The following is a 57,671-nucleotide window of genomic DNA, read 5'->3' as shown; positions in this document are numbered from 1 at the left end:
AGGTGCTTATTACCATGCATACAACCCAAGTAGTGTCACTCAAGGACAAGTCTCAAGTACTGCAACCGTGGTGATGTCATACAATTAGAAAGGAAAATATTATGGACGGAATAATTAAAATCACAGGGTTTGCTACGTTACTATTTTTTAGCGTCCAAGCATGTGCGAGCCTTGTTTTACAAGGAACACGAATTATTTTTCCTAGCGATAAAAAGGCCGTCGGGATTCAACTGACTAATTACAGTGAACAAGCCACATTGACTCAAAGTTGGGTGGATGAAGGTAACCTCGATTCAACACCAGAAACGACGAACGCGCCATTTATTGTGACCCCCCCCGTTACTAAAATCGCGGCAAATGACGGAGCTCAATTACAAATACGCTTTATTGGCGACAAACTCCCTACGAATAAAGAGTCTGTATTTTATTTAAATGTATTAGACATTGCGCCAAAGCCAAAACAAATAAATAGTGCAAATATGCTGCAGTTCGCCATTCAAACACGGATTAAAGTTTTTTATCGACCAATTGCGCTTATAAATAAACCAGATGATTTAATCAATAACATTAAATTCCATTTAGCTAAAGATGGCATTATCGTCAACAACCCAACCCCTTATTTTTTAAGTATTGCCAATATCTATCTAGCTAATAATGAAAGCCGTTCTATTACAAAAAGCTCGATGATTGCGCCATTTTCATCACAAATCTTCCCTTCAACCGCCGTCATTAATCACGGAGAAAATATAACAATGATTTATATTGACGATACAGGGAAACAAATTCAGTACCAAACCAAGCTATAAAAATAGGTTTAGCCCCTTTTATAGCTTGGTTGATAAATACTAGGATTGAGCTACAACTTTAGGGCGGATAAACACGGCAGGAATAGCAAGAAGCGCCATTAAATAGAAAACTACACCATGATGAGCAGGCACTCGCTCATAAATATACCCCACAATAATAGTCAGGACGGCTAACCCACCACCGGTTGCGAGGGCAGAGTAAACACCTTGTAATGGGATAATTTCATTTTCTTTTCTTGCGCTGATAAAGCGCATTGCCGCTAGATGACAAATCGTAAAAGTCCCACTGTGAAGAATTTGCACTACAATTAACACAGGTAATGCAGTAAACGCCCCCATCAGCCCCCAGCGGATAATTCCACAAAATGCGGATAACAGCAGTAAATTACGCGCACTCCAACGCCGGAACAAACGGTGACTTAACATAAATACAATGACTTCAGCAACCACCCCCAGCGACCATAAATTACCGATCACTAAATCTGAATAACCCGCCTCTTTCCAAAATAGGGAAGCAAAACCATAATAAGCTGCATGGGCCCCTTGTAATAAGGTCACACAAATTAAAAACCTAACGACGTTTTTATCAGCAATCAACTGTTTAAAAGTGACTTTATTGCCACCTTCAATTTTCGCCGCTCCCATTGGCATAATTGCCGGTTTCATCATTGCGCCTAGTAATAATGCTAAACAGCTTACTATCAACGCTACCATGATGGCTTTATTACCCCAAACACCTGCTAAATACCCCATCAATGAGGAGCCAATAATAAAAGCTATCGACCCCCAGACGCGAATTTTGCCATAGTCAAAGGTAAATTGTTTTTGCCATGTTCCTGCCAGTGAATCTCCTAACGGAACCATTGGCGCAAAAAATAAGTTAAAGCCTATCATTACAAATAGCAGCCATGCCCAATGAGAACCCAAAGCAAAACCAACAGAGAAAATGAGTGAAAGCCCTGCAAGTAAACGTAGTGCCGTAATCAGTTTCGAGGGCTCTTTAACTAAAGGAGTAATGAACATCGCGCCAAGGAAACGGGCTGCTAACCCTACCCCTAACAAAACACCAATCATTTCTGCATCAATTCCCTCACCTTGTAGCCAAACTGACCAAAATGGTAAGAAAATACTGTAGGCAAAAAAGTAGGTAAAATAATCAATGGCTAGCCAACGCGTTGATGGAATGACCATCATCCCTCCGTTTTTTCAATGCAAAAAACCCGCTCATACATACATGTAGAAGCGGGTTTTAATCACGAATTGTCGTTTAAATTATGCGTAAACTGGGTATTTCTTGCAAATTGCTAATACTTTTTGTTTTACGCTCTCAATGGTCGCTTCGTCATTGAGGTTGTCTAGGATATCACACATCCAGCCCGCTAGCTCACTCGCTTCTGCTTCTTTAAAGCCGCGGCGTGTAATTGCAGGAGAACCGATACGTACACCAGACGTTACGAATGGGCTCTTAGGATCGTTAGGTACACTGTTTTTGTTAACTGTGATATTCGCACGGCCCAGTGCAGCATCTGCATCTTTACCTGTGATATCTTTGTCTACTAAATCCACTAAGAACAAATGGTTTTCCGTTCCACCAGATACGACTTTATAGCCACGTTTTTGGAAAACGTCGACCATTGCTTTGGCATTTTTAGCCACTTGTTGTTGGTAAACTTTGAATTCTGGTTCCATCGCTTCTTTCAATGCAACCGCTTTACCTGCAATCACATGCATTAAAGGGCCACCTTGAGAACCTGGGAATACGGCTGAGTTGATTTTTTTGTATAACTCTTCGTCACCACCTTTAGCTAAAATTAATCCACCACGTGGACCTGCTAAAGTTTTATGTGTTGTTGTCGTCACAACATGTGCGTGAGGCACTGGGTTTGGATAAACACCAGCAGCAATCAAACCTGCTACGTGAGCCATATCCACAAACAGATAAGCACCAATGCCATCTGCGATTTCACGCATTTTTGCCCAATCAACCACACCTGAATACGCAGAAAAACCACCGATAATCATTTTTGGTTTATGTTTTTCAGCTTGCGCTTTGATATCATCGTAGTCAATTTTACCGCTTTCATCGATGCCATAAGGCACGATGTTGTACAGTTTACCTGAGAAGTTAACTGGTGAACCGTGAGTTAAGTGACCACCATGTGCCAGATTCATCCCCAGAACAGTATCACCTGGCTGTAATAACGCCATGTAAACAGCAGCGTTAGCTTGTGAACCTGAGTGCGGTTGCACGTTCGCATAGTCAGCACCAAATAGTTCTTTCGCACGGTCAATCGCTAATTGTTCTACCACATCAACATACTCACAACCGCCATAGTAGCGTTTGCCTGGGTAGCCTTCTGCATATTTATTGGTTAGCTGAGAACCTTGAGCCTGCATGACTCGTGGACTGGTATAGTTTTCAGAAGCAATTAATTCAATGTGTTCTTCTTGACGTTGTACTTCTTGCTCCATTGCTTCCCATAATTTTGGATCGTAGTCAGCAATATTCATTTCACGCTTTAACATTCGCTTCTCCTGCCTCAGCAATTCAATAGGTTGAAAATCGATTCATCGCAATGACACACAGTGTAAACTCTTTTTCTCTCTTGAGATAGCCCTAAAGAAAAAATATACGCAAACGATTGCATTAATTTTTTTCACTTCATTTGCTTCTGAAGGCTCCACTATAAAATAGCTTAAATTTTAATTTTTAACGTAGAAACATCCAGATTTGCTAGCCCCTTCTCATTGTGTGCTTAATTCCGACATATTTTCCCAGTTTGAGTCTTTACATAAAACCTTAAATATTATAAGTTGTATTTAAAATACATGTTTATAAATAAACTTTATGTCTCTCAAAAAAGAGTGATTTATTGGGATGAAATATACTTATCCCAATGATGTAAAAGGATATGTTTGTACAAAACTAAAAACTGACGCCTTACGATCACTACGATGAGAACATGAAAATAATTCAGGAGCACCTGTATGCTAGATAGCCAAACCATCGCCATTGTTAAATCCACCATTCCTGCCATTGCTGAAACAGGGCCAAAACTAACCGCACATTTTTATGATCGGATGTTTAAACAACACCCTGAACTAAAAGATATTTTTAACATGACTCACCAAATGAATGGCGACCAACGTGAAGCTCTATTCAACGCTATTTGTGCTTATGCGGTAAATATTGAAACCCCTGAAGCACTGATTTCAGCGGTTGAAAAAATTGCCCAAAAACACGTTAGTTTAAATATCAAACCTGAGCATTACCCTATTGTTGGGGAAAATTTACTGGCGGCTATCGATGAACTACTTAGCCCAGGCCAAGAAGTACTTGATGCTTGGGGAAGAGCTTACGGGGTCTTAGCTGATATCTTTATTGGTCGTGAAGCAGTAATTTACCAAGAGAATGCAGATAAAATTGGGGGCTGGGAAGGTTTACGTGAATTTAAATTGAAACAAAAACAGCCCCAAAGTGATGTGATCACCAGTTTTGAATTCGTACCTGTCGATGGGAAACCTGTCGCGGATTACCGCCCAGGCCAATATATCACTATTTATGTCAACAACCAGGGATTTGAAAACCAAGAAATCCGCCAATACTCACTGACGACTGCGCCTAATGGCCGTAGCTACCGTATTGCAGTAAAACGTGAAGAACAAGGCTCAGTTTCTAATTTCTTACATCAACAATTAAATGAAGGTGACCATGTACTACTCGCCCCACCCTGTGGTGATTTCTTCATTGATGTTGATGGCCAGACACCTGTTACCTTGATCTCTGCAGGCGTTGGTTTAACCCCAATGCTGAGTATGTTAAATCATCTAACAGAACAAGGTCACAATGCTCAAGTTAATTGGTTCCATGCCGCTGAAAATGGTGCTGTTCATGCCTTTAGGCACGAAATTCAACAACTATTAGCAAAACAACAAACCAGCCAATCTGCGATTTGGTTTAATCAACCAAGAGAGGAAGATCGTCTCGGGTTTGATTACCAATATGAAGGTTTAATGAATTTAGAATTGGTACGTGAATGGATTGAGCAACCGAACATGCAATTCTATTTCTGTGGCCCTGTTGGTTTTATGCAGCACGTAGGCAAACAGCTAATTGCAATGGGTGTCGATGCCGATGCTATTCACTATGAATGTTTTGGACCACATAAAGTATTACCCCTCAATTAATGGATAAAAAAATGCTCTTCTGTTTAGAAGAGCATTCTCTGAAACATATTAACTGAAGAAAATGGTTTAAATGGTTAAGTGTTTGCCATTTTTCTAAATTTAGCGGTAACGGACTCGCATAATAAATACGCAATTCTAATCCCATTCCTGTGTATTTTCCGTTACCGCTTTTTCACATAACGTAATTTATTAAATCGCTTCTTCATCTTGCTCACCAGTCCGAATACGGATCACTCGAGCTACATCATAAACAAAGATCTTCCCATCGCCAATTTTGCCCGTTTGGGCCGTTTGCATAATGGTTTCGACACAGTTTTCAACAATGTCATCAGGGACAACAATTTCAATTTTAACCTTAGGTAAAAAATCAACCATATACTCTGCACCACGGTAAAGCTCAGTATGCCCTTTTTGACGTCCAAAGCCTTTCACTTCAGTTACCGTCATTCCGGTAATACCCACTTCAGCCAATGCTTCACGAACATCATCAAGTTTGAATGGCTTTATAATTGCATCAATTTTTTTCATAAATAATTCCTGTTATGACCAGTTTTTACGGCCAAAACCTGAGGTGATCGGATAGCGGCGATCTTTACCGAAATTACGCATCGTAATACGTGGCCCAACAGGAGCCTGACGGCGTTTATATTCATTAATATCAACAAGACGTACAACTTTTCGTACCACGTCTTTATCAAAACCAAGTTTGATTAAATCATTAACTGACAAGTCTTTTTCCACGTAGCCTTCCAATAATGCATCTAACACATCATAAGGCGGCAAGCTGTCTTGATCTAATTGCCCTGGAGCAAGTTCTGCTGACGGTGGCCTATCAATCACACGTTGAGGAATTGCTGGAGATAATGTATTACGATATTTAGCTAACTCAAAAACAAGGGTTTTAGGCACATCTTTTAACACATCAAAACCACCTGCCATATCGCCATATAATGTTGAATAACCAACAGCAGATTCACTTTTATTACTGGTAGTCAACACTAAGCGACGACGTTTATTTGACATTGCCATTAAAATAACCGCTCGGCAACGTGCTTGTAAGTTTTCCTCAGTGGTATCAACCGCGGTTCCTTCAAACATCGGCGTTAACTGAGCCATAAAGGCATCAAACATCGGTTCGATGGATACGATATCGAATTCAACCCCAAGCAAATCAGCTTGCTCTTTAGCGTCGTGAATACTCATTTCAGAAGTATAGCGGAATGGCATCATGACAGCTTGCACATGCTCTTTCCCTATAGCATCAACCGCAATAGCCACCGTTAGCCCTGAGTCAATACCGCCTGATAGCCCTAAAATTGCACCATTAAAACCATTTTTATTTATGTAGTCACGAGTTGACATAACTAAAGCTTGGTATACCTGAGCAACTGGGTCATTCTCAATAAATACGCTACCTTCGCTCACCAATGCAAGTTCATCAAATTGAACTGTGATAACTTGCTCTTTAAATTCTGCCAATTTAAAGATTTGTTTACCTTTATTTGCAATGACTTTTGAGCCACCATCAAACACCAATTCATCTTGCCCACCCACTTGGTTGAGATACACAATTGGCATATGAGTGCGTTTGCAATGTTCGACTAATAAGTCGGTTCGAATATGTTCTTTATGAATATCATAAGGAGATGCATTGATGGTTAATAATATTTCAGCACCCGCCCCTTTGACTGCATCTACTGGCTCGTCATACCAAATATCTTCACAAATTAATAAACCGAGCTGATAACCTTTAAATTCAACAACACAGGATTTTTCATCTGCAGTGAAATAACGGGGTTCATCAAACACACCATAATTTGGCAACTCTTGTTTAAAATAGCGAGCGTGCAATTTGCCTTGATAGAAAAAGGACAGCGCATTATAGATATCATCCCCTTCATACCATGGGTGACCAACAATAATCGCCGTTTCTTGGCTGGCTTTTTGCAAACGGTCGAGTTGTACTAAACAGCGGTCCTCGAAATCAGCTCGGAAAATTAAATCTTCTGGTGGATACCCTGTCAAAGACAGCTCTGAAAACATGACAATATCTGTGTTTGGTGCTTGTTCACTCACAACTTGCAGCATGCGATCGCAGTTGCCTTCGATGTCACCGACTAACCAATTAAGTTGTGCTAGTGAAATATTAAGCTTACGGCTCATAAGGTATTTTTTCTCCCGGAGCGTGAATATGAATTGCCTTATTCCACATAATGTAATCGATAACAACCATGTGGTAAATAATACTTATTTATTCTTTAAAATCATTAGCTTCTAAATCATGACGGCCAAGTAATTTATAAAATTCTGTACGGTTTCGTCCTGCCATTCGGGCAGCTTGGGTAACATTTCCTTTCGTCATTTGTAATAACTTACGTAGATAATTCAATTCGAACTGATTGCGAGCTTCAACAAATGTTGGTAGCGCCGTATTTTCACCTTGAAGTGCTTGGCTAACCAGTGCTTCGCTTATAACAGGAGACGTCGTTAATGCAACACACTGTTCAATCACATTCACTAATTGACGGACATTGCCCGGCCAGCTCGCTGTTATTAAGCATTTCATTGCATCACTGGAAAAACTACGTACGAAAGGTTTATGACGTGATGCAGCTTCACGCAATAGATGATTAGCTAATAATGGAATATCTTCTGAACGTTCATTTAACGCAGGAATACGTAAGTTGACCACATTTAAACGATAGTAAAGATCCTCACGAAACTCATTTTTTTCCATTGCTTTTGGTAGGTTACGGTGAGTTGCAGACAGAATACGTACATCAATATCTAAATCACGGTTGCTACCTAAAGGACGAACTTTGCGCTCTTGCAATACCCGCAGTAATTTAACCTGCAATGGCATTGGCATATCACCAATTTCATCTAAAAATAACGTCCCACCACTGGCTGCAAAGAATAACCCTTCGCGATTACTAACTGCGCCAGTAAAGGCGCCTTTTGCATGCCCAAATAGTTCAGACTCTAATAATTGTTCAGGTAGTGCACCACAGTTAATGGCAATAAACGGCTTACGCGCCCTAGGGCTAGCTTTATGAATCGCCTGCGCTAAAACCTCTTTACCTGTACCACTTTGCCCGTTAATCAATACGCTAACATCAGATTGTGCCACCATATGCGCTTGTTCTAACAGGCGTATCATTAAGGGGCTACGTGTGACAATACCAGAGCTCCACTCTTCATCACTTATGGGTGTTGAAGAGAGCGCGAGTGCTTCATCAATCGCTTTATATAATGCGTCTTTGTCGACTGGCTTAGTTAAAAAACTAAATACGCCTCGTTGTGTTGCCGCGACGGCATCAGGAATCGAGCCATGAGCTGTTAATATAATGACCGGCATGTTTGGATGGGCTTTTTGTATCTCATCGAAAAGCGCCATGCCATCCATTTCATCCATACGTAAATCACTGATCACTAAATCTAATTTTTCTTTTTGTAAGATTTTTAGCGCTTCAGGGCCGCTCTCTGCGGTAGTGACTTTAAAGCCTTCACTACTCAAACGCATACCTAACAGTTTCAGAAGACTTGGGTCATCGTCAACTAGTAACAAATTTGCTGACTTACGATTCGTCATTTTTGTTCATTCTCCGATGAATTTTGCTCTACTGGAGAAGATGCGCTGCTATCAGGCTTTGGCTCTTCAGAGGAAATAGGTTTATCTCCTTCAACCCCATTTTCTACCTCTTTTTCGGTTTCGTTCGTGCTTTTCTTACGAGAAGAAAGCTGACGTTCAATATCCGTTAAGTTTTCAAGCTTACGGGAGGTCGTATTCAGTTCGAAAGCCAATTTAGCATTATCTTCTTTCAAGCGGTCGAGCTTTGTATCCATTTCTTGTTGTAGGCGCTTATAACGAGCCCCCGCATCTGACAAGTTGATAATTTGCACCTGTTGCTCACGCCATAATTGCAATAATGGCCGTACTGCTGTTGGAAAATTCAAACTATACGTATTAATGCTATCCAGCATTTTGCGACGTTCAGCAATAGACGGATCTGCAGAATTCAACAAAATGTTCTGTTGAAATGCACTCGACCAGTTTGTTACCTCGATTTTACCTGCTTCCTCACGTGCTTGACTGGTTTCAGTACGATCGGCACAATCCATCATTCGCAACCAAAATAGCGCGTTTTCCCGTGCAGTAGGTTGGTCATTGTTCCAGATCGTTTCACATGATGTATACCGATAGTCCGTAACTTTTACCTCAGGCACAACGACTTGCGCTAGAGTTTCGAGCGGTGACTGGCCATTTTTAGCGACACATCCACTTAAGATTAGGGAAAATAAGACCGCCCCAAAATTGAGCCCTGTACGTCTCATCACATAAGGTACTCTTCGATTATTTTTACTTAACGATGCGTTACGGTAAAGTACCGCCCAAACACCTGTAGACCGATTTACCATTATTCATTCTCTGCGGTTAGAGGCAGTTCAATTCTAAAACAGACATCTGCTGATTTAGTGGGAACAAGAGAAAGCTCGCCCCCCATTTGTTTAATACAATCTTGCGCAATACTTAGCCCTAGCCCACTTCCTTTAACAGCACCTTTTCTTTGTAATGAGCCTTGATAAAAAGGTTCAAAAATCATGCTTTGCTCAGATTCAGGAATTGGCGTACCCGTATTCGCAACTTCAATTAGCAATTTATTGCCTGTTTGGCGACTAGAGATCCAAATATTACCTGATTCGCCGCCATAGTGCACCGCATTGGAATAGATATTATCAATAACTCGCCCAAGAAGTGAGGGTTCAGCTAAACAGCTATCCACTTTTAAACGCACTTCTGTTTTGATGTTTTTAGCCCGTGCGGGTAAGTTATGTGCTTTGACGATATCTTCAATGAGCTTTTGTAAATCAACAATCTGTGCTTCTGGTGGGTCATCTACAAGCTTACGATTATAGTCAAGTAATTGCTCAATAAGTTGCTGAAGATGCTTACTACTGTGATCCAAAATTTCTACAACTTCTTTTTGAGACACCGTTAATGGTCCAGCTACCTCATCAGCAAGTAACTCCGTTCCTTCACGCATACTTGCAAGAGGTGTTTTTAATTCATGTGAAATATGGCGAAGAAATTCATGACGCTGTGATTCAAGCCATGCTAATCGCTCACTTAACCAAATAATACGCTGCGCAATTGTCCGTAATTCCCTAGGGCCTTTAAAGCGCTCAATATTATTGGCTATCGTGCGTCCAGTTCCAAGACGGTTAATCATTCGTTCGATAGCTTTAACTGGGCCAATAATCATCCTTGTGAATAATGCAACTAGTAAAGCGCTTAATAAGAATAAAATTAAGCTCTGCCAGCCAAATAATTGACCTTTATTCGCAATTGCTTTTTGTAACTGTTCTCCACGGCTAAAAATCACATCACGAGTTTCTTGCACTAATGAGGCATTTTCGGCAGAAAACTGTTCTAAAGCTCGTGTAATTTTTTCTGTCGGCTCATTGTTTTCACAAGCGACCGTTTTAAGTGCATCCAAAGTGTTAGTCAATGCGGAGGTGTCTGACGAAGTGGGTAAGATTGTTTTCTGACGCTCGAACATTTGCTGATAATCTGCAAACTGTTTCTGATATTGCGTTTGCAAGGTGGGATCTTGTAACACACAATATTGACGATAGCTCCGTTCCATTTCTAAGGCGAGACTACTCATCACTTCACTACGCCGTGCGTCAAGCAACGTGGTTTTATTGATATTGGCAGCTTGGTTACTAAGTTGCTCCAGACTTTGATATGCCTGGTAAGCGAGTACTAATAAAGGAAGTAGTACAAGCCAAAATGCCATCACAACGAGTTGGCGCAAGGAGCGCGGGAAAAAACGCCATTTACTCAATACATTCATCTCATACCCATTCAACGTATTGCAATGGTAGCAGAACTCGTTGTCATGCGAAAAGCACAATCCAAATTATGTGTCCCATAGCGTTAAAATCAGACTAAGTGTAACAACTAAAAGCAATGAACGTGCCAATTTAATTGGTAAAAAATGATAATTTTCAGATAGGTATGTTCATCGCTCCGGATGTTCCTTTTTCGCATAAACGAAAGCATAAAAGAATCGATAGGTCTTATTAAATGAATTCTTTCGTCTTTTCTTTAGTTTTTGCTTTAAAAATAAAACACTCAGCTATGCCCTAAATAATTCGGATTGCAGCTAGGCGCCAAGTGAAGATATCTCTATAAGTATGTGATTCGGGTAGACGAGAGCAGCCAACAACGCTGTGGTACAAAGTATGACGGGCATTATGGTGGGCATAAAATAGGAAGGCGGGATAAAGGACTTACCTTTACCCCGCCAGCGATAACAACTACTCTGATTCTGATGGTTACTGCTTTTATATAATTATGCCTTTACATTAAAGATAATTATATAGGTGGTGCCTCACTCCACGTGTCGCCCTGTGTTTGATAAGGCCCGAAGGCGAATATCTGTGCTGTTGGACGGTAGGCACCTTACTTTGGCGTCATTCTTGGTTTATGTGGTATGTACCCAACTAATTTTGGACCTACATAAGAAGTTGAATGAGCAACTGAATATTATTATGCACATGCCGTGCCAACTTTTCAATTTATTTTTTAACACATTAAAAAATAAGACAATTTATTTTTTACCGTCTATTCAGTGATTCTGGATACACTGAAACGGTTTATCTCTTTCTCAATATTGTCGCTAATTTAAGACACCCTAAACATCAAATTTATAAATCTATATTTATCAATAAGATAAATGTCTCCTTTTGGCGACACCCCAAAGTGGCGTCTGTCGCTATTTTTATACACCTTGTTTTTTGGTCATTTATTATTCAATATGAATAAGTTTGCGTGAAAATTTTACCCCAATAAAAAAATTGCTCGTCATTATGGATGAACAGCAGAATTTTACATTCTGCTGGTAGCTAATCTTTCTCGATATTGATATAAGATTTCCCAATATCCTACTCATCAAATTGATAAAAAATATGATAAAAATCGCTTTAGTTGATGACCACGTGGTTGTGCGTTCTGGTTTCGCTCAACTTTTAACACTGGAACCCGATATTTCTGTTGTTGGGCAATATGCGAATGCCCAAGAAGCTTGGCCTAATTTGCTTAATTTGGATATCGATGTCGCCATCATGGATATATCGATGCCAGATGAAAACGGTTTACAGCTTTTATCACGTTTACGTCAAAAAAAGCCTGATTTTCGCACCATTATATTGAGCATTTATGATACCCCAGCCTTTGTGCAAAGTGCTTTAGATGCGGGAGCCAGCGCGTATTTAACTAAACGTTGTGGCCCTGAAGAGTTAGTGCAAGCTGTTCGCTCTGTCCACCAAGGCGGCTGCTACTTATGTTCCGATGCTATGCGAGCACTACGCCACTCACCTCAACAACAGCAAAGCCTACATGAATTGACACCTCGGGAACGGGAAGTATTTGATTTATTAGTTGCTGGCTTGAGTGTAAAAGTGATCGCAGAGCAACTTGAATTAAGCCATAAAACCGTGCACGTTCACCGCGCAAATATATTAGGCAAATTGCAATGCGAAAATACCATCGACCTTGTTCACTACGCGCTAGAACATAATCTAATTTCACGGTAATTTAGGCATGAATAAAAGCTTACGGTTAACGCTGCAATCCATCTTCTTATTTTTTACTTATTCGCTGTTATGGATTGGGTTGTGGATCATCGGCTTTTATTTAAGTCAAAACAGTTTTCAGGCAACTTTATTTCTGCCGCAAGGCTTACGCCTAGCATTGATGATTATCCTTTGGCGACGCTACTGGCCAACACTGCTACTTAGCGAAGGGATATTAAATTTTTGGTTATCATCAGAGCAACTTCTCTTCCAACCTATTTTACTGTTATCACCGTTATTAAGTCTCGGTGTTGCTTTTGTTATTCAAAATATCTGGTGGCGTTATACGTTATATTGGCAGCGGTTATTATTATTACTCGCAGGCGTTGCGGCAAATAGTGTATTACATGCTTTATTATTCAGTGGGTTATCATCTTATTCCATTAGCCAATTATTCCTAACAACATTCACCGGAGGGATACTGCTTTCTCCTTTTGTTTACCTTATTTATGAATATCTACACGAACAGCACTACCAAATGCTCCTTGATTATGGGACGCCAGATAAGCAATTACGAACCTCTTTAATTGTTTGGTGTTTTCTATTTTGTGTCGTTGGGCTCAGCGCCCAAGTATTTTTTGCTCCCGAAATTGAACGGTTAATTGTCTTACTGGTGTTTATTCCTAACGTTTTTATGGCTTATCGTTATGGCTGGCAAGGTGGCGTACTTTCTGCATTATTAGGTAGTTTAATCATTACTTTTGCCCGGCAATTTCACGGTGCATTTGCTGATTTAGAAGAATTAGAAATGTTTCTCAGCACTCAAGCCTTAATTGGTATTGGCCTTGGGATAGCAATTAGCCGACAAAAACAGCTGGCGAGTAACCTACAACGTTATCGCCAACGCTTAGAAGAAGAACTAAAAACACGGCGCGACTTAATGTTGCAGCTCGTGCATACCGAAGAAGATATCAAAAAAGCGATTGCCCGTGAGCTGCATGATGAAATTGGGCAAAATATCACCGCGATTCAAATTCAGTCGATGTTAGTGAAAAAAACAGCAACAGATGACATCAGCCACCAAGCAGCAAGTCAAATAAATGAATTAGCGCAACAAATTCATCAATCTACGCGGCAATTATTGCGCCAGTTGCGCCCTCCTGTGTTAGATGAAATGTCGCTTGAAAATGCACTAACACACTTAATTGCTGAATTTTCTTTTCCACAGAATAATATTCAATGCCACTTTCATTATGGCTTACAAACAACACCGATCAATGAAACAGTGTTGTTTACGCTTTATCGCCTCGTCCAAGAGTTACTTAACAATATCAGTAAACATGCAAAAGCCACACAAATCCACATATCTCTTAAGCAAATAGGTGACTCGATCCAGCTTGTTGTTAATGATAATGGCGTCGGCATTCCATTTAGCAAACGCACTAGTGGCTTTGGGTTGCGCGGTATTGAGGAGCGAGTTCGAGCCTTAGGTGGTGATTGGACATTAACAACCCAAAACGGAACACAAATAAGTGTTAACTTGCCCACATTTTAAGATAAAACATCGCAAAACTAGGAATAATTCCTAGCCCTCTAATACCTTCTCTCATCCTTTTTGTTAAAAACTTGATTACATTTTCCTTAACAAGAGAAACCGCCCTATGACAGGTAAAGACACGTTGAGTCTGGATAACACGTATCGTTTTTGGCGTCGCCGCTTAATGCTATCAATGATTATTGGTTATGCCACTTTTTACCTCACACGAAAGAGTTTTAACTTCGTGATGCCTGTTATGCAAAACGAACTGTTTCTCGATAAAAGTGACATAGGTTGGATAGCGACGTCGTTTTATTTGACTTACGGAATCTCCAAGTTTCTTTCAGGGATTTTCCACGATATTACAGGATACCGTTGGTTTATGGGGGTTGGCTTAGTGATGACGGGGTTACTCAACATCATTTTTGCCTATTGCTTATCGTTTCCAGCGTTATTAATTGTTTGGACATTAAATGGCTTTTTCCAAGGTTGGGGTTGGCCGCCTTGTGCACGCATTCTAACGCACTGGTATTCACGTAATGAACGTGGCTTTTGGTGGGGATTATGGAATATCTCCATCAACCTTGGGGGAATGTTACTACCCTTGCTTACCGCATTATTGGCGACCCAATACAGTTGGCAAATGGCCTTAATTGTCCCTGGTGTTATTGGTGTCATTATTGGGCTGTGGTTATGTCGTCAATTACGTGGCACACCGCAAGAAGAGCAGCTTCCAAGCGTTGGGCAGTGGCGACACGATGTTTTGGAGTTGCGCCAAGAGCGCTTATCGCCGCCAATGCCAATGCTAGTGATATTAAAAGATGCCATCATTTTTAACCGTATGATTTGGTTACTGGGCTTCTCCTATATTTTGGTTTATCTCATTCGCATGGCGATAAATGATTGGGGAAATCTATGGTTAACAGAGAAACATGGCACCAATTTACTCAGTGCGAATGCAACATTATCGTTATTTGAGCTGGGCGGATTATTAGGGGCACTCTGCTCTGGTTGGGGCTCTGATATTCTGTTTCGTGGCCAACGAGCGCCTATGATCCTGCTGTTTTCATTGGGTCTTTGTGTCTCAGTAAGTGCCTTATGGTTAACGCCAATTCATCACTATGCTTTATTGGCTGCATGCTTCTTTGCGATTGGATTTTTTGTTTTTGGACCACAAATGTTAATCGGTCTAGCTGCAACAGAATATTGTCATAAAAAAGCAGCTGGAGCGGTAACAGGTTATCTCGGTTTGTACGCCTATTTAGGGGCGGCGATTGCCGGGTGGCCACTCTCTCAAGTCATTGCACATTATGGTTGGTCAGGCATGTTTTCCTTACTTGCCAGTGCCGCGGCTTTGATGGGATTACTGCTAATGCCTCTATTGATTGCCAATGTCAGCAAACGAGAGCATTTGGCGGGCACTGTTTCACCCTCTGATAATAAAACCTGAATAAAGGACTGACAATGAAACTGAAAACTCTCTCTACGCTTGTTGCTGCAGGCTTATCCCTTGCAGCTATTACTACCACTGCAAATGCTGCGGGCCGTTTAGTTGTTTACTGTAGCGCCACTAACGCCATGTGTGAAACTGAAACACAAGCTTTTGCTAAGAAATATGATGTCAAAACCACCTTTGTACGTAATGGTTCTGGCAGTACGTTAGCCAAAATCGAAGCTGAAAAACGAAACCCACAAGCTGACGTGTGGTACGGCGGTACATTAGACCCACATTCACAAGCAGGGGAAATGGATTTACTTGAACCATACAAATCGCCAAATCTGGCTGAAATCATGCCACAATTCCAAGACCCTGCAAAACGTAAAGGTAATTACTCTTCCGCAGTTTACATCGGTATTTTAGGGTTTGGCGTTAACAAAGACCGCCTAAAAGAGAAAGGGTTACCTATCCCAACTTGCTGGAAAGATTTAACCAAACCTGAATATAAAGGCGAAATTCAAATTGCAGACCCACAAAGTTCAGGAACCGCTTATACCGCATTAGCCACTTTCGACCAATTATGGGGTAATGAGCAAGCCTTTGATTACCTTAAAAAATTAAACTCAAATATCTCTCAATATACTAAGTCAGGTATTGCCCCAGCACGTAACGCCGCTCGCGGTGAGTCGGCCATTGGTATTGGCTTTTTACATGATTATTCATTAGAAGTGGAAAATGGCGCGCCATTAGAGCTTATCGCACCATGCGAAGGTACTGGCTATGAAATTGGCGGGATCAGTATCCTGAAAAATGCACGCAATATGGATAACGCGAAACTGTTTGTTGATTTCGTCTTATCGAAAGAAGCCCAAGAGTTAAGTTGGAAAGAAGGAAAATCTTACCAAATCTTAACCAATACGACAGCTGAGTCATCTCCTATTTCTTTAAAACTCAATGAGTTAAACCTAATTAATTACGATATGGACAAATACGGTGATGCTGATGTCCGTAAGAACCTTATCAATAAATGGGTAACAGAAGTCAAAATGAGCAAATAGCTATCTCGTGCGGTGGCCATCCACCGCACTGAGCTCTTACTAAACTAAAATAAAAATTAAATTTAATTAAGCTCTGAATAATTTGAGTTGTCGCCAGCGCCGCATGACGTTATCCCTAAACGCATACAAAAGTATGTGACTGGGGTAATGGAGTGAAGCCAACACTGTGACAGCGCAATATATGACGAGCTTAGGGGGAACTATGTCTCAAACCCTAACCTTATCGACCTCAACCAAAAAAGATAGCATATTTTTTTGGCTGCTGATTGCTTGGCTAGGTTTCGCGTTGCTGCCTTCTTGGAGCTTAGACTATGGCGTACTTGACTCAACACAAGACGAAATCATAGCGGCTTACGGTTGGAGCAACCTAAACATTAGCTGGCTCTGGTATTTATTGCCTTCTATTTTATTTATTCGCCCGTTAACACCAGCGGATCGTTACCATAAAACCCGCCATTATTTCGATATTGGCGTGGCGGTTGTCACCGCAGCCGTGGTGATCTTAACCTCCTATTTTGAAGGAAAAGGGTTAGGTTACTCAACTATTGTACTATTTATCGCCTTGGGTATGGTGATGACACTGGCGTTAACTCGACTTGAGTGGCTCGGTGGAGACCAATTCGTTATTGGCTCGCTGATCACCGTTGTTGCTTTGATAACCCTGTTTATTGTGTTCCCGAGTGTCGCTATTTTCATTCCGATGTTTACTGATGGAAATGGGGACTTTGCACCATTCGCCTTTGTGGCAATTTTGACGCAATCTCATATTGTCCAAGTTATTATTAACTCAGTATTTTTATCGTTAGCGGTAGGGGCTGGCTGTACTTTCTTTGGCTTAATTTTAGCCATTTATACGACGCGTATTGCTAAACGCTCTGCCATCATTGGCCGTGTTTTTTCTATTTTGCCTATCGTCACTCCGCCATTTGTGGTTGGCTTAGGGGTCACCTTGATGATGGGGCGTTCGGGCTATATTACTGAATTCCTTGCGACCTATATGGGTCTGGAAAATACCAACTGGTTATATGGCTTCACCGGTATTTGGTTGGCTCAAGTCCTCGCATTTACCCCTATGTCATTTATGATTTTAGATGGGGCAATTAAAACCATTCATCCATCATTAGAAGAAGCGTCGTACACACTGCGGGCAAACCGCTACCAAACGTTCTTTAATGTGTTTATGCCATTACTGAAACCTGCTTTGGCGAACGCATTTTTAATCGTCATTGTGCAATCGCTTGCTGACTTTAGTAACCCATTGGTTTTAGGCGGTAACTTCGACGTACTCGCAACGCAAATTTACTTTTATATCACCGGTTCACAGCTGGATTATCAAGCCGCCAGTACCTTGGGTGCATCACTATTAGTGTTCTCACTATTAGTCTTCTGCGTGCAGTATATGTGGATAGGTAAACGCTCCTATGTCACCGTATCAGGAAAATCTTACCGTGGTGATGTTCAGCCTTTACCAACGTCATTAATTGCCACTGTGACCACTTTCTTAGCGATTTGGGTTGCATTTAACGTATTGTTATACGGCAGTATTTTCTACGGTAGCTTTACAGTTAACTGGGGTGTTGATTACACCTTAACCTTCGATAACTTTATTAAATTATTCGGTCAAGGAATGAGCGATGGTGCGTGGCCATCATTGTTAGATACCCTTCTGTACGCCGGTATTGCCGCCCCCATCACCGCGATCCTCGGTTTATTAATTGCCTATATCGTAGTTCGCCAAGAGTTCCGCGGTAAAAAGACTATCGAATTTACCACGATGCTGTGCTTTGCCGTACCAGGAACAGTTGCGGGCGTGTCATACATCTTAGCCTTTAACGATTCCCCGTTTTATTTAACGGGAACTGCCGCTATCGTTATTATATCAATGACCATGCGTAACGTTCCTGTCGGGATCCGTGCAGGTATTGCAGGCTTAGGGCAAATTGATAAATCGTTGGATGAAGCCTCTCTCAGCTTACGGGCGGGTTCAATGCGTACCATCTTCTTTATCTTACTGCCATTGTTGCGCCCAGCCATTTTATCAGCGCTGATCTATAGCTTTGTCCGTGCGATCACCACGGTCAGTGCGATTGTATTCTTGGTTACTCCTGATACTCGCGTCGCTACAGCCTATATTTTGAACCGTGTAGAAGACGGTGAATATGGCGTTGCTATTGCCTATGGCTCAATCCTGATTGTCGTAATGTTGGCAATTATTTTCTTATTTGACTATTTGATTGGCGAAGCCCGTGTTTCACGTTCCAAAGCCAAAAATGCAGAGTAATCACGGAGTAACTGACATGACACAACATAATTTTGTTGAACTAAAAAATGTGACTAAACGCTTTGGCAACAATACCGTCATCGATGATTTAAGTCTTTCTATTCCGCAAGGTAGCATGGTGACCCTACTCGGCCCATCCGGTTGCGGTAAAACTACCGTATTACGCCTAGTGGCGGGGTTAGAAAAACCCACTGAAGGCCGCATGTTTATTGATGGCGAAGATGTGACAGACCGTTCAATTCAACAGCGTGATATTTGTATGGTTTTCCAATCCTACGCCCTATTCCCACATATGTCGTTAGGGGATAATGTCGGTTATGGCTTAAAAATGTTAGGATTACCCAAAGCGGAAATTAAAAAACGAGTTGAAGAAGCATTAGAGTTAGTGGATTTGGCCGGTTTTTCTGACCGTTTTGTTGACCAAATTTCTGGAGGTCAGCAGCAGCGTGTAGCCTTAGCTCGTGCATTGATACTCAAGCCTAAAGTGCTATTATTTGATGAGCCATTAAGTAACTTGGATGCAAATTTGCGTCGTAGCATGCGTGAAAAAATTCGTGAGTTACAGCAACAGTTCAATATCACCTCTTTATATGTCACCCATGACCAAAGCGAGGCTTTTGCGGTTTCGGATATGGTTCTAGTGATGAATAAAGGGAAAATCATGCAGTTAGGTTCACCGCAAGAGCTATACCGCCAGCCAGCGTCAAAATTTATGGCGAGCTTTATGGGGGATGCAAATATTTTCCCTGCAACTCTTAGCGCTGACTCGGTGGATATTTTCAATTATCGTTTACCGCGTCCAGAGCAGTTTGTTACAGATAAAACTGCGGTGACTGTGGGGGTTCGTCCTGAAGCCATCACACTGAGTTTGCAAGGCGAAGATAGCCAATGCTGCACAGTTACTCACGTTGCTTATATGGGACCTCAATACGAGGTCACTGTTGATTGGCACGGTCAATCTATGTTACTGCAAATTAATGCGACGCAGTTGCAACCCACTATTGGGGAAAAACTTTATTTGCAGATCCACCCATACGGCATGTTTATCTTAACCGAAAAAGAATAATTTCTAATTCAATCACTTAAACCGTCACTTCATGGTGACGGTTTTTTTCGTTATTAAGTCCAAATAAAAAAGCAGAAAAGTTTCCCCTTCTGCTTTTCTTAACAAGCCAATTATTTATAAAAATGCTTTATATGGTAATTCAGGTTCATTTTTGAAAATATCACTAAAGCCACGGAAATGTTGATAATGCATGCGGTCTTTATCTGTTGGATAAGTATATCTCCCACCCACTTGCCAGAAGAACGGGGCAAATTTATATTGCAAACGCTCTTTTTTCATATTCCACAACACTTCTATTTCACGCGGGTCATTTTGGAAGTTTGCCCAAATATCATGGTGGAATGGAATAACCCGCTCACAATCTAATGATTCTGCTGCACGTAAAATATCCGATGACGTCATTTTATCCGTCACACCACGTGGGTTTTCGCCAAAAGAAAGCAGTGCGACATCAATATTGTAACGGTTACCATGCGCCGCATAATAGTTTGAATAATGTGAATCGCCGGAATGATAAATAGAGCCGCCAGTTGTTTCTATCAAGTAGTTCACCGCACGAGAATCCATGCCATCTAAAATTTGCTTATCAGTGGAAGAAACACCCTGTGGCAATGTCACCAATGCTGTGCGGTCAAATGAATCTAACACACGGATTTTCATATCCCCTACTTCCAGTACATCGCCAACTTTGGCGACTACACAACGCTCTACTGGTACGCCCCACTTAATCCATAAATCCACACAGGCTTGAGGACCAATAAATTTAACGTGGTCGCCGCAATTTTGCATTACCGCCGCCGCCACATTCACATCAATATGGTCAGCATGGTCATGAGAGGCTAGAATCGCATCAACTTCTTTAATGGCAAACGGGTCTAAAGGGAAAATTGCGGTTCGTAAGTTTGGTTGTAGCGCTTCAACTCCCCCCATGCGCATCATTTGGTGTTGCTTATTCATCAATGGATTTTTTTGTGTTTTTTTCCCTGTTCCACACCAAAAATCGATACAAACATTGGTATTTCCCTCACTTTTTAACCAAATCCCTGTGCATCCTAGCCACCACATTGAAAAGGTATTAGGTTCAACAACCGTTTTTTCAATTTCTTCATTTAGCCACGTTCCCCACTCAGGAAATGTACTTAAAATCCAAGATTCACGTGTGATTTCATTAACTTTGCTCATAGTCATAATACCTTTTTCAAGAATTTTAGATGTAGGGAGCCTGATGCCTTAATCGAGAAATTAAGGCATGAAGGCTGAATTGGTTTAAATGTTAAAAATTAGGTATACGACGGAATTAAACCAGTATCACTCGCGTGCCCTGTGCGGCAATCGCTTTGATAACCTCAGAGTTGGCATTTCTTCCAGTAATAAGAACATCTATCTTATTAGCTGGGCAAAATAACATTCCGGTTCGATGACCCACTTTGGAACTGTCTACAACAACAACTAATTTATCAATTTGGTCAAGCATTTGCTGCTCTGCAACCGCAGTCAGCATGTCAGCTTTATATAATCCAGCTTCCGTTAACCCTTTACCTGAAGTAAACATCCAGTTACCTGCATAGCCCATTAACGTGTTCAAAGCCGGATTCAAAAAAATGTTTTGTGCTTTGTTATACTGCCCACCGATTAGAATGACGTCATCATGGTCTTGGTCAATCAAATAGCTCGCTAATGGAAAATAATTAGTCACAATTTGTACGTTTTTCCCGCATAATTGCTGCCCTAACATAAACGCGGTAGAACCACAGTTAATAACAGCGCTTTCCCCAGGAAGACAAAGCGCTGCCGCTCTAATTGCGATTTCAGCTTTTTCTTCATAGTGCTCGGTACTGTTAATGTTTAACGGTGTCCACTTACGTTTTTTATTTTCAATACGTTCAGCGCCATTACGGATTTTCCGCAATTTACCTTGCTCATCTAACTTTGAAATATCACGACGAGCTGTTGCAGGAGACACACTAAATTGTTCGGTAATATGAGAAACATTGATCACTCGATGTGTTTCCAATAACGACAATATTTCATTGTGTCTTTGCACTTCATTCATAATCATCGCCTTATTAGTTAATAATCACCTTGATGATGGATTATGATTCAAAATGATTATTGGTGATTGGTTTTGATTCTATTTATCTCACTTACTATTGTCAACCTTTGCTCAGGTAAAAAAACAACATTTGACAAATATAAATTTACTCTATTGATATATAAGATAATTTTAAATTTTACGTGATCAGGTCGCCATTTATTTATTTTTTTGCTGGTAAAAAAACGCACAAATGAGAACAATCAAAAAAGAGCAATTGATGATTACATATGATCACATTTGATTTTTGCGAGACTGATTAGTCGCTTTAAATGATTATATCGCAATAACACCAGATACGATCAATATGATTAATCTCTGACCCAGATAAATTACAAATACAATTTGATTAGAGGTAAAAATATGGATTTTTTATACGACGCTTTCTATATTTTTTACAGCCAAGTAATGACAAAAGCGCCTCTATTATTAGGCTTAGTCACATTTATCGGTTATTGGCTATTAAAGCGCGATGGCACGACAATCCTCAAAGGGACAATCAAAACGATTGTTGGTTTTATGCTAGTTGGCGTGGGTGCCAGTACCTTAGTGTCCAGTTTTAAACCCGTCATCGAAAAAATGTCTGAATACCATGGACTTACAGGGTCAGTTATTGACCCATATACATCAATGATGGCCACCATGGAAGCGATGGGAGATAACTATTCATGGGTGGGCTATACCGTGTTGTTAGCTCTCGCAATTAATATTCTTTTAGTCCTTTTCCGCCGCGTCACCGGTATTCGTACCATTATGCTGACAGGGCATATTATGTTTCAACAAGCAGGCTTGATCGCTGTTTTCTATTTTGTACTCGGGACGAGCATGTGGGAAACCATTATTTATTCTGCGGTATTAATGGCGCTGTATTGGGGGATTTCTTCCAATATTATGTTTAAACCGACGCAAGAAGTGACGGGTGGAGCCGGATTCTCAATTGGTCATCAGCAACAATTTGCCTCATGGATAGCAACCAAAGTTGCTCCGAAACTGGGCGATAAAAAAGACAGCGTAGATAATTTAAAACTGCCCAAATGGTTGCATATATTCCATGACAGCATTTCCGCCACCGCCATTGTGATGACCTTATTCTTTGGCGTTATTCTGATTTCTTTTGGCATTCCCAACCTACAAACCATGGCAGGTACCACTCACTGGACTATTTATATCATTGAAACGGGTTTAAAATTTGCCGTTGCCATCCAAATCATTGTTACCGGTGTACGCATGTTTGTCGCTGAATTATCTGAAGCTTTCAAAGGTATTTCAGAGCGCGTGATCCCCAATGCTGTTCTTGCGATTGACTGCGCCGCTATCTATGCATTCTCCCCTAATGCCATGGTATTTGGTTTTATGTGGGGTGCTATCGGGCAATTTGTTGCGGTACTCGGTATGTTGGCATTCAACTCCCCCATTATGATCATTCCAGGCTTTATCCCTATGTTCTTCTCGAACGCCACTATCGGTATTTTTGCCAACCATTTTGGGGGTTGGAAAGCCGTCATGAAAGTGTGTTTCGTGATGGGTATCATTGAAGTATTGGGTTCAGCTTGGGCAATCAGCTTAATTAATAGCCAAGGTACGGACTTTAGTGGTTGGATGGGTATGGCCGACTGGGCGCTCGCCTTCCCTGTCATTATGCAAGGTTTATCCTTCTCTAAAATTTTCTTCTTTGTCGTTGTCGCCCTCTCCCTTGTCTATATGTATTTTGCTGCAAAGAAACTTCGCGCCGAAGAAGATGCACAAAACCCAATCGAAACTGAAATGGAAACCAATGAAGAAGTCGAAGCTGCATCTATTGAACATAATGGTACTAAGCCTGTACGTATCTTAGCAGTTTGCGGCAATGGACAAGGCTCGTCCATGATGATGAAAATGAAAATTGGCCAGTACCTCGAAAAGAAAGGCATTCCTCATGTGATGGATTCTTGTGCAGTCTCCGATTATAAATCGAAATTACCAGCAACTGATATTATCGTTTCCTCTAAACACCTTAGTGCAGAAATGGATCCGGGTGATGGTAAATTCATTCTTGGCGTACAAAATATGCTCAACCCCAACTCATTTGGTGATGAACTACTCGATATCATACATACCAATTTTATAGGGAATAAATAGCATCACTCATGGGTATAGATATCGCTCATAACGGTATCTATTCACTTAATGTATAAAAATAGGAAGGCAATGATGGGATTTAAACAATCATTAATCGACAATAATTCGATACAGCTACAAGCATCCGCTGATAACTGGCGTGATGCCATTAAGATAGGCACAGACTTGCTCATCGCTTCAGGTGCGATAAAACCTAGCTATCATAAAGCAATTATCAACAGTATTGAAAAACTTGGGCCTTATATTTGTATCGCACCTAATTTAGCGCTTCCTCACGCAAGGCCTGAAGACGGGGTACTAAAAACCGCTTTTGCTTTAGTCACACTGGAAAAACCGATTGTTTTTGATGGCGAAGATGAGCCTGTTGACGTACTTATCACCTTGGCAGGCAGTTCATCCGATGAACATATGGAAGGTCTGATGGAAGTCACTCGTGTTCTCGATGATGAAGACAGTGAAACCGGCGTTGATCTTGAAAAACTACGCCGTTGCCGCACGATTGATGATGTTTATCAGGTTATTGATCAAGCATTATGCTAATTTAATGAAAATAAAAGAAAATCATTAATTAGCGATAGAGGTAATCAACTATGTATAACGTATTAGCGCTTGATTTGGATGGAACGGTTTTAACTCAAGAACATACGATCCACCCTGCAGCCAAACAAGCCATTCAACAAGCAGCAAAACAATGCCACGTCATGATAGTCACTGGTCGCCACCATACTGCAGCCCGTCCCTACTATGATGAACTCGGGCTAACTACGCCGATTATTTGTTGCAATGGTACTTATATCTATGATTACCAAAATGAAAAAGTTATCACGCACAATGCCCTTACCAAAGAGAATGCACTGACATTCATCGAATTAGCACAGAACGATAAACTGAAAATGGTGATGTACATCACCGATGCCATGGTGTATTCAAAAATCGACCCTATCGATTACATGAGTGCAATGGAACAGTGGGCTAACGACCCAACCATGGCTCATCCACCGAAAATTTATCGCATTGATTCATTTGAAGAACAAGTCCAGCAGGCTGACTATATTTGGAAGTTCGTCGTCGAAGGTGAACCGTCTACGTTAGAACGTTTCTTAAATTCCCCTTGGATTAAACAAACTTTTAATGCCGAAAAATCATGGTCAAACCGTTTCGACTTTGCCGCAAAAGGCAATAACAAAGGAACGCGTTTAGCAGAATATCTTAACTCTCAAGGTTATAACTCAAACCAAGTTATCGCTGTTGGTGATAACCACAACGATATCTCCATGATTGAGCTAGCGGGCCTAGGCGTAGCAATGAAAAATGCCGATGACACGGTGAAATCCCATGCGAATGCTATCTGTGCTACAGATAATAACGGTGATGGCCTTGCGCGTCTAATCCATGAAAATATTTTAGGACAATCACAATGACAAAGCCTTTGATCCAAATTGCATTAGACCAAACCAACTTACCTGCCGCACTCGAAGTGGCTGAAAATGTACACACTTTCGTTGATATTATTGAGGTGGGTACAATTTTAGCGTTCGCTGATGGCATGAATGCGGTCTCTACTTTACGTCAAAAATACCCTAATCACATTCTGGTTTGCGATATGAAAACCACCGATGGGGGAGCCATTTTATCGAGAATGGCATTTGAAGCAGGAGCAGATTGGATCACAGTCTCAGCCGCGGCGCATATTGCCACTATTGCTGCCTGCAAAAAAGTTGCCGATGAGTTTAATCGTGAGATCCAAATTGAAATTTATGGTAATTGGACTTTTGAAGATGCCAAAAATTGGGTCGATTTAGGTATTTCCCAAGCGATTTACCACCGCTCCCGCGATGCTGAACTCGCCGGTATTGGCTGGACCAATGAAGATATCGAAAAAATGCGAAAACTGTCTGATTTAGGGCTAGAACTGTCCATTACTGGCGGTATCGTGCCGGAGGATATCCATTTATTTAACGGTATCAAGGCCAAAGCCTTTATTGCTGGCCGTGCATTAGTGGGCGATAAGGGTAAAAAAACGGCAGAAGCATTACGTGAGCAAATCAACCGTTTTTGGGCCTAAATGGCGCTAAATATGTTTCTTAGTTAAGCCCTAAAACCAACAAAAATTTTAGGGCTTTTAATTTTATTCAATCTTTTTATAAAGTTTAAAAAAAGCAACGTATTAATAGACTATTCTTTATAAACTTACCTTTTTGACAAAAAATTGTTCACAAGCTGAGTAGGTTGCCAATCACTATTTATTCTTTCAAAATCATGAGTCCCAACGCTGTTATATTCATCTTGTAATCGCATTTCAGCTAAAGTATTCACTAAATAATCAAGCTTTTGTGCTGTCGTATATTTTTGGGCACCCGGCAAGGAATTATGATGAATAACGACTGGTGCTTGATTATTTTTGTGCTGGATAAGAGTAACTTTATAACCGGACTCTGAACTGAACACATAGCGAGCCATTTCATTTTGGTTATCAGATTCTAATATTTCTGGTGTTTTATTAAAGCTAATTAAGTGTATTGTGTCTTTATCACTATAGCGATGGATAACGCTTTCCCCTGTGAATTCCCCATTAACAATAAATGTATTCTCCCCTTTATTGTCACTTAACAATCCATTATGACCATTTGCAATAAGCACATCATTCCCAGCACCACCAAATAAATCAATATTTCCTTCGTCTGCATATAAAACATTATGACCAGCAGCATTGTGTGCCATAGATATACTGCCTATATTCATCTTTGCTTTAAATACTCGTCCATGTTGGCTTTCATCAGCTATTTTATATTGATTTTTTGTTAAATTTATAACTAACTGAGAAGGATTTGAATCCTCCGCAATATTAATTTCAGGTAAAGATAAATCTATTTTTGAGTGCTCTGTATTTTCAAAAAAATCTTTAAAAGCAAGCATCGGCTGCCATGGTAATAATGGATGTTCTCTTTTCCAGTACTGCTTGTGCTCAGCTAGATACCTTACCATATGGCTCATACTTTCTTTAACATCGTTAGGAATATTATCAGGAAGTTTGTCATAATGGTGAATGTGATTTCTATTTATTTCGTTAGACGATATTATCTTTATTTTCACCTCACGTAATGTTGAAATTGACTTAAACACCTGATACTTCATTCCATTTTCTTCTACTTCTTTATATTTTTTATTAAAATACATTAAGTGGATATCATTAATACCATTGGTATCATCAATAATTGTTGTTCCAGTACCTTTGGAACCATCAACAATATAGTGGTCATTACCATGATTGCCATTTAAAATATCATTACCTAAATCAGAAAGTAATAAATCCCCTTGCTTACCGCCATTAACTACATCATTCCCCTGCCCACCATATAAAACATTCATTCCCTTATAGGCTATCAGTTTGTCGTTACCATTACCGCCATTAGCAATCACACCTTTCTCACTATAATTATTAATTTCATCATCCCCACCTAGTGCATCAATAATAGCACCTTGATAGGATTCACCTCTTCTAAGATAGAATATATCCGATTGTTCAGTAAATAAACCGGTTGTCTTTTTAGTTACTATTTCATGCCCTTTGCTATTTAAATTAATCTTAATTAAATTATCATTTGCATCCTTAATATATATATGCTGAAAGTCCTTATTTTCATAACCGACAAATTTGATATCCAGTTTTCTATCATTAAACATATTGGTAAAATATATTGATTGACCGTCTGTATGTAACTGACCTCCATATTCATCAGGTGATTTTATAATAATGCTACTATCACGAGCATCCCTTCCCTCCAAATTACCTAGATTAATAGTCAATTCTGATTGAATAAGATCACTGGGTTTTAATTGATAAATATCATTCCCTTTTGTTGCTGTAATATAACTATTTCTATTAACCATTGTTAAATAATCATTACCGTCACCACCTCTATAAGTTAGGTTTTTAATATTTCCATTAAAATTGAAATAACCCCATGAAGGAGAACAGTACCCATGATTATTAATAATTATACTTTGCTTTTCTTGATTGATTTTGACTTTATCACTTTCATTACTTCTCTTAAGATAATCATTATCTTGAAGATAGGTAATCTCATAAAATTTTTCCGAATTTTTCTTATCACTATTATTATTTAAAATCGGATTTAAACAAAACCCATCATGTGTATAGAGCTGGTAATGATGCTTTAGTTTTTTCCCATTTAAAGTATCTTGATAAGCATTTTTTAATGTAATATTTAGTACTAAAACATCTGAGATTTTATATGGCGATTTTGCCTTTATTGTTAATACTAGATCATTACCTATGCATTTTACGTTAACTATTTCCTTTAAAGTATACCCTAAGTGAACATCACTCTGACCTTTTGTATTCTCAACAATTCTCGCATTTAATTTAGTTATACTTTTATTTTTAACATTCTTCCATTGAAAACGGCGTAAATAATAATTATCATCACCATCCCCACCTCTCGCAACACCCGACCTAAAAATAAGATGATCGTTCCCACCATATCCATTAATAGAAGCTTTCATTACACCCGCATCTAAAATATTATTGTTTTTATTCCCTTTTATAAATAAATTGGATTCTATTTCCCCTGAAAAAAACACATTATTAGTATATTCCAATTTGACTTCATGCCCTTTAGCTTCACCTAAATTAAGATTTCTCTTCATTAAGTTAATATATATTGGTCCTTTATTAAGATAATTAGAATCTACAACTATCTTTTCAAAATCAATAATTTCCTTCAATTTACTTATCGCATCCATATTAACTCCTATCAAAATTCATTTGAATATAAACTGCTGAGCCATTCATTGACTTAGTAGCATTTAACATTTAATAATTTAACATTTAATTTATCTTTTAATTAAGAAGTTAATCTGATATATCAATAAAATTATTCATAAAACAAATTTAAAATTAATTAATATTTAAATAATAAAAACAAACTCGCATTATTCATATCCATTCAAATATAGCTAAAGTAAAAACAAATGATAATTTGTAAAAATAACATAATAAAAAAGCACTCTATCGCTTTAGTTTTATCCCTGACGATAGAGTGCTTGTATTCAAATTAGCCCAGCGACTAATTTATTAAAATACTTATTAGCCTAATTGCTTACGTGCATTACGGAAAATCCGCATCCATGGGCTGTCCTCTCCCCAATTTTCAGGGTGCCATGAGTTGCTTACCGTACGGAAAACACGCTCAGGATGCGGCATCATAATCGTTGCACGGCCGTCTTTCGATGTCACCGAAGTAATTCCATTAACTGACCCGTTCGGGTTAGCTGGATATTGCTCTGTCACTTGGCCATAGTTATTCACGAAACGCATCGCCACCAGCCCGTTATCTTCTAATTGCTGTAAATGTGCCGCTGCACGTGTTTCCACTTGCCCTTCACCATGAGAAACAGCAATAGGCATACGAGAGCCTGCCATATTTTGCAGTAATAACGATGGGCTATTCGCAATTTCTACTAAACTAAAGCGCGCTTCAAAACGTTCTGAACGGTTACGTACAAAGCGAGGCCAGAATTCCGCACCAGGGATCAGCTCATGTAAGTTCGACATCATCTGGCAACCATTACACACCCCAAGAGATAAGGTATCTGGGCGGTTAAAGAACGTAGCAAATTCATCACGAACTTTATTATTGAATAAAATAGATTTTGCCCAACCTTCACCCGCACCTAATACGTCCCCATAAGAGAAACCACCACAAGCCACCAATGTTTGGAATTGTTCCAAAGACAAGTTACCTGCAAGTAAATCACTCATGTGCACATCAACCGCATCAAAACCAGCACGGTCAAAAGCGGCGGCCATTTCCACATGCGAGTTCACGCCTTGTTCGCGTAAAACAGCCACTTTAGGGCGCACGCCTGACAAAATAAACGGCGCTGCGATGTCTTCTTCAATGTCATACGTCAGTTTCACATTCAAACCAGGGTCCTGGTTATCCTGTTTCATCGCATGCTCTTCGTCTGCACACACTTCGTTATCACGCAAGCGTTGCATTTGCCAAGTAGTTTCAGCCCACCATTGACGCAATAAACTACGAGATTCACGATATACAACCGTATCTCGGCTATTAATAATCACGACATCATCATGTATTGCAGAACCTAAATAATGAACGCAACCTGCCAGCCCTGCTTGCTCAAAACATTCTGCTACATACGCTCTATCGGCTTCATTAATTTGAATGACTGCTCCTAGCTCTTCGTTAAATAACGCCGCAAGCGTGTCTTCATCAAAAGAGCTGATATCAACATTAATACCGCAATGACCCGCAAAAGCCATTTCTACTAAAGTGACGAATAAACCACCGTCTGAGCGGTCATGGTAGGCTAGAAGTTTTTGCTCTGATAACAACTTCTGAATTGTATTAAAGAAGCCAAGTAATACTTCTGGACTGCGTACATCAGGGGCTTTATTACCTAACTGACGATATACCTGTGCGAGCGCAGAGCCGCCCAGCGCATTATTGCCTTGCCCAAGGTCAATTAATAACAAGGCATTATCATTAGTTACTTTTAATTCAGGTGTCACTGTCAAGCGAACATCTTCAACACGACCAAATGCACTAATCACCAAAGAAAGTGGCGAGGTCATTTCGCGTTCTTCGCCATCTTGCTGCCAACGCGTTTTCATTGACATGGAGTCTTTACCAACTGGGATAGTTAAACCTAACGCAGGGCACAGTTCTTCTCCTACCGCTTTAACCGCTTCATATAGACCTGCATCTTCACCAGGGTGCCCAGCTGCTGCCATCCAGTTAGCCGACAATTTAACGCGTTTTAAATCTTGCACATAAGAACATGCGATATTAGTTAATGCTTCCCCAACTGCCATTCGTGCTGATGCAGCAAAGTCTACCAATGCTACTGGTGTTCTTTCACCTATTGACATGGATTCCCCATAGTAGCTATCTAAGCTAGCGGTGGTTACCGCGCAGTCAGCAACAGGAATTTGCCATGGGCCAACCATCTGATCACGTGCCACCATACCCGTCACTGTGCGGTCACCAATGGTGATTAAGAATGTTTTTTCAGCTACTGCAGGCAAATGTAGAACACGCTTCACCGCTTCATTTAAATTAATCGCTGTTCTATCTAATGAATCGGGCTCTGCCTTTAATGTTGTTACATCACGCAGCATTTTTGGTGTTTTACCCAGTAAAACATCCAAAGGCATATCTATAGGTTGGTTAGAAAAGTGTTCATCATTCAGTGTTAAATGTCGCTCTTCAGTCGCCTCCCCAATCACGGCAAATGGCGCACGTTCACGTTCACAAATCGCCGTAAAGACAGAAAGCTGCTCAGGTGAAACTGCCATCACATAGCGCTCTTGAGACTCATTACACCAAACTTCTAGCGGGCTCATGCCCGGTTCATCATTAAGAATTTTACGTAACTCAAAACGTCCACCGCGGCCACCATCACTCACCAGCTCAGGCATGGCATTCGATAAACCACCTGCGCCCACATCGTGGATAAATAAGATAGGGTTATCATCACCAAGCTGCCAGCAACGGTCGATAACTTCTTGGCAACGGCGTTCCATTTCGGCGTTATCACGTTGTACCGAAGCAAAATCGAGATCTGCGTCTGATTGGCCTGATGCCATTGATGATGCAGCCCCGCCACCTAACCCAATGTTCATTGAAGGGCCACCGAGTACAATCAGTTTTGCACCAACCGTAATATCGCCTTTTTGTACGTGATCTGCACGGATGTTTCCGATACCACCCGCTAACATAATAGGCTTATGGTAACCACGTAATTCTTCACCATTGTGGCTGTTAACTTTTTCTTCATACGTTCTGAAATAACCTAATAGCGCAGGACGACCAAATTCATTATTGAATGCCGCCCCACCTAATGGCCCTTCCATCATAATATCCAAAGCCGTCACAATGCGCTCTGGTTTACCAAAATCTTCTTCCCAAGGCTGTTCAAAACCGGGAATGCGTAAGTTAGAAACAGAAAAACCGACTAAACCAGCTTTTGGCTTCGCGCCGCGCCCTGTTGCGCCTTCATCACGAATTTCACCGCCAGAGCCTGTTGCTGCTCCCGGCCATGGTGAAATCGCTGTTGGGTGGTTATGAGTTTCCACCTTCATTAAGATATGAGCATCTTCTTGGTGGTAGCGGTATGTACGTCCTTCAGGTTCAGGAAAAAAGCGGCCAACAGACGAACCTTCCATAACGGCGGCATTATCTTTATAAGCAGATAAAACATGGTCAGGTGTTTTTTCAAACGTATTTTTAATCATTTTAAACAGTGATTTAGGCTGTTTTTCACCATCAATTACCCAGTCTGCATTAAAGATTTTATGGCGGCAATGTTCTGAGTTTGCTTGCGCAAACATATAGAGCTCAACATCCGTTGGATTACGTTTTAACCCAGTAAATGCCTCTAACAGGTAATCAATTTCGTCATCGGCTAACGCGAGCCCCATTTCCCTGTTAGCTGTTTCCAATGCAAGGCGGCCACCTGTAATCACATCAATGGATTTCATTGGTGCCGGCTGTTGCTGCACAAACAGTGCGCTCGCTTGTTCAAAAGAAGAGAAAATGCTTTCCATCATGCGATCATGCAAAATGGCGATCACTTCATGCCACTGTTCTTGGGTCAATGCATCACCTTGAACATAATAAGCAATCCCGCGTTCGATACGCTTTACTTGGCGAAGACCACAGTTATGTGCAATATCGGTGGCTTTTGAAGACCACGGAGAGATAGTTCCCGGACGAGGAGTGACTAAAATAAGCTTACCGAATGGCTCGTGCTCAGCCAGAGAAGGACCATACTTTAACAAACTGCTCAGTTTGCCTTGCTCACTATCACTCAACGGCGCTGATAATTCAGCAAAGTGCATATACTCAGCATAGATATCCGTGACAGGAAGCTGTTTTTCTGCAAACAGCGCCAAAAGGCGGGTAATACGAAATGCTGATAGAGCAGGTGAACCACGCAAAATTTCCATCGTCTTAATTTCTCTCTTTTAAACGCCAGCCCTGAACATGAAAGCAGGGAAACCGGAACACATTATAGAGCAATGTTCATCAATACGAAACCGTTTGCGTGATTAAAAATAAAGCGATTAGTTAAATATTATTCTGTGCTAAATACGATAATATAGGTTGCACCGTTCCTAAATGTTGAGCAAAATAGCCGACTACTGGAATTATAACCATTACTTAGCCATACTCTTTTATGGACATACAGCACCAGTCAATGCACGAGAAACTATTATTTGAATAACTTAAAAGTTAACTATTTAATTATCGTGGTCATCGCGCTACTAGCAACTATGGTCATCGGTTTTAACGTCCGCTGGCCCAATACGCAGAATTCACAAATTAATAAAATTATTTCTCAAGGTGAATTACGTATTAGTGCCGTTAGCTCGCCACTTATCTATATTGATGAGCAGAAACAGCTGCGTGGGTTCGACTACGAGCTGGCTCAAGGCTTTGCCTCATACTTAGGCGTTAAACTCAAGATAACCATCCGCCCAACATTCGAGCAAATATTTGATGACCTTGAAAATGGCGATGCCGATATCGCGGTTGCGGGTTTACTGTATAACAAAGACCGTTTAGCCAAAACAAAAACTGGTCCAAGTTATCTTAATGTCACTCAACAACTTGTCTATCGCAAAGGAACAAATCGCCCCAAAAACTTCAATGAAATAACGGGTAAATTATTGGTAACAGCGGGTACGGCGCATGCAAGTACCTTGAAGGAACTCGCCAAGGAATACCCAAACCTAAAGTGGGAAGAAACCTCAAAATACAATACCAATCAAATCCTTGAAATGGTTGCCGATGGTGAGGTTGACTACACATTAGAAGACTCTATTGCCGTTGCACTACAGCAACGTATTCACCCGCAATTAGCGGTTGCTTTTGATTTATTGGATGATCATGCTGTTACTTGGTATATGCGTCGTAGTAAAGAAAACAGTTTAGATGCTGCGTTGCTTGATTTCTTCAACATCAGCCATGAAAGCGAATTACTTGCACGTCTTAATGAAAAATATTTCAGCCATGTAGAGTCTTTCGATTATTTCGACACAATGGCATTTATTAAAGCCATTGATAATAAACTCCCCGAGTATCAACCTCTATTTGAAAAATATGCTCAGGTAATTGACTGGAAATTATTAGCGGCTATTGCATGGCAAGAGTCCCATTGGGATCCTTTAGCGACCTCACCTACGGGGGTACGCGGGCTAATGATGCTAACAAAGCCAACCGCAACAACAATGGGTATTGCAGATAGGTTAGACCCGGAAGAAAGCATAAAGGGCGGCGCCGCTTATATTGCTTATATTATGGAGCGTTTACCTGAAACCATCGAAGAGGATGACCGTATCTGGTTTGCCCTTTCCGCCTATAATATGGGGTATGGGCATATGCAGGATGTCCGTAAATTAACTGAAATGTTAGGCGGAGACCCTAACCGGTGGTTAGATGTAAAAGCCCGTTTACCTTTATTGACGCAGAAAAAATATTACTCACAACTCACTTATGGTTATGCACGTGGCCACGAAGCTTATCGTTACGTTGAGAATATTCGTCGTTATCATCAAAGTTTAGTGGGTTACTTACAAAGCCAAGAAAGAAAACAGCATGCTCTTGATATTGCCCAGAAGTCACTTATTTATTTGATTTCTCCTGAGAACCATAGCACTACTGAATCTCAAGCTATGCAAAATCAGTCCCCTATTTCTGAAAAAGTTAGTATGACGAATTTAGGGAAAATGAGTTCTGCGGCGCGGCCATCTAAAACTCTTGATGAAAAAAGGCTGCCATTAGGAAAATATTTACTTTCATTACACCCATCACAAAATACCGATGAGACCGATAATGAAACACCTATCTCGCCACCAGAAGCACCTGAAAACTCGCTATAAATCATGCTGAAATAAAATAAGTGCGCTAAATTTTACTGTGTTAGCGCTTTTGTTCTTTTTTTTGCGCTCTACGCAATTTAAAAAAAGCACTCAGCATTGAAGAACATTGCTCTTCTAGAACACCACCAGTCACATCCACATAATGGTTTAGCCCGGCTTGCCCCATAATATCTAGGTAGGAACCACAAGCGCCAGTTTTAAAATCCTTAGCACCATAAACGACACGATTAATACGGCTGTGGATCATTGCGCCTGCACACATAATGCAAGGCTCTAACGTTACATATAATGTGGTATCCAATAACCGATAATTTGACAGCACTTGCCCTGCTTGTTGCAGAGCCATAATTTCAGCATGTGCTGTTGGATTATGGTCAATAATTGAACGATTCCAGCCTGAAGCAATTAAACGATTGTCTTTAACTAAGACCGCACCAACAGGAATTTCGCCAAGATCTTGTGCTTTTAGCGCAAGTTCAATAGCTTGTTGCATCCAATACTCATCAATTTCAATTTGCGTCACTCTTACCTCTGGTCAATGCGTTTTACACGCGATTATCCTCAAATGTTAGAATGACCGCAATTAAAATGCTTTTGTCTCTGTAATAGCAACCTAATTTTAATTGCTAAAAATCGCTAATTTAGCTGCAAACCCCATAAAGAAAGCGCCTACCGTACAATTTCCAAGCTTTGCAAGGAGTTGCTTTTCACGCAAAAAACGCGCAATCAAATAGCCACTAAAAATCAATAAGCTCAGGTATAAAAAACTCACTAATTCTAAAATCGTCGCAAGTACAAGGTAAGGTACCCATGCATGTGAGTAATTAAAGTCAACAAATTGTATAAAGAAAGAAATATAAAATAAAATTGCTTTCGGGTTTGTTAAGCTCAGCACTAGAGCGCGAGTAAAGTGTTTTTCTGTTTTAATTGGGATAGCATCAATACCGTTTGGCTGCGATTTTTTATACATAAATGTGCTATATAAAATCTTACCGCCTAAATATAGTAGATAAGCCGCACCTAAATAGCGAACTATCATAAATAATGTCGGGGATGCTTTAATCACTGAAGCGACACCGATAAATGACAGGAAAATTAATATTGCATCTCCAGTAAATACCCCTAGAGCAGCCCGATAACCAAACCGAGTGCCACTCGATGTACTTGTTTTTAATACATATAATGAGTTAGGTCCTGGTACAATAATGATTAAAACTAACCCTGCCAAATAAGTCCAGAAGTTAAGAACGCCAAGATTTTCGAACATATTTTTGACCCTTTATCTTTTTTATTATTTTTATCATAACTTTCACTCTTTGTGAATATTTATTCAATTAATTAGATATATGAAATGAACTGATAATAAAGATTATTTTAAATCAAACTTATTTATGATTACTAGGCTTATTCATTATTAACAACGGAAGCAATAAATATATGCTTATTATTAGAACATTAGTATAAAATGGAGCATTCGAAGATTTCTATCCAACAAAGATGACCTTTAGTGCAGCTAAACGTAATTATTTTTTAGGGCACTCAAAAGATAAAACTTACGTTGTATACTCTATGGCAGATAATGGTAAAGTTGACCCAAATGCACCAGTACAAAAAGGAAAACTGAGGTCCTACCTTAGTAACATTCAAGCATTCTATGATTCAGCAAAAAATAAACAATATTTATATGGTTATAATTTAAATGAAAAAATTGTCGAATTGTACCAAATAGATGATAAAGCAGGTATACAGCCGATCTATGTTGATAACTTCAACGTTGGAGATACAATTCAATCAGCAACGCTTTATATCGCTAATGGTCTTATTCATATATATAGCCAAGCAGAAAAAGATAAAAACTGGAAAATTCATAGCTATTCGATAGAAGAATAATAACATCGCATTATATTTAAGTTAAAATTCAAAATAAATAAGGGTCAAATACAAGACCCTTATTGACAATAATTAAACATACTTCCCATAATACCCGAAAAAGAATTTTTTATCATTAATTAATAAAAAACATCTTAATATTAAAACTTTTCAGTTAAAAACAGTTTCCTTTTCAAACTTTTTAAATCATAACTTTCCTATTAAAAATATAATCCAGTTTTAATTAATACTAAACCCATAACCAAACAGCAATAAAAAAATATTAGTAAAACCAAATAACTCACTTACATTCCATTAACCAAACCATTTTGATTTGAATATTCCTATTTTTCAGGGAAAAATAGCCATTCTGCATAACAATGGACTTTAAAAAACTTACATTTAAATAATATGAAAAATAAGTATTGTAATTTAGTATTACTTTTTCAAGCTTTTCAATGTAAAATGGTTGCACAAAAACACAAGAATTGAATAGAAGTAACGAATAGGTGCAAGGTATAAGTTACTATTTTTTAACTTAGTCGAGTATAAGTCACTGATATGTCTTTATTAATTACAAAACGCTGTATCAATTGTGATATGTGTGAACCTGAATGCCCAAATGATGCAATTTTTATGGGTGACGAAATTTATGAGATTGACTCAAACCTATGCACTGAATGTGTAGGGCACTACGATAAGCCTACCTGCCAATCAGTATGTCCCATAAACAATACTATCATTATTGATCCCAATCATATCGAAAGCCAAGATCAGCTATGGGATAAATTTGTTATGATCCACCACGCAGACAAAATTTAAACCTCTATGATTACTTTAAGAATTCATCATTATAAAAAATAAACATAATAATATTTAGTAGTAGCTTACTTCCTATGATGAATTCTTATCAGTTTAAGCTTATATAAGTTTTCGCTTATACAATTTATTACCAAAGATTAATAAACATTATATTCTGATAATATTTATTACTATTACAATAAATATTTTCTGATACATTAACCCCTCGCATTTACCAATTTTCAAAGAGGGATATTATGACCAAATCAAGTGAAAGCGTTCAAAAAAGTAAATTTAATAATTATTACAGCACAAGTTTAGTTTATACTGTAAAAGACTATAATTACTTTATTGGTATAGCTAAGAACAAGTCTTTTGTTATTTATGAAATAACAAAAGATGGAAAAATAGATCTTAAAAATTTTGTACAAGATGGAGTGTTAGATACTTTCCATGATGACCTCCAAGTTGTTTATGAACCAAATCAAAACAAACAATTCCTTATATGTACAAACACCACTGAGTCTAAATTAGATATATTTACTATTTATGCAAATGGTTCTATAAAACTATTTGACTCTCTTGACTATAAAAGAAACTCTAAACAAGGAACAGCAATTTATGCTGAAAATGGATTTTTCTTCTTTTATGAACAATCTCAGCGAACTTTAGAGTGGGAAATTAGAAAATTTGTAAGAGAATAATATAATTTCACCATGGAAAATAGTTTTTAATTAAACTAATTACAAAGCGATGTATTATTAGCCAGTCAATTCTTTATTAACTGATTGAATGGCCATTTTATTTCATAGCGTTAACCATAGATATTTAACTTAAAATAAGTATTGTATTCTATTTTCAGATAATATATCTTTTATTTTAATAGGTTATTTATTGGCTAATCAAGCAAGCAATAAATAACCTATATTTTTCTACTACTTAGAAAGACTTTAATTCTTCATAGTACTTTCAATTATCACAGTAGCTACCGCATAATGCCGCTCATCGGTAATCGAAACATGAAAGTGTGTTGCATGTATGCAGTTAGCCAACGTTAATGCCTCATCACTTAAGCTCAATAAGGGTTTCCCAAGCTTGTCATTAGTGACTTCAAATTGATTAAACGCTAGACCATTGCGAATTCCCGTACCTAGTGCTTTTGCTGCAGCTTCTTTAACTGCAAAGCGTTTTGCTAAAAAGCGAGCTGGCTTTGATTGTTGTTGGTACTGGACTAACTCAGCCTCCGTTAAAATGCGTTTAGCAAGGCTGTCACCTGTACGTTCAATCATAGACTCAATACGAGCAATTTCCACAATATCTGTACCTAACCCTACAATTGCCATTATTTACGCGCTTCCAACAGAATTTTTTTCATATCAGCAACGGCTTGAGCTAACCCACTGAACAATGCTCGGCCAATAATTGCATGACCAATATTAAGCTCATAAATTTCAGGTAACTGAGCAATACGTTGAACGTTATGATAGGTTAAGCCATGACCTGCATTGACTTTAATTCCTTTACTCGCCGCATATATAACGCCATCATGAATACGGCGAAACTCAAGTTCTTGCTCCTGTTCTGTTTTAGCATCTGCATAGGCTCCTGTATGGATTTCAATAAACGGAGCACCACACTCTTGCGCAGCATCAATTTGTGCGTGGTCTGCATCAATAAACAATGAAACTAAAATACCCGCTTCTGTGAGGCGTTTAACAGCATCTGCAACTTTCTGTTTTTGCCCTGCGACATCTAAACCGCCTTCCGTGGTCACTTCCTCCCGTTTTTCAGGTACTAAACAGCAGAATGCAGGCTTAACACGACAAGCAATCTCTACCATTTCGTCCGTTACCGCCATTTCAAGATTCATTCGAGTTTGAATGGTTTCATTTAGCAATGTGACATCTCTATCTGTAATATGACGGCGGTCTTCACGTAAATGAATGGTGATACCATCAGCTCCCGCTTGTTCAGCAACGAACGCAGCTTGTACAGGATCTGGATATTGAGTTCCTCTTGCATTTCTAACCGTTGCAATATGGTCGATATTTACGCCTAACAAAAGCTCTGCCATTTTTTATTCCTCATTAGTAAACGCTAATAAACTTATCTGCCTACTATCCTACTGTAATTTCCTGTGCTGAGGGAATAAATCTCTCATCATTCGAAGTAAATTCCAATATACATACCCTATTTCAGTCGTTGTATTTAATTTTTGCGAAGCGCTTCGTAAGATTTTATATCGACAAAAAAATATATTGTTTGATAAAGCCAGTTCAGCTAAAAAGATACATGAGAAAGGGATATATAGAGGTATTAGGGGTATTAGCGGTATAACAAACTAGGTAAAAATAAAATTAAAAACAATTTCAACTCTGTTTGTTCTGCACAACTGGCGAATAAGTAAACTGGCGAAATAACTCTCGGCTTTTTAAAGGTTTTCCACCTAAATAAGGCTTTAAAGCAAGTCGAGTAAAACGTTTTGCTGCTTTAAGCGTATCTGCATCAGGAAATTCGCGACTTGCCAGTGCTTTAAGTTGTTTACCCGTGAAACTAAGCTGGTCAACAACCAAACTACCAATAAATCCTTTTTCTTCTCTATACCGGTAAGTCATTGTGTCAGAAACGGGCTCCCCGCTACCAGCACAATGTAAAAAATCAACACCATAACCAAGGTAAGAAAGCAAGGCTAGCTCAAAGCGACGCAAGGCAAATTCAGGAGTGTGCTCACTCGCAGCAAGAATTTGTAAACAGGAGAGATAATCAAAAAATAGTGCAGAATATGGTGTACCAAATTCTAATACACGCGCGGTTAATTCATTAAGATATAAACCGCTATATAGAACGGTTCCTGTTAAAGGGAGGGCTAAAGAAACCGGGTCTGCACTAATTAAGGTTTTGATTTCACCTTTGCCTCCCCAGCGGATTAGCAAAGGTGTGAAGGGCTGTAAGCAGCCCCTTAATGGTGAGCGATTACGGCGAGCGCCTTTTGCAAGTAAACGTATTTTTCCTTCGCCTTCAGTAAAAAAATCGAGTAATAAACTCGTCTCACTGTAAGGCCTTGAATGGAGTACAAACGCACGCTGCCAACCACTCACTTTGCCACCTACTATTTTAGGTCGTCAACATAACCCAGGCTACGTAATGCTCTTTCGTCATCAGCCCAGCCTGATTTAACTTTAACCCAAAGCTCAAGGTGCACCTTGTTATCAAACATTCTTTCCATATCGATACGCGCTTCGGTACCGATGGTTTTCAGTTTGCTACCTTTGTTACCAATAACCATTTTCTTTTGGCCTTCACGCTCAACAAGAATCAAGCCATTGATATGGTAAATACCCGCTTCTGTTACCTTAAATTGTTCAATTTCAACCGTCACCGAATATGGTAGCTCATCACCTAAGAAACGCATGAGCTTTTCACGGATAATCTCAGATGCCATAAAACGCTGAGAACGGTCAGTAATGTAATCTTCCGGAAAATGGTGTACTGCTTCAGGGATATGCTGTTTAACAATTTTAGCAATTGTATCCACACCAGTACCTTTTTCAGCACTAATCGGAACAACATCTAAAAAATTCATTTTCTGACTGATCATACTAATATGAGGCAATAGTATCGTTTTATCAGTCACATTATCAATTTTGTTAATTGCTAATATAACAGGGCAACGTAAGCTAGATAATTTAGTCAATACCATTTCATCATCAGCGGTCCAATTAGTCCCTTCAACGACAAAAATAACTAACTCAACATCACCAATTGAACTGGATGCAGCCCGGTTCATTAAACGGTTAATTGCACGTTTTTCTTCAATATGAAGTCCTGGGGTATCAACATAAATAATTTGGTAATTATCTTCTGTATGGATCCCCATAATACGATGGCGAGTCGTCTGTGGCTTTCTCGAAGTAATCGAAACTTTTTGCCCCAGTAATTGATTCAATAATGTCGATTTACCGACATTTGGCCGTCCAACTATGGCAACAAAACCACAGTGGGATTGTAATTCACTCATTCAAGCTCCAAAATTTTCAATGCTTGCTCTGCTGCTGCTTGCTCTGCTTTACGACGGCTTGAGCCAACACCATTAATCGGTTGGTCAATACCACTAACTTGGCAGTGGATCGTAAATTCTTGATCGTGAGCTTCACCTTTAACCTGAACAACCAAATAATTAGGTAGTGGTAAATGGCGCCCTTGCAGATATTCTTGTAACCTTGTTTTCGGGTCTTTTTGCTTATCACCCGGACTGATCTCAACCAGTCTACTTTGATACCAATCTAAAATAATTCTTTCGATCGTTTGGATATCACTATCTAAAAAAATACCACCGATCAGTGCTTCAACAGTATCAGCAAGGATAGATTCGCGACGAAAACCACCGCTTTTTAATTCCCCCGGCCCTAAACGTAAACACTCACCGAGTTCAAATTCACGTGCGATTTCTGCTAATGTATTTCCGCGTACAAGCGTTGCTCGCATACGACTCATATCACCCTCGTCCACTTTTGGAAAGCGGTGGTATAAGTCATTTGCAATCACAAAACTCAAAATTGAGTCACCTAAAAACTCTAGACGCTCATTATGTTTGCTACTTGCACTTCTATGTGTCAATGCTTGGATTAATAACTCGTTCTGTTTGAATTGATAACCAAGCTTACGCTGTAATTTTTCTAATAAAGAGGGGTTCATGTGCGCCCAACCATTTTTTATTTGATAAAAAAGCACACGCAACAGACCTGTAAAATTCACCATTTTACAAAACTGTTGCGTTTGCACTGACTCCTTATGCTTCCATATATTTTACAGCTCAGTGGAACTAATTATAAAAATTCATTAGTTACAATAAGTTAAAATAGGAGAGTTAATAATTGGGGAGCCAATAATATTAATTAATCTATATTGTACACTGGGTAAAACAATAATGCTTCGGTTAATGCGGATTTTCAAATGAAAACCCGCATTTCCAACATTTGGCTAGACCCACTATTCAAATTATAGTGGACCAATTCGGCTAAAGCGAATACCTGTCGGCCATTCATTTTCTTGTTTATCAAGACTTAACCAAATAAATACTGCACGACCGACTAAATTTTCTTCTGGTACAAAGCCCCACATACGACTGTCAGAGCTATTATCTCTGTTGTCACCCATCATAAAGTAGTGCTTTTCAGGAACAATCCATTCGTTCTTCGGCATACCTGGTTGCAGATATTTAGCTTCAGTAATTGCTTGACGAATAATTAAAATTTGATGCTCAACCGTATCCAATTTTTCACTACGCTCATACTGGCGTAACGCATTCCTTGGTAGAGGTTGGTCTAATGGAATTTCATAATTCCCCTTTTGGTTATCAACAACAGAACCGATATCAAGGAACATGGTCCATTCACTCGGCGCCAGAGGACCATAAACAATAGGTAAGGTCTCTGTACATTTGTTATCTGCACAATTCGGGTAAATTGTTAATTCCTTTGCATCTGGGTTATAAATAATTTTATCACCCGGCATTCCAATAACTCGTTTTACAAAATCAACATTAGGATCTCTTGGGTATTTAAAAACTGCGATATCGCCACGTTTCGGTTTACCCGTTTCGATTAACGTCGTTTGTGTAATTGGGTCTTTTAAACCATAAGCAAATTTCTCAACCAACATAAAATCACCAACTAACAACGTTGGCATCATTGACCCTGAAGGTATTTGAAATGGCTCATAAATAAATGAACGCACAATCAGTACAATCGCCAACACAGGGAAAATAGACGCCCCTGTTTCAAGCCACGATGGGCGGCGGACAGCATTTGCCACATCCGCTTCACTCACGGCGCCATTCGTTGCATCCTGTAACTGCTTGAGTTTTGCTTTACGCGCAGGTGCAAATTTAAACTTGTCTAAACACCATATAATCCCTGTGATTAATGTTGCCAGTGTTAGGATCAAGGCAAAGGTGTTAGCCATTGAGGCTCCTTGTAAACTTAGTCTTTACCAACATGCAATATAGCAAGAAACGCTTCTTGTGGTAGCTCAACGTTACCAACTTGCTTCATACGTTTCTTACCATCCTTTTGCTTCTGCAACAGTTTTTTCTTACGGCTAACGTCACCACCATAACACTTGGCAAGTACGTTTTTACGCAATTGTTTAACTGTAGAACGAGCAATAATATGGTTACCAATCGCTGCTTGAATCGCAATATCGAACTGCTGACGCGGGATTAGCTCTTTCATTTTTTCGACCAGTTCACGACCGCGATATTGAGAATTCGCACGGTGTGTGATCAAGGCCAAAGCATCAACACGTTCATTATTAATAAGAACATCGACACGCACCATATCTGATGCTTGGAAGCGTTTAAATGCATAATCTAAAGATGCATAGCCGCGAGACGTTGATTTTAAGCGATCGAAGAAATCCAATACTACTTCTGCCATTGGGATTTCATAAGTCAGCGATACTTGATTACCATGATAGACCATATTGGTCTGAACGCCACGTTTCTCAATACAAAGTGTAATAACGTTACCCAAATATTCTTTAGGCATCAGCATGTGACACTCTGCGATTGGTTCACGTAATTCTTCAATATTGTTCAATGCCGGTAGCTTAGATGGGCTATCGACATACACGATATCACCGTTAGTTTGCTGCACTTCATACACGACAGTCGGTGCAGTGGTAATCAAATCAAGATCATATTCACGTTCTAAACGTTCTTGAATGATTTCCATATGCAATAAACCAAGGAAACCACAACGGAAGCCGAAGCCTAACGCAGTCGAAGTTTCTGGTTCATAAAATAAAGATGCGTCATTTAGACTTAATTTACCTAATGCATCACGGAATGATTCATAGTCATCAGAACTGACGGGGAATAAGCCTGCATATACCTGTGGTTTAACTTTTTTAAACCCTGGTAACGCTTTATCTGCCGGGTTGCGAGCCCCAGTTAATGTATCCCCAACTGGGGCGCCAGTGATATCTTTAATCGCACAAACTAACCAGCCCACTTCACCGCAACTTAATACATCGCGGTCGATTTGCTTCGGTGTGAAAATCCCAAGGCGGTCTGCGTTATACACTTGCCCTGTGCTCATAACTTTAATTTTATCGCCTTTTCTCAATGTTCCGCTCTTAATACGGATCAAAGAAACCACGCCTAAATAGTTATCAAACCAAGAGTCAATAATCAGTGCTTGTAACGGAGCATCTGCATCACCAACAGGTGGTGGAATCTCTTTAACAAGACGTTCAATCACATCTTGAACACCAATACCGGTTTTTGCGGAGCAGCGAACTGCATCATGTGCGTCAAGGCCGACAATATCTTCGATTTCATCGGCAACACGTTCAGGATCAGCAGCTGGTAAATCAATTTTATTTAAGACCGGAACAACTTCTAAGTCCATCTCGATAGCGGTATAGCAATTTGCCAAAGTTTGAGCTTCAACACCTTGCCCTGCATCAACCACCAGCAAAGCCCCCTCACAGGCAGCTAATGAACGAGACACTTCATAAGAGAAGTCAACATGACCCGGTGTGTCAATGAAGTTTAATTGGTAAGTTTCACCATCTGAAGCTTTATAATCAAGCGTTACGCTCTGTGCTTTAATAGTGATCCCACGCTCACGCTCTAAGTCCATCGAGTCTAAAACTTGTGCCGCCATTTCGCGGTCGGTTAAGCCACCACAAATTTGAATGATGCGATCTGACAAGGTCGACTTGCCATGGTCGATATGTGCAATGATGGAAAAGTTTCTTATATTATTGATTTTCAAGGTAATATCTTCTTTTAAATTGCCTTACAAAATCAGCTTTGTGCAAATATTGCAACAAAACTAAAATGCTATGATTATCACAAGATTGTTAATTAGCTGCATTTTACATATAAGAACCCGCTAACACAAAGATTCAATGTAAAACAACTGTAAACCTGCATCAGGTTATAGATTAGTTGCCGTAATTCATCATTAATACAACTCACGCCTACCACTTCTATAGCCATAGTCAATCTATTGTAATTTCTAACTCAAAACAGACAAAATAGGTTAATAACTTTGTTCGCCATAATACTATTTGTTTGTTAATTAACTCTAATCCACAAAAAGGGGAAACTTAAGTTTCCCCTTTCTATTGATAATATCAAATTAACCTTCTAACTCAATATATTGAAATTTAGCAATTAACTTGTACTGAAAGCTCACTTGGAGGTAGCCCTATCTGTAAAATAACAGGTTGAAAAGCTTCATCATCACGCCAATTTGAGGCTAGTCTACGCGCAATATAAAAGCCAATAATACCACCAATTACACCTGAAATCGCTATCCAGAACTGCTCAAAATCAAACGCCTGTGCTAAGCTTGCAAAAATAAATAACCCCAAAATAGGCGTTAAGTAAACTAATAGCGCTGAACGGATCAAACTTCCCTCCGGGATGCCCACTTCAATTTTTTGCCCTTCAACTAGCGGTTGTTCAATCGCAATTTCTAATTCATGTTCCGTATTTGGCCCTATTTTGCTTAAAGCATAAGAACCACAGGTTTTACGAGCACCACAACTACCACAGCCGGACGAAGAACCATAGCGCAATAAAGCTCTACCGTTTTGCCAACGGACTACTGTTGCCCACTCTTTTACCATAATTTACTCCCGAAACTGAATACTACCGGCTACCACTTGCGCTGTTGCTAACGGTAATTCACCAATGATAGTGATAACATTTTGCTTTTGCGTCATTGTGTAAATAGTACGACGCCCATTTTGAAGCGGTTGATCAAGTAACGGGCCTTTAGTCGATTTTGTCACGTTTACAGAAAAGGTAAATAAACCATCACTAAACATTGCGGTTTCTACTACGTCGTCTTCAGCTAATTTTCGCGAAGAACGAGATATTTCTTCAAAACCAGGAGGTAACATGCCAACTTGCCATTTAAAAGAAGGATTTCCATTTTTAGGGGAAATCAATAATGGTGGCATATTTACCTTACTTAATGCGAGTAATGAGTCTTTCACTGTTTGGCTATCTAGCACCGTCGAGATCACACGAAATTGTTCTAATGTTTGGCTATTATTATCAAGAAGGTCGATACGTAATGGCAATTTCGTTTCTTCATCGATTAATACTACATAGTTAAACCGAGAGTTGTCTTTCGATATTATGCGAATCACTAACGCAGGCCTATCACCAATATGGGTACGTCCCGCATCAATAAAATTATAATAAGGTTTAATTTGCTGATAATTGGCAAAAACTACTGATGGCAAATTATCAACTATATATTTGCCATTTAAGCTAAATGCATCAAAACCTGGTTCAAAATAACTAATACTATTACCTTTTTGAACAATTTCACGACGCGATGAGTCCATTTGGATCATTTGTGAAACAGGTTCACCATTAATGATTGCATGGCGATAACGTACAGGCGTTATTGATTGCGGGCTAAATGTCATATAAGACATTTCGTAAGAAAGGTTCTGGGCAGCATTCCCCATTTCTTTAAAAAGAACATCGGCATCTATTTCAGATGCCGAAGCTTGATTAGAAATAATCAGGCTGCCCGTCAGGCAGATGACGGATAACCATTTATTCATTATTGCAATTTAACTCCTGCTGAAGACGCAGGTTGTGCAGACTCTTGATATTGCTGGTTGAGCATCGAGCGTCTTTCAATTTCATACTGTTGTAGCATCGCATTAATGCGTTGATTTTGTTGTTCAACTTGTTGAAGTTGCTGCTCATTACCAAATAATTGGTTATCTGAGATATTCAAGCTAACTGGTGCCCCGCTGCCGACAGGAATGGTATTGAACATTGGCTCATCAACCGGTGAGTCAACCGCATTACTTTGGTTGTATTGTTGAACGCCAACAATTACAGCCAAAGACACACAGGCTGCAACACCAATTTGAGTTAACTGGCTCGCCCAAGGACGAATTTTGCCCCAGAATGGGAAAGCCCCCCAAGTCGCAGGCTCTGGCTGCGATTCGACAACTACCTGAGGATTAATACGCACAGCTTCATTCTCTAATGCTGCCGCAACTTTACTTGCAATATCAAAATGCATGACTTCACTAGTATCGTTACGTAGAGTATCACGAATAAGATGATAGCTCTCCCAACGTTGTTTTAACGTTGAATCACGTGAAATAGCGCTGACCAGTTCTAAGTCTAGTACTTCGCCATCCATCATTGCGGAAAGTTTCTCTCTTTGCATGCCCAATTACCTTCAGTTAATTGCATCACAATTATGTTTAATTGACTGATTTAACATACTAATACTGTTGAATCAGTGGCTGAACTTTATTATCAATCGCTTCCCTTGCCCTAAAAATACGAGAACGTACGGTGCCGACTGGGCAATCCATTATTTCTGCGATTTCTTCATAGCTCAAACCATCTAACTCGCGGAGCGTAATTGCCATTCTAAGATCTTCAGGCAGCGATTCGATGGTCCGGAAAACAACTTTCTTTAATTCATCAGACAACATTAAGTTCTCTGGGTTCGAAATTTCTTTTAAGGCACTCGCGGTTTCAAAGTTTTCTGCATCACTCGCTTCCAAGTCCGACGCAGGTGGGCGCCTATCTTGGGCAACTAAATAATTTTTAGCTGTATTTACCGCAATCCGATAAAGCCAAGTATAAAATGCGCTGTCACCACGAAACGAACCAATGGCGCGATAAGCTTTTATAAATGACTCCTGCGCAACGTCAGGCACATCTGCTTGCGGTACATAGCGAGATACTAAGCTCGCGACTTTATGCTGATATTTTATCACCAATAAGTTGAAAGCTTGTTGATCGCCTTTTTGTACCTTTTCAACCAAAATCTGGTCGGTCAATTGCTCGCTCATTCCAGGAAGTATCTCCCGAATTCAGGCCGATAATATGTTAACTTGATCATGTTCTCCCTTCCTAAAGCAAGCACTACTTTGAGTAGTAGAACTCGTTGAAGTTCAATTTAATCTAAAAAAATAGTCAAAAATTTACAAAACTGATGAAAAAATTACTTGGTTGATCTTAAAGATCCTTATTAAAACAACTAACTACAAGATCCAGAAGACAGCATACAGATTTTAGGCACGAATGCGATAGCTATCACACTAAAACCATTTGAATACGTAAATAGCGCTAGGTCAATATACTGTACCTTAACAGCCATCCACTCATAGCAATAGGACACTCGATAGGCTAACATAAAAAACTCAATACATACTATTATATACATGCAAACACTTATGAACGAATCCACACAGCATTACACTGATATTTTAATCATTGGGAGTGGTGTCGCAGGACTTTCAGCTGCCTTGCGGCTCGCCCCCTTTCATCAAGTGACCATTCTTAGTAAAAGCAGCCTTAGCGAAGGAGCATCTTATTACGCACAAGGCGGTATTGCTGCAGTTTTTGATGACACTGACAGCATCGAATCTCATGTAGAAGATACACTAATTGCTGGTGCAGGTATCTGCCAGAAAGAAGCTGTTGAGTTTATTGCCTCCAATGCAAAACAATGCGTTCAATGGCTTATCGACCAAGGTGTTTTATTCGATACAGAGATTACCGAGAACGGCGAAACACAGTATCATTTGACCCGTGAAGGCGGCCATAGCCATCGACGAATTCTCCATCATGCTGATGCGACAGGAAAAGAAGTTGAAACCACGTTAGTCGACCTCGCTTTTGCTCACCCAAACATTCATATTAAAGAACGCTATAATGCCGTCGACCTAATCCTTTCTAGCACAGCTGAATCACCGCGAATTTTAGGTGCTTACGTTTGGAACCGCCAAAAAGAACAAGTTGAAACTATTCGAGCGAAAACGATTGTTCTGGCTACGGGCGGCGCGGCCAAAGTTTATCAATATACCACGAATCCAGATATTTCTTCTGGTGATGGGATTGCAATGGCATGGCGAGCTGGCTGCCGTGTTGCTAACCTTGAGTTTAATCAATTTCACCCAACTTGTTTATTTCATCCACAAGCACGTAATTTTTTATTAACTGAGGCATTACGTGGTGAGGGGGCTTACCTCAAGCGCCCTGATGGTAGCCGGTTTATGCCAGATCACGACGATCGTGGTGAACTTGCCCCTCGCGATGTTGTTGCACGTGCTATTGACCATGAAATGAAACGCCTTGGTGCTGATTGCATGTATTTGGACATTAGCCATAAGCCTAGCGATTTCGTTAAAAACCATTTCCCGACTATTTATGCGAAATTGATGACTTTAGGGTTAGACCTCACTCAAGAGCCCATCCCTATCGTCCCAGCGGCCCATTACACATGCGGTGGTGTAATTGTCGATGAAACGGGTATGACTGATATCACGAATCTCTATGCAATTGGCGAAGTGAGCTACACCGGCTTACATGGTGCAAACCGTATGGCATCCAATTCGCTATTAGAATGCTTGGTATACGGCTGGGCGGCGGCTGAAAACATTAATAAAACGATCAAACAGATCGATGATATTCCCTATTTATCTGAGTGGGATGAAAGCCGAGTACATAACTCAGATGAACAGGTGGTTATTCAACATAATTGGCATGAATTACGTCTATTTATGTGGGACTACATGGGGATCGTCAGAACGACTAAACGCCTTGAACGTGCATTACGCCGCATCCATTTACTTCAACAAGAGATTCACGATTATTACGCCAACTTTCGTATCTCAAATAATTTATTGGAACTACGAAACCTAGTTCAAGTTGCTGAATTAATGGTTCGTTGTGCATTAGAACGCAAAGAAAGCCGGGGATTACATTACACCTTAGATTACCCAGAACCACTTCCTAATTCAGGCCCCACTATTTTACAACCTGAATAACGTGAGCTAGGGCCGGCCTTAAGTGCCGGCTTTAGTATTTCACATAAAATGGCTGAATTAGTTTACGAAATTCATCAGTATACTCACCCTTTTCATCTTTGAGTGCCAGCGATGTCACTTGTGTTTGTGTCTCTTGCAGTTGAATGCCCAATAGCATGCGATGGTAGGCTGTTGTAGGTTTATCACTAACATTAACGCGAAAAGCAGTAAACCAGCCTGAATTCTCAGCCATCTTCTGCATTTTTTCACCGACCTCATAGGGCAGCACTAAACAAAATAGTCCATGAGATAGAAGACAGGATTTTGCACTTTCTAGTAATACATCATGAGTTAATGTCGCGGTATATCGCGCTTGGTCTCGTTTTTCATCCCGACACGCAACCGCAGGTTCGAAATACGGTGGGTTGCTCACAATCAAATCATACTGAACTGAATGCAACTGGCTGTAGCTGACAATATCTTGGTTGATAACATGCAAACGCTCAGCCCATGGCGATTCAGTAAAGTTTCCCTGCGCTTGCACTGCGGCATCACTATCTAATTCGACCGCATCAACACGTAACTTTGTATTTCTTTGCGCTAACATCAAGGCTATTAACCCACTACCACTTCCAATGTCTAATACAGATTGAACACCGTCCACGGGAGCCCAAGCCCCCAATAGCACGCCATCAGTCCCCACTTTCATCGCACATCGGTCATGAGCCACAAAAAACTGTTTAAACGTAAAACCGCCTTTACGGTAATTCTTTTTTTGCTTACACATGCAAACACTCTAATTGGCTAATACTTGTTCGAATATTCTCATTCTAAGCAAATAAAAGTCATAATTTAACCTATTTGCTACAATATAATTCTCATATTATGGGAATTATATTTGAGACGAAAAAAATTTACTGATAAGTTCGAAAAAAAGGAGATGCTATGAACAGTATAAATAGAACCTTAGACATCTTGTCTTACATCACAACTTGCGCATCTCCAGTGACGCCACAGTCTATCTCATCAGCGTTAGAGATCCCGTTATCAACCGTCTATCGTTTACTAACAATTCTCATAGATTGGGAATTTGTATCTCACGCAAAACAATATGGCACATACTGTGTCGGCTCGCAGAGTATCAAAAATCAAGAAAAATACTATCACCACAGTTTATTGATGAGCGCATCTAAACAAGAACTGCAAACTTTAGCGAAAAAAACCCAAGAAACGGTGGCGATTATTACCTCAAATTTACGAGAGACCATTTGTGTCGACATGATTGAGAGTGAACAAGCGCTACGCTGTTCTTTTATTATTGGGCGGGGCAATACTTTAGTTAAGGGAGCAAGTGCGAAAACCTTGTTAGCTTTTCGTCATGAACTCTATCAAAACCAAGTACTTGAAGCTCATACAAAGCAGTTAACCACTGAACAACAAAAAATAAAGCTACAACAAGATTTACAACAGATACGCAAGCAAGGTTACGGCATGTCTGTAAGTGAAATCGATGAAGGCGTACTGGGGGTATCTGCACCGATTTTCAAAGGAAATGATGTGTTAGCTGTCGTTTCAGTTATGGCACCTGAATTCCGCTCTACACATCGCGTGGATGAATTTATCACGCACACCTGCCAAACAGCGCATAACATCACTAAATTAATTAACTTGGAGTAACTATGACACAACCTTTCCAATGGCAAGGGCGCACAGATGGTGAAACACAAGAGCATTTGCGCATCCATCAAGTCATTAATAAACACACACCTGCTGAATTTGCATTAATTGGTTTTGCTTCTGATGAGGGCGTTAGGCGCAATAAAGGCCGCCAAGGCGCTAAAGCAGGCCCAGATGCAATTCGCTATCAACTGGCTGGGTTACCTATTCATCAACCGCTTGCAATTAAAGATGTCGGTACAATTAGCTGTGATGATGGCAATCTGGAAGCCGCACAACGTCGTTTATCCGACCAGCTTATCGCACTGCTCGCTAAAAACCAAAAGCCGATTGTACTTGGCGGTGGCCATGAAGTCGCATTTGCAAGCTTCCAAGGCCTGTTTGACTATGTTGAACATTATCAAGCAGGTAAAACGATCGGTATTATTAACTTTGATGCGCATTTTGACTTACGCGAAGCCCCTATCGCGACTTCTGGTACCCCATTTTTACAATCTGCCATGTTGTGTCAGCAGCACCAACGCCCTTTTCAATATTTATGTTTAGGCATCGCAGACCACGGCAATACTAAAGTATTGTTCGATACCGCTAATTCATTAGGTTGCCAATATATCCGTGATAAAGAACTTGCTTATTCTAAGCTTCCTCAAGCAATTGAAAAAATTAAAAAATTTATTAGCGGCGTAGACTATTTATATGTCACCGTTGATTTAGATGTGTTTTCTGCTGCCATTGCGCCGGGCGTTAGCGCACCAGCACCGAAAGGTATTTCCACTGAAGTTTTTGATGAACTGTTTGCCATTATCAAAAGTAGCCAAAAAATGGCTGTTTTTGATATCGCAGAATGCAACCCTGAATTTGATATTGACAACCATACCGCCAAACTCGCGGCTTATTTGATTTACCAATATTTATTCTAATAAAACAACACAACAATTCGACTGATAAATACACTGTTTCTCACGCTGTTAAGATAATTAATTTTCAAACACCACAATAAAAATAGCTTTGAAGTTGATTATCAAACTAGCCGTAGCACGATAACTTAATGGTTTTTAACTATTGAATTTCGCGTTACAGCTAGGCGGCAAGTGACGTTATCCCTAGAAGCATACAAAAGTATGTGACTAGGGTAACGGAGCGCGGCCAACAACGCTGTAGCGCAATATCTTAATGGTTTTTAACTATTGAATTTCGCGTTATAGCTAGGCGGCAAGTGACGTTATCCCTAGGAGCATACAAAAGTATGTGACTAGGGTAACGAAGCGCGGCCAACAACGCTGTAGCGCAATATCTTAATGGTTTTTAACTATTGAATTTCGCGTTACAGCTAGGCGGCAAGTGACGTTATCCCTAGGAGCATACAAAAGTATGTGACTAGGGTAACGGAGCGCGGCCAACAACGCTGTAGCGCAATATCTTAATGGTTTTTAACTATTGAATTTCGCGTTACAGCTAGGCGGCAAGTGACGTTATCCCTAGGAGCATACAAAAGTATGTGACTAGGGTAACGGAGCGCGGCCAACAACGCTGTAGCGTGAAAGACAACAGTTAAAAAGGGAAAAATATGATTCTACACCTCGACACACTCTCCACCCTCTTCCTAACGGTGATCTGCCTACTCATGGGGATCCACTTAAAAAAACGTATCGAATGGCTACAGCGCTTTTGTATTCCTTCTCCCGTCATTGGCGGTTTTCTGGTTAGTTTGATTATTTGGGGACTCAAATCATTTAACCTTGCTGAAATCAATTTTGATACCAGTTTACAAACTTTTTTAATGGTCGCTTTCTTTACCACCATTGGTATTGATGGCAGCTTCCGCATCTTAAAAAGTGGTGGCCGGTTACTCTTTATCTACCTGTTTATTTGCTGGTTTGTCGTTATTTTCCAAGACACTTTTGGTGCAGGCATGGCGCATTTACTCGGTGTTGATCCCGTTATCGGTATCATGGCTGGTGGTGTTTCTCTTACTGGAGGCCATGGCGGTGCGGCAGCCTTCGGGGGCATGGCTGAGGGCCTTGGCGTGCAATCCGCAACGGTTGCAGCCATTGCTGCGGCAACTTTTGGCCTAATTACAGGAAGCTTACTCGGTGGCCCTATTGCAACATTCTTAATTAAGAAATTTAACGTGCAGATTAAAGCTGATGAAAACGTTGAGCGAGTTCAGGTTCCTGAAACTATCGCAGGGAAAATTGAATCTATCGATGCTCACGCTTTTTTAAAAATGCTAGCTCTCGTTCTAGGGATTATGGTTATCGGCCAATTCGCTTCAGCGCAGTTTACCAAAGCAACTGGCTTTTCATTACCCAGCTATGTCGGGGCGATGATTATTGCAATAGTTATCCGTAATATTAATGACCAAGTCGAATTGTTCCGTATTAACCAAAAGTCGGTTGACCTTATCTCTGAAGTTTCACTTGGCCTATTTTTGACTATGGCTATGATGTCATTGAAAATATGGGAGTTAAAAGCCGTTGCTTTGCCATTATTCACCATCCTATTAGCACAAGTTATTATTTTAATTTTGTTAGTTGTCTTTGTCATTTTCCGCTTATTAGGCAAAAACTACGATGCTGCGGTAATGTGTGCTGGCTTAATGGGGCATGGTTTAGGTGCGACGCCAAACGCAATGGCAAATATGTCCTCGGTTTGTGAACGTTACAAACAAGTTTCGATGAAAGCTTTCATGATTGTGCCACTCAGTGGTGCAGTACTCATTGACTTAGTGGGTATCCCTTATCATACATGGTTAATTAATATGCTTAGCTAAGTATACTGAAGGAGGAGCTCTCTCCTCCTTCAACTATTTACCTTCTATATATTTCACTCATATCCATAGATATATCGCTCCCTGTCCGTAGTGAAAACAGTTACACTTGAGCAAAGCTGATTTTTTCAGGTGAACAATTTTGCTAACCTGTTTATAATCAGCGCCCCAAATAGAGGTATATCATGACTGCATCCACTTTTACTGAACTTGAACTTGATGAAAGCCTAATTAATGCGCTTTCAGACAAAGGCTATCAACGTCCGACCGCGATTCAAGCGGCAGCAATTCCTGCTGCAATGGATGGCCGCGATGTATTAGGTTCAGCCCCGACAGGAACAGGTAAAACCGCCGCGTTTTTACTGCCTGCGATCCAACATTTACTTGATTTCCCGAGAAAGAAATCAGGGCCGCCTCGCGTTCTAGTTGTCACGCCAACTCGCGAACTAGCCATGCAGGTTGCTGACCAAGCAAAAGAATTATGCGCCCATAATCATCTAGATATCGCTACCATCACTGGTGGTGTTGCTTATATGAACCACGCTGAAGTTTTCAGCGAAAATCAAGATATTGTCGTCGCAACAACAGGCCGACTACTCCAGTATATTAAGGAAGAAAACTTTGACTGCCGCGCAGTTGAGATTTTGATCCTTGATGAAGCTGACCGCATGCTCGACATGGGCTTTGCCAATGACATAGAAACAATTGCAGGCGAAACACGCTGGCGCAAGCAAACTATGCTGTTTTCTGCCACTCTTGAAGGCGAAGCTATTCGTGACTTTGCTGAGCGTTTATTAGAAGATCCAATTGAAATTGATGCCGACCCTTCACGTCGTGAACGTAAAAAAATTCAGCAATTTCATTACCGTGCTGACACACTAGAGCATAAAACAGCCTTACTGTGCCATTTGTTAAAACAAGATGAAGTCACCAAAGCCATCGTCTTCGTACGTAAGCGTGAGCGTTTACGTGAATTAGTCCAATGGTTACGCGAAACGGGTATCGAACCTTGTTATCTTGAAGGGGAAATGCCACAAGCTAAGCGTAATGAAGCTGTACGCCGCCTCGTTGATGGCCAAGTTAAAGTACTGGTTGCAACAGATGTAGCTTCTCGTGGCTTAGATATCGAAAACGTTAGCCATGTTTTTAACTTTGACTTGCCTAGAACTGCAGATGTCTACTTACACCGTATTGGCCGTACTGGCCGAGCTGGCCGTAAAGGCACGGCAATTTCTTTAGTCGAAGCGCATGACTTTCCATTATTTGGTAAAATAACTCGTTATATTGAAGAGCCTATCAAGATTCGCGTTGTTGATTCTTTACGTCCAACAACTAAAGCTCCTTCAGAAGCGATGTTAAATAAACCAAAACCATCAAAGAAAGTACTTGCTAAGCGTAAAGAAAAGAAAAAAGAAGAACAAGCTAAGAAAAAAGAAAAAGTACGCCATCGCGACAAGAAAAATATTGGAAAACGTCGTACTCCTGTTAGCTCTTCTATATCAACCGCTAACGATAAAAGCTAATGACTAAAAACGGGTTTAGGCCCGTTTTTTATTTAGCCCATCATTTGTAAAACTTTCTCTCGCATTTGTTTTCCTTCATGAGTCAGCAGGTCAGGCTTAATAATATGGTTACCAAGTATATCCTTACAATCTAGGCCTTTATTATTCTTAATACGCCAATCAGCTCCATTTTCCAATAATAGTGTAGCAACATCGAGTGCATGGCTATTTAAAGCATCATGTAAAGGCGTATTTCCTAAACTATCCTTAATGTTTACTGTTAATCCATTTTTCAATAAAAGCTGCGATTGTATAAGACGGCCATTTTGCGCAGCTAAATGTAAAATACTTTTTTGCCCTTTTGATTGAAGCATTTTAATTGTTTGACCATATCGAGATTCAATTAAAGCTTTAATAAATTGCCCATTGGCAGTTCTGACTGACTGTTGTGCCAATACATTAATATCACAAGGTTTATGATCTAATGATAAGAGTGCTGAAAATTCAGTTATATTTCCTTTTTTGATTGCACTTTCACAACATTCTTGCCAACTTATCCCCTGTTTTTCTTCTTTAATAGGAAAAATTTCTAGTGGTATTTCTTGTACCTTATTATATTCACCTGTGATTGCATTCCAGTTATTCCATGGTTTATATTTGCACATAACCTTAATAATTTTAAGCATTGAATGAGCTATAAAACTTCTTGTTATTAAACGGGTCGGTAACCAATCTTTCCAAGAGTTATGTTCGCTATAAGCCATTTTAATACAATTTCCCAAAGCAGAAGGGATCGGTAAAGAGTTTTGCAATCTATCGAGCCAGTCATATTGTACCGTGTAATAACGTATCAACCCTTCTTGTGCAATTTTTTCAGCAACGTGATAATCAATCCCAATATTATTAATCGTGTTTTTTGCCAATCCTGCAGGACTGAATACAATACAAGGTGATTGACTCGCTAACGCCGCAATTGAAGCCAATCCCCCACCTAATGAATGCCCCGTACAAATCGTATTTCCATTTACTGCATTAAATAAAATATTCATCAAACCAACAGCTTGAAAATATTGAGACTCATAAAAACCAAGTCCTTGACGGATATTACTATAAAAATCGATAATATCGTTAGTACCTG

The 57,671-nt window shown here is 40.0% G+C and carries 48 protein-coding genes (2 of these 48 only partly in view); 22 read left to right on the top strand and 26 right to left on the bottom strand.

The features are described from left to right. Both P3L37_RS06710 and P3L37_RS06705 read left to right on the top strand, forming a co-directional pair. Window positions 1–88 carry the end of a fimbrial protein gene (locus P3L37_RS06710; protein ID WP_109911470.1) on the top strand. The gene continues 992 nt to the left of window position 1, outside the view, so the window shows 88 of its 1,080 coding nt (coding positions 993–1,080); its start codon lies off the left edge, out of view; the stop codon is at window positions 86–88. Between the two features lie 13 nt (window positions 89–101). After that, entirely contained in the window at window positions 102–806 is a 705-nt protein-coding gene (locus P3L37_RS06705) for a molecular chaperone (RefSeq protein ID WP_109911469.1), read from the top strand. Between the two features lie 39 nt (window positions 807–845). Here the strand turns inward: P3L37_RS06705 and P3L37_RS06700 are convergent, their stop codons facing one another. Further along, entirely contained in the window at window positions 846–1,997 is a 1,152-nt protein-coding gene (locus P3L37_RS06700) for a 3-phenylpropionate MFS transporter (protein ID WP_004912716.1), read from the bottom strand. A gap of 81 nt (window positions 1,998–2,078) precedes the next feature. After that, on the bottom strand, window positions 2,079–3,332 hold the full coding sequence (gene glyA / locus P3L37_RS06695) for a serine hydroxymethyltransferase (protein WP_004912718.1): 1,254 nt from the start codon (window positions 3,330–3,332) through the stop codon (window positions 2,079–2,081). A gap of 462 nt (window positions 3,333–3,794) precedes the next feature. Here glyA and hmpA point away from each other — a divergent pair, with 462 nt between their 5' ends. Next, window positions 3,795–4,994 (top strand): NO-inducible flavohemoprotein, encoded by a 1,200-nt coding sequence (gene hmpA / locus P3L37_RS06690; protein WP_004912719.1) that lies wholly within the window; start codon window positions 3,795–3,797, stop codon window positions 4,992–4,994. 189 nt (window positions 4,995–5,183) lie between these two features. Here hmpA and glnB read toward each other — a convergent pair whose 3' ends face one another. The 5 genes from glnB to P3L37_RS06665 all read right to left on the bottom strand — a co-directional run bounded on the left by glnB (window position 5,184) and on the right by P3L37_RS06665 (window position 10,852). Continuing rightward, window positions 5,184–5,522, bottom strand: a complete 339-nt coding sequence (gene glnB / locus P3L37_RS06685) for a nitrogen regulatory protein P-II (protein WP_004912721.1) — start codon at window positions 5,520–5,522, stop codon at window positions 5,184–5,186. Window positions 5,523–5,534: 12 nt separating this feature from the next. Further along, window positions 5,535–7,157: an NAD+ synthase gene (locus P3L37_RS06680; protein ID WP_004912723.1), complete on the bottom strand. Its 1,623-nt coding sequence runs from the start codon at window positions 7,155–7,157 to the stop codon at window positions 5,535–5,537. Window positions 7,158–7,245: 88 nt separating this feature from the next. After that, window positions 7,246–8,586, bottom strand: coding sequence for a two-component system response regulator GlrR (glrR, locus tag P3L37_RS06675; protein ID WP_004912726.1), 1,341 nt, complete (start codon window positions 8,584–8,586; stop codon window positions 7,246–7,248). Further along, the gene (gene qseG / locus P3L37_RS06670) at window positions 8,583–9,413 is read right to left on the bottom strand and encodes a two-component system QseEF-associated lipoprotein QseG (protein WP_109911468.1); all 831 of its coding nucleotides are present in this window, start codon (window positions 9,411–9,413) and stop codon (window positions 8,583–8,585) included. The genes glrR and qseG overlap by 4 nt, the downstream gene beginning before the upstream one ends. Further along, window positions 9,413–10,852 (bottom strand): sensor histidine kinase, encoded by a 1,440-nt coding sequence (locus P3L37_RS06665; RefSeq protein WP_004912732.1) that lies wholly within the window; start codon window positions 10,850–10,852, stop codon window positions 9,413–9,415. Before P3L37_RS06665 ends, qseG begins: the two co-directional genes overlap by 1 nt. Window positions 10,853–11,969: 1,117 nt before the next feature. Here P3L37_RS06665 and P3L37_RS06660 point away from each other — a divergent pair. The 6 genes from P3L37_RS06660 (at window position 11,970) to fbpC (ending at window position 19,955) form a co-directional block, all read left to right on the top strand. Continuing rightward, window positions 11,970–12,596 carry a response regulator transcription factor gene (locus P3L37_RS06660; RefSeq protein WP_109911466.1) on the top strand — a complete coding sequence of 209 codons (627 nt, stop codon included), beginning with the start codon at window positions 11,970–11,972 and terminating at the stop codon, window positions 12,594–12,596. 7 nt (window positions 12,597–12,603) lie between these two features. Beyond that, a complete protein-coding gene (locus P3L37_RS06655) occupies window positions 12,604–14,130 on the top strand; it encodes an MASE1 domain-containing protein (RefSeq protein WP_109911465.1) in 1,527 nt (508 codons plus the stop codon). Between the two features lie 79 nt (window positions 14,131–14,209). Then, window positions 14,210–15,562 (top strand): MFS transporter family glucose-6-phosphate receptor UhpC, encoded by a 1,353-nt coding sequence (gene uhpC / locus P3L37_RS06650; RefSeq protein WP_226537939.1) that lies wholly within the window; start codon window positions 14,210–14,212, stop codon window positions 15,560–15,562. Window positions 15,563–15,576: 14 nt separating this feature from the next. Further along, the gene (locus P3L37_RS06645) at window positions 15,577–16,608 is read left to right on the top strand and encodes an ABC transporter substrate-binding protein (RefSeq protein ID WP_004912741.1); all 1,032 of its coding nucleotides are present in this window, start codon (window positions 15,577–15,579) and stop codon (window positions 16,606–16,608) included. A 202-nt stretch (window positions 16,609–16,810) separates the two neighbouring features. After that, on the top strand, window positions 16,811–18,889 hold the full coding sequence (locus P3L37_RS06640) for an ABC transporter permease (protein WP_109911463.1): 2,079 nt from the start codon (window positions 16,811–16,813) through the stop codon (window positions 18,887–18,889). Between the two features lie 16 nt (window positions 18,890–18,905). Further along, a complete protein-coding gene (gene fbpC / locus P3L37_RS06635) occupies window positions 18,906–19,955 on the top strand; it encodes a ferric ABC transporter ATP-binding protein (protein WP_123382552.1) in 1,050 nt (349 codons plus the stop codon). A gap of 114 nt (window positions 19,956–20,069) precedes the next feature. Here fbpC and ulaG read toward each other — a convergent pair whose 3' ends face one another. Beyond that, complete coding sequence (gene ulaG, locus P3L37_RS06630; protein ID WP_110732038.1) at window positions 20,070–21,137, bottom strand: L-ascorbate 6-phosphate lactonase; 1,068 nt, start codon at window positions 21,135–21,137, stop codon at window positions 20,070–20,072. A 115-nt stretch (window positions 21,138–21,252) separates the two neighbouring features. Continuing rightward, the gene (gene ulaR, locus P3L37_RS06625) at window positions 21,253–22,008 is read right to left on the bottom strand and encodes an HTH-type transcriptional regulator UlaR (RefSeq protein ID WP_238562712.1); all 756 of its coding nucleotides are present in this window, start codon (window positions 22,006–22,008) and stop codon (window positions 21,253–21,255) included. Between the two features lie 402 nt (window positions 22,009–22,410). On the opposite strand from ulaR, the gene P3L37_RS06620 reads away from it, so the two are divergent. From P3L37_RS06620 to P3L37_RS06605, 4 genes are all read left to right on the top strand, one after another. Further along, window positions 22,411–24,165 (top strand): PTS ascorbate-specific subunit IIBC, encoded by a 1,755-nt coding sequence (locus P3L37_RS06620; protein WP_238562711.1) that lies wholly within the window; start codon window positions 22,411–22,413, stop codon window positions 24,163–24,165. Between the two features lie 72 nt (window positions 24,166–24,237). Further along, on the top strand, window positions 24,238–24,705 hold the full coding sequence (locus tag P3L37_RS06615; protein ID WP_109911458.1) for a PTS sugar transporter subunit IIA: 468 nt from the start codon (window positions 24,238–24,240) through the stop codon (window positions 24,703–24,705). Between the two features lie 50 nt (window positions 24,706–24,755). Beyond that, entirely contained in the window at window positions 24,756–25,586 is an 831-nt protein-coding gene (locus P3L37_RS06610; protein ID WP_238562710.1) for a Cof-type HAD-IIB family hydrolase, read from the top strand. Further along, a complete protein-coding gene (locus P3L37_RS06605) occupies window positions 25,583–26,230 on the top strand; it encodes a 3-keto-L-gulonate-6-phosphate decarboxylase UlaD (RefSeq protein WP_109911456.1) in 648 nt (215 codons plus the stop codon). The genes P3L37_RS06610 and P3L37_RS06605 overlap by 4 nt, the downstream gene beginning before the upstream one ends. Window positions 26,231–26,355: 125 nt before the next feature. On the opposite strand, the gene P3L37_RS06600 is transcribed toward P3L37_RS06605, so the two are convergent. Both P3L37_RS06600 and purL read right to left on the bottom strand, forming a co-directional pair. Then, complete coding sequence (locus tag P3L37_RS06600; protein ID WP_238562709.1) at window positions 26,356–28,932, bottom strand: calcium-binding protein; 2,577 nt, start codon at window positions 28,930–28,932, stop codon at window positions 26,356–26,358. Window positions 28,933–29,275: 343 nt separating this feature from the next. Then, a complete protein-coding gene (gene purL, locus P3L37_RS06595) occupies window positions 29,276–33,163 on the bottom strand; it encodes a phosphoribosylformylglycinamidine synthase (protein ID WP_109911454.1) in 3,888 nt (1,295 codons plus the stop codon). A 270-nt stretch (window positions 33,164–33,433) separates the two neighbouring features. On the opposite strand from purL, the gene mltF reads away from it, so the two are divergent. After that, complete coding sequence (mltF, locus tag P3L37_RS06590; RefSeq protein ID WP_109911453.1) at window positions 33,434–35,098, top strand: membrane-bound lytic murein transglycosylase MltF; 1,665 nt, start codon at window positions 33,434–33,436, stop codon at window positions 35,096–35,098. A gap of 40 nt (window positions 35,099–35,138) precedes the next feature. Here the strand turns inward: mltF and tadA are convergent, their stop codons facing one another. Both tadA and leuE read right to left on the bottom strand, forming a co-directional pair. Beyond that, window positions 35,139–35,621: a tRNA adenosine(34) deaminase TadA gene (tadA, locus tag P3L37_RS06585; protein WP_109911452.1), complete on the bottom strand. Its 483-nt coding sequence runs from the start codon at window positions 35,619–35,621 to the stop codon at window positions 35,139–35,141. A 96-nt stretch (window positions 35,622–35,717) separates the two neighbouring features. Beyond that, entirely contained in the window at window positions 35,718–36,365 is a 648-nt protein-coding gene (gene leuE, locus P3L37_RS06580) for a leucine efflux protein LeuE (protein ID WP_004912773.1), read from the bottom strand. A gap of 230 nt (window positions 36,366–36,595) precedes the next feature. Here leuE and P3L37_RS06575 point away from each other — a divergent pair, with 230 nt between their 5' ends. The 3 genes from P3L37_RS06575 to P3L37_RS06565 all read left to right on the top strand — a co-directional run bounded on the left by P3L37_RS06575 (window position 36,596) and on the right by P3L37_RS06565 (window position 38,472). Next, window positions 36,596–36,988, top strand: coding sequence for an XRE family transcriptional regulator (locus tag P3L37_RS06575; protein WP_109911450.1), 393 nt, complete (start codon window positions 36,596–36,598; stop codon window positions 36,986–36,988). A 540-nt stretch (window positions 36,989–37,528) separates the two neighbouring features. After that, window positions 37,529–37,789, top strand: a complete 261-nt coding sequence (locus P3L37_RS06570; protein ID WP_004912777.1) for a YfhL family 4Fe-4S dicluster ferredoxin — start codon at window positions 37,529–37,531, stop codon at window positions 37,787–37,789. Between the two features lie 236 nt (window positions 37,790–38,025). Further along, on the top strand, window positions 38,026–38,472 hold the full coding sequence (locus P3L37_RS06565; RefSeq protein ID WP_004912779.1) for a hypothetical protein: 447 nt from the start codon (window positions 38,026–38,028) through the stop codon (window positions 38,470–38,472). A gap of 246 nt (window positions 38,473–38,718) precedes the next feature. On the opposite strand, the gene acpS is transcribed toward P3L37_RS06565, so the two are convergent. The 11 genes from acpS to rpoE form a co-directional block, all read right to left on the bottom strand. Further along, a complete protein-coding gene (gene acpS, locus P3L37_RS06560) occupies window positions 38,719–39,111 on the bottom strand; it encodes a holo-ACP synthase (RefSeq protein WP_004912785.1) in 393 nt (130 codons plus the stop codon). Next, on the bottom strand, window positions 39,111–39,842 hold the full coding sequence (pdxJ, locus tag P3L37_RS06555) for a pyridoxine 5'-phosphate synthase (RefSeq protein WP_272667340.1): 732 nt from the start codon (window positions 39,840–39,842) through the stop codon (window positions 39,111–39,113). Before pdxJ ends, acpS begins: the two co-directional genes overlap by 1 nt. Window positions 39,843–40,137: 295 nt before the next feature. Further along, window positions 40,138–40,866, bottom strand: coding sequence for a DNA repair protein RecO (gene recO / locus P3L37_RS06550; protein ID WP_004912788.1), 729 nt, complete (start codon window positions 40,864–40,866; stop codon window positions 40,138–40,140). A gap of 11 nt (window positions 40,867–40,877) precedes the next feature. Continuing rightward, a complete protein-coding gene (gene era, locus P3L37_RS06545; protein ID WP_004912791.1) occupies window positions 40,878–41,786 on the bottom strand; it encodes a GTPase Era in 909 nt (302 codons plus the stop codon). After that, window positions 41,783–42,463: a ribonuclease III gene (gene rnc, locus P3L37_RS06540; protein WP_004912793.1), complete on the bottom strand. Its 681-nt coding sequence runs from the start codon at window positions 42,461–42,463 to the stop codon at window positions 41,783–41,785. The genes era and rnc overlap by 4 nt, the downstream gene beginning before the upstream one ends. Window positions 42,464–42,766: 303 nt before the next feature. Continuing rightward, a complete protein-coding gene (lepB, locus tag P3L37_RS06535) occupies window positions 42,767–43,732 on the bottom strand; it encodes a signal peptidase I (protein ID WP_109911449.1) in 966 nt (321 codons plus the stop codon). Between the two features lie 17 nt (window positions 43,733–43,749). Continuing rightward, window positions 43,750–45,543, bottom strand: a complete 1,794-nt coding sequence (gene lepA, locus P3L37_RS06530) for a translation elongation factor 4 (RefSeq protein ID WP_042851876.1) — start codon at window positions 45,541–45,543, stop codon at window positions 43,750–43,752. A gap of 403 nt (window positions 45,544–45,946) precedes the next feature. After that, the gene (gene rseC, locus P3L37_RS06525) at window positions 45,947–46,411 is read right to left on the bottom strand and encodes a SoxR-reducing system protein RseC (RefSeq protein ID WP_110732041.1); all 465 of its coding nucleotides are present in this window, start codon (window positions 46,409–46,411) and stop codon (window positions 45,947–45,949) included. Window positions 46,412–46,414: 3 nt separating this feature from the next. Further along, window positions 46,415–47,365 (bottom strand): sigma-E factor regulatory protein RseB, encoded by a 951-nt coding sequence (gene rseB / locus P3L37_RS06520; protein WP_004912804.1) that lies wholly within the window; start codon window positions 47,363–47,365, stop codon window positions 46,415–46,417. Continuing rightward, entirely contained in the window at window positions 47,365–47,988 is a 624-nt protein-coding gene (gene rseA, locus P3L37_RS06515) for an anti-sigma-E factor RseA (RefSeq protein ID WP_004912807.1), read from the bottom strand. Before rseA ends, rseB begins: the two co-directional genes overlap by 1 nt. A gap of 58 nt (window positions 47,989–48,046) precedes the next feature. Next, entirely contained in the window at window positions 48,047–48,625 is a 579-nt protein-coding gene (gene rpoE / locus P3L37_RS06510; protein ID WP_004912810.1) for an RNA polymerase sigma factor RpoE, read from the bottom strand. Window positions 48,626–49,009: 384 nt separating this feature from the next. Between rpoE and nadB the strand changes: the two genes are divergently transcribed. Further along, entirely contained in the window at window positions 49,010–50,605 is a 1,596-nt protein-coding gene (gene nadB, locus P3L37_RS06505; RefSeq protein WP_162598828.1) for an L-aspartate oxidase, read from the top strand. Window positions 50,606–50,636: 31 nt separating this feature from the next. On the opposite strand, the gene trmN is transcribed toward nadB, so the two are convergent. Then, complete coding sequence (gene trmN, locus P3L37_RS06500; protein ID WP_196719396.1) at window positions 50,637–51,371, bottom strand: tRNA(1)(Val) (adenine(37)-N(6))-methyltransferase TrmN; 735 nt, start codon at window positions 51,369–51,371, stop codon at window positions 50,637–50,639. 158 nt (window positions 51,372–51,529) lie between these two features. Here trmN and P3L37_RS06495 point away from each other — a divergent pair, with 158 nt between their 5' ends. The 4 genes from P3L37_RS06495 (at window position 51,530) to srmB (ending at window position 56,554) form a co-directional block, all read left to right on the top strand. Continuing rightward, window positions 51,530–52,261: an IclR family transcriptional regulator gene (locus P3L37_RS06495; protein ID WP_004912819.1), complete on the top strand. Its 732-nt coding sequence runs from the start codon at window positions 51,530–51,532 to the stop codon at window positions 52,259–52,261. A 2-nt stretch (window positions 52,262–52,263) separates the two neighbouring features. Continuing rightward, entirely contained in the window at window positions 52,264–53,181 is a 918-nt protein-coding gene (gene hutG / locus P3L37_RS06490) for a formimidoylglutamase (RefSeq protein ID WP_196718988.1), read from the top strand. A gap of 647 nt (window positions 53,182–53,828) precedes the next feature. Continuing rightward, window positions 53,829–55,034 carry a sodium/glutamate symporter gene (gltS, locus tag P3L37_RS06485; RefSeq protein ID WP_109911445.1) on the top strand — a complete coding sequence of 402 codons (1,206 nt, stop codon included), beginning with the start codon at window positions 53,829–53,831 and terminating at the stop codon, window positions 55,032–55,034. Between the two features lie 182 nt (window positions 55,035–55,216). Further along, window positions 55,217–56,554, top strand: coding sequence for an ATP-dependent RNA helicase SrmB (srmB, locus tag P3L37_RS06480; RefSeq protein WP_109911444.1), 1,338 nt, complete (start codon window positions 55,217–55,219; stop codon window positions 56,552–56,554). Between the two features lie 32 nt (window positions 56,555–56,586). Here srmB and P3L37_RS06475 read toward each other — a convergent pair whose 3' ends face one another. Beyond that, on the bottom strand, window positions 56,587–57,671 hold the 3' portion of the coding sequence (locus P3L37_RS06475; RefSeq protein WP_109911443.1) for an ankyrin repeat domain-containing protein. 361 nt of this gene lie beyond the right edge of the window; only the last 1,085 of its 1,446 coding nucleotides appear in the window; the start codon falls outside the window, past its right edge; its stop codon occupies window positions 56,587–56,589.

Source organism: Providencia sp. PROV114 (assembly GCF_032704305.1).
Classification (GTDB): domain Bacteria; phylum Pseudomonadota; class Gammaproteobacteria; order Enterobacterales; family Enterobacteriaceae; genus Providencia; species Providencia rettgeri.
The sequence above is the reverse complement of the archived record's forward strand: the minus strand, read 5'-3'. Positions and strand labels throughout refer to the sequence as shown.

Bases quoted from the DNA above. Each gene is read 5' to 3' on its own strand.
- rnc (WP_004912793.1), bottom strand. From the start codon at position 42,463: ATGAACCCCTCTTTATTAGAAAAATTACAGCGTAAGCTTGGTTATCAA.
- rpoE (WP_004912810.1), bottom strand. From the start codon at position 48,625: ATGAGCGAGCAATTGACCGACCAGATTTTGGTTGAAAAGGTACAAAAA.
- rseB (WP_004912804.1), bottom strand. From the start codon at position 47,365: ATGAATAAATGGTTATCCGTCATCTGCCTGACGGGCAGCCTGATTATT.
- qseG (WP_109911468.1), bottom strand. From the start codon at position 9,413: ATGGTAAATCGGTCTACAGGTGTTTGGGCGGTACTTTACCGTAACGCA.
- P3L37_RS06565 (WP_004912779.1), top strand. From the start codon at position 38,026: ATGACCAAATCAAGTGAAAGCGTTCAAAAAAGTAAATTTAATAATTAT.
- P3L37_RS06495 (WP_004912819.1), top strand. From the start codon at position 51,530: ATGAACAGTATAAATAGAACCTTAGACATCTTGTCTTACATCACAACT.
- gltS (WP_109911445.1), top strand. From the start codon at position 53,829: ATGATTCTACACCTCGACACACTCTCCACCCTCTTCCTAACGGTGATC.
- trmN (WP_196719396.1), bottom strand. From the start codon at position 51,371: ATGTGTAAGCAAAAAAAGAATTACCGTAAAGGCGGTTTTACGTTTAAA.
- rseA (WP_004912807.1), bottom strand. From the start codon at position 47,988: ATGCAAAGAGAGAAACTTTCCGCAATGATGGATGGCGAAGTACTAGAC.
- leuE (WP_004912773.1), bottom strand. From the start codon at position 36,365: ATGTTCGAAAATCTTGGCGTTCTTAACTTCTGGACTTATTTGGCAGGG.
- P3L37_RS06680 (WP_004912723.1), bottom strand. From the start codon at position 7,157: ATGAGCCGTAAGCTTAATATTTCACTAGCACAACTTAATTGGTTAGTC.
- P3L37_RS06570 (WP_004912777.1), top strand. From the start codon at position 37,529: ATGTCTTTATTAATTACAAAACGCTGTATCAATTGTGATATGTGTGAA.
- ulaR (WP_238562712.1), bottom strand. From the start codon at position 22,008: ATGAATGAAGTGCAAAGACACAATGAAATATTGTCGTTATTGGAAACA.
- glyA (WP_004912718.1), bottom strand. From the start codon at position 3,332: ATGTTAAAGCGTGAAATGAATATTGCTGACTACGATCCAAAATTATGG.
- nadB (WP_162598828.1), top strand. From the start codon at position 49,010: ATGAACGAATCCACACAGCATTACACTGATATTTTAATCATTGGGAGT.
- glnB (WP_004912721.1), bottom strand. From the start codon at position 5,522: ATGAAAAAAATTGATGCAATTATAAAGCCATTCAAACTTGATGATGTT.
- P3L37_RS06575 (WP_109911450.1), top strand. From the start codon at position 36,596: ATGACCTTTAGTGCAGCTAAACGTAATTATTTTTTAGGGCACTCAAAA.
- fbpC (WP_123382552.1), top strand. From the start codon at position 18,906: ATGACACAACATAATTTTGTTGAACTAAAAAATGTGACTAAACGCTTT.
- P3L37_RS06605 (WP_109911456.1), top strand. From the start codon at position 25,583: ATGACAAAGCCTTTGATCCAAATTGCATTAGACCAAACCAACTTACCT.
- P3L37_RS06655 (WP_109911465.1), top strand. From the start codon at position 12,604: ATGAATAAAAGCTTACGGTTAACGCTGCAATCCATCTTCTTATTTTTT.
- acpS (WP_004912785.1), bottom strand. From the start codon at position 39,111: ATGGCAATTGTAGGGTTAGGTACAGATATTGTGGAAATTGCTCGTATT.
- glrR (WP_004912726.1), bottom strand. From the start codon at position 8,586: ATGACGAATCGTAAGTCAGCAAATTTGTTACTAGTTGACGATGACCCA.
- P3L37_RS06700 (WP_004912716.1), bottom strand. From the start codon at position 1,997: ATGGTCATTCCATCAACGCGTTGGCTAGCCATTGATTATTTTACCTAC.
- P3L37_RS06645 (WP_004912741.1), top strand. From the start codon at position 15,577: ATGAAACTGAAAACTCTCTCTACGCTTGTTGCTGCAGGCTTATCCCTT.
- hmpA (WP_004912719.1), top strand. From the start codon at position 3,795: ATGCTAGATAGCCAAACCATCGCCATTGTTAAATCCACCATTCCTGCC.
- ulaG (WP_110732038.1), bottom strand. From the start codon at position 21,137: ATGAGCAAAGTTAATGAAATCACACGTGAATCTTGGATTTTAAGTACA.
- P3L37_RS06615 (WP_109911458.1), top strand. From the start codon at position 24,238: ATGGGATTTAAACAATCATTAATCGACAATAATTCGATACAGCTACAA.
- purL (WP_109911454.1), bottom strand. From the start codon at position 33,163: ATGGAAATTTTGCGTGGTTCACCTGCTCTATCAGCATTTCGTATTACC.
- rseC (WP_110732041.1), bottom strand. From the start codon at position 46,411: ATGGTAAAAGAGTGGGCAACAGTAGTCCGTTGGCAAAACGGTAGAGCT.
- era (WP_004912791.1), bottom strand. From the start codon at position 41,786: ATGAGTGAATTACAATCCCACTGTGGTTTTGTTGCCATAGTTGGACGG.
- P3L37_RS06620 (WP_238562711.1), top strand. From the start codon at position 22,411: ATGGATTTTTTATACGACGCTTTCTATATTTTTTACAGCCAAGTAATG.
- lepB (WP_109911449.1), bottom strand. From the start codon at position 43,732: ATGGCTAACACCTTTGCCTTGATCCTAACACTGGCAACATTAATCACA.
- P3L37_RS06640 (WP_109911463.1), top strand. From the start codon at position 16,811: ATGTCTCAAACCCTAACCTTATCGACCTCAACCAAAAAAGATAGCATA.
- P3L37_RS06600 (WP_238562709.1), bottom strand. From the start codon at position 28,932: ATGGATGCGATAAGTAAATTGAAGGAAATTATTGATTTTGAAAAGATA.
- P3L37_RS06665 (WP_004912732.1), bottom strand. From the start codon at position 10,852: ATGAATGTATTGAGTAAATGGCGTTTTTTCCCGCGCTCCTTGCGCCAA.
- pdxJ (WP_272667340.1), bottom strand. From the start codon at position 39,842: ATGGCAGAGCTTTTGTTAGGCGTAAATATCGACCATATTGCAACGGTT.
- P3L37_RS06705 (WP_109911469.1), top strand. From the start codon at position 102: ATGGACGGAATAATTAAAATCACAGGGTTTGCTACGTTACTATTTTTT.
- P3L37_RS06610 (WP_238562710.1), top strand. From the start codon at position 24,756: ATGTATAACGTATTAGCGCTTGATTTGGATGGAACGGTTTTAACTCAA.
- P3L37_RS06660 (WP_109911466.1), top strand. From the start codon at position 11,970: ATGATAAAAATCGCTTTAGTTGATGACCACGTGGTTGTGCGTTCTGGT.
- hutG (WP_196718988.1), top strand. From the start codon at position 52,264: ATGACACAACCTTTCCAATGGCAAGGGCGCACAGATGGTGAAACACAA.
- srmB (WP_109911444.1), top strand. From the start codon at position 55,217: ATGACTGCATCCACTTTTACTGAACTTGAACTTGATGAAAGCCTAATT.